Here is a 57,671-nt window from a genome sequence, read left to right as displayed (position 1 = left end):
AGGGAACGATCTTCACCGGACGGCTGTCAGCAGCGTTTCGGAGAAACATCGCGAGGTCCGCAGAGACGCCCTCGCCAACCTGATCATCAGCATGCACAGGCACATCGTTCCAGACGACCGAACCAGCACCCATCCACCTTGACCAAAGACATAGGGGCACCCCCCCACCGTGCGAGCCCATCAGGTTCGCCCCCGCCCCCGCGCGCTTCGAATATCGCTGCCGGCCGCCTCGGGCCAGACCTCGGGATGACCGGCACCCCGCCGGTCCGGTACTGCCCGGCTTGAGCGGGGTAGCACCGGCCGGTGGTCCTTGGCTCCCACCGATCTGGGAGATCCCCGCAGTGCGGGGTCTATCTGGATTCGCTCCGTGAGGAACAATCTCCTCAGACGAGCCATCCCCACCTGTGCAGGGCCGAGCCGAAAGCTTCCTGCTCAGCAGGGAAATCGGCTTTCAGGAGTCTATCCACGCCCGCGCTGGGGCGACCAGGCGTCGCTTCTCCCTGCACGCACGTGCGGACAAGACATCCCCGTTCGCACGGGGCCGCCACGACCCGGTCCTTGAAGGCACAGCCGGTCTGAGAACCATCCCCGCCTCCGCAGGGACTGACGTCACAGGTTGGAACCTACAGGTCGGATACATCCCCCGCGCTTTCGCGGCGAAGCCCTCCGTCGCTGCACGCCCAGGGCCTCCCCCTCGCGCGGAGCCGAGAGCATCCTGGGTGGCGAGCCTCGGATGAAGCAGGCCCACCCCTTTTGGAACAGGCCGGCCTGAGCTGGGAGCAGCTGGGCATCGACTACCTGGAGCGATCCCCGCTCGCGCGGGGCCGACAGCGTTGATCTGATGACCAGAACTCACCCGCTGCGCACGGATATGACCGTGCCGACCTGCAGTGCTGCGGGCCGGACAGGCTTTGGGGCCATGTCAGTTGGAACTGTAAGTGAGGCCGGTTTCGGGGTTGTAGGCGACGGCGTACCGTCCGATGGCTCCGGTCAGGTGGGGGTCGAGGACAAGGGCGCGGGTGGAGCGCAGCCAGGGGTGGTCGGACCAGCCGGGCAGGGGGGCGAGGTGGTCGAGGGCTTCGCCGGTCAGGCGGGCCGGCAGGCGCATCATGTCGCCGGCGAGGGTATCGAGGTGCTCGTGGACGCGGGTTCCGTCCGCACCAAGGTGCTGGCCGCCCAGGGTCGTGTAGCCGTCCGGGGCGCGGATGACGAGAACGGCTTCGATGGACATGTCTCCGTCGCGGACCTGGGCAGCCAGGTGGTCCTCGGTATGGGCCTGGGTACCGGCGTAGTGGAGGCCGTCGAGGGTCTTGGCCGCGTGCTCGCCAGTGCGGGTGAGGAGGAACTCGGCCGCCGTGACCCGCCGGGCCTCCTGCTTCTGGTCCCACTGCGTGCAGGCCTGCTCGGCCTCGGCCTCCCACGGGGCCGGCACGAGCGGTGCATCGCCGTAGACGGCGCCGACGAGTTCGGGAACCTGGGAGGGTACCGCCCATCCCCCGCTCTGCTCAGCCTCCAAGACCAGGGCCGCGGTGCGCAGCAGGAGGTGACGGCCGTAGATGTACTCGGCGCCCCGCTCGATTCGAGGCGGCGCCCCGGCGAGGCCGGGCTGCAGGGCGGTGACATAGACGGTGGGCCGCGTCAGCCGTGCCGGCCGGCTGGTTCCCTCGTGGCGGTGGACGCGGCCGATGCGCTGCAGGAGCAAGTCGATGGGGGCAAGGTCGGTGACGATCAGGTCTGCGTCGATGTCGAAGGACTGCTCGGCGACCTGCGTGGCCACAAGGATCAGCCGGCCCGGGCGCGGGGTGTCCCTATCGGGTCCGAGCTGCGCCAGGAGCCGCTCGGTGCGGTCGGCGCGGGCGGCGGTGGTCAGCTGCCCGTGCAGGATGACCGTGTCCGCCGCGTACCGGGCAGCCAGCTCCCGGTAGGTGCGCTGCGCCCGGCTGACGGTGTTGCGGATGATCAGCGCGCAGCCGCCGTCGGCGAGCTCCTCGCCGAGGAGGTCGATGACGGGCTGCTCGGCCTGCGCATCCGGCAGACGGACGCCGCGCGGTGATGCAGGTTCGGGCAGCACGTGCAGGCGTACGGACAGATCGGGCCGCCAGGTCGCGGCGTGCGCGGTCAGGGGGGCGGGCATACCGGGCCACACGCAGGTGATGTTCGGATATCCGCCCGGCTCGGGAAGGGCCACCTGGCGCTCCGGTTGCCCGCCGGCCATGTAGGCGGCGGCGAGCTCTGCACGCTGCACGGGAGGCAGGGTCGCCGACAGGAGGATCACCGGAACACGGGCCTGCCCCAGCCAGAACAGGGCCTCCTTCAAGAACTGCGACATATAGACGTCACAGGCATGGACCTCATCGAGGATGACGACCTTCCCCGCCAGCCCCGCAGTGCGCAGCATGACGTGCCGCGTGCGGGTCGCGGCATACAGGAGCTGGTCGACGGTACCGACGGTCAGGTGCGCGAGCAGGCCCCGCTTGGGGCCGAGGAACCAGTCGGCAGGACCGTACCGGTTGCAGCAGTCCTCGGCGTCCTCCTGGACGCTGCGGAAACGGGCATCGGCCGCCGTCCAGTCCCCCGACAGCATCGCCTTCCACTCGGTATTGAAGGCGCGTTTGCCGTGCAGCAGCACCACCGCGTCCTCGGCACCAGGCTGCACCTGCGAGGCCCAGGCACGCACGTTGGTGAACATCGGGTCGGACGTCGCCTGCGTCGGCATCCCCACGAACACCCCCGACAACCCGAACCGCTCAGCCATCACCTCGGCCACGGCCAGCGCCGTCTTCGTCTTCCCCTCACCCATCGGAGCCTCCAGGAACACCAGACCGGGCGCGGTCATCGTCCGCACGGTGTCCACGGCCAGGGCCTGCGAGGCGCGCGCCTCGTGCCCGAACCTCAGCTTCACCACATCACTGCCCGCAGTAGGCTGCAGGGTACGCAGGCCGCCGCCCAGCCGACGGTCCTGCCACGCCGAGGCAGCCCGGCCACGCGCACGGGCCACGGACACATCCGCTATGTCGGGGATGCCAGGGAAGTGGTCGGCGTCCGAGGCGATCCAGTCCGTCATGACGACGAACCCGAGGAGCGTGAGCTGATCCGCCCGCGACGGCGCCACCGCCGGCTGGACATCGGCCAGCGACTGGTACCCCATGGCCAGAGTGAAAGCCTCGACGACATGGGCCTGCGCGGCCGTCCACTCGGCGCTCCTGCCGTGCGCGTCGCCATGGGCGTGGGTGACATCGCTCTGCGTTGCCGCCCGCAGAACTCCGTGATGCCCCGACACCATCGGGCACACCCAGCCCAGATGCCGGCGCCCCCACCCACCCTTCTCCTTCAACACGGTCCGCAGGAGGAACCCGCCCGCCTTGTCGTGCGACCACTCCCTTGAAGTCTGTGCCGTGACAGCCCCAGCACGCCAGCCCAACCCGACCGCAGCCAGACGCGCCGCTTCGGCGGGAGCCTGCCGCTGGAACGCCGGAGTCGCCTTACCGCAATCATGAACACCGCACACCCATGCGAAAAACCGGCGCCCCTCACCACCCGCCACCCGGTCAAGCATCTCCCGCGTCGCCGGAGCGAGATAGTGATCCCAGATCAACTCGGCCACCGCAGCCGTATCCAGCATGTGAGCAAGCAGCAGATTCACCCTCCCACCACCACGCTCCGCAGACTTCCCCCACAGACAACCCAGCCGATCCATCTCCTCAGCACTCAAGCCAAGGCGGGCAAAAGTACGCAACATGACCACAACCGTAAAACACGGCACTGACACCCCCCGCCGAGATCCGAGAAGACCCCCACCACACCCACTCCTCCTGGAACCCCCAGGCTCGCCCAGCCGCTACAGAGGCTGGGCCGGCGGCCGACCACCGCACCCGGTCCAGCCACCCATGTCGAGGACCACCCCACCACGGCGAGGCCCACGTGACCGTGCCATCCGGGAGGGACAAGATGCTCGGTCGATCCCCGCAAACGCGGGGACGACGGCATCGGTGTCACCGTCGCTGCCTTCACGGACGGACGATCCCCGCAGGCGGGGCCCGACGACTGCGTCACGTTGTCGACGCGCATGACCCACGGACAATCCCGCAAACGCGGGATCCACGATCTGTCGCACAGCGGGAATGCGGTCCCCGTATGGACGATCCCTGCAGGCACAGGGGCAACACCCGGGTATTCAGCACATAAACGCGTAACACCGGACGATCCCCGCAGGCGCGGGGACGAGTGTCCGTAGAGGTCAACCCTCGTCATAATCGACGGGCCATCCCCGCTGACACGGGGGCGACGGCACTGAATCCCTGCGGCTGTCCTACCAGCGCGGACGATCCCCGTAGGCGCGGGGTCCACCATTCCCGCCGCGCCCGAACGTGCCGGCATCGCGGACGATCCCCGCGGGCGCGGGGGCGACGTGCCGGTCGTCTGGATCGACAGCAGCGCGCTCGGATGATCCCCGCGGCGCGGGGGCGACATGGCCGTGCTGTCCTGCACGAGGCCGGAGAACGGACGATCCCCGCGGGCGCGGGGGCGAGTTCGACGATCTCGGCGTCGACGACACGGCCGTCGGACGATCCCCGCGAGCGCGGGGTCCACTTCAACACCGGGCCCGCGCTGCCGGCCAACCCTGGACGATCCCCGCGGGCGCGGGGTCCACCACGCGGTGTACGCGATGTCGACGTACTTCTCCGGACGATCCCCGCAGGCGCAGGGTCCACTCGAGCATGGGGCAACGCCGCCCGTCCACCAGCGGACGATCCCCGCCGGCGCGGGGGCGACAACAGCCACCGCGCCCCGTTCCAGTACCCGGCCGGACGATCCCCGCGGGCGCGGGGTACACGTCGACGGTCCCCACCCGTAAATACCGAACATCGGACGATCCCCGCGGGTGCGGGGTCCACGCGTACGCGGCGAGCTCCAGCGCGGTCTGGCCCGGACGATCCCCGCAGGCGCAGGGGCAACATCGTGACGATGGTGCCCCCGCGGGGGACCCACGGACAATCCCCGAAGGCGCGGGGGCGACGTGCCAGTCCTCTGGATCGACAGCAGCGCCGACGGACGATCCCCGCGGGCGCGGGGTCCACATGATGGCTGCGGCAATGGTTGACTTGCCGTTCGGACTATCCCCGCGGGCGCGGGGTCCACTCAACCGTCGTCTGGCACGAGCAGTACGACCGGGGACGATCCCCGCAGGCCCGGAGGCGACGCCACGGCCGAGGAGCGGGCCGCCGTCCTCGGCGGACGATCCCCGCGGGCGCGGGGGCGACGTGCCATCAGCCATGACCAGCGCGCTGTCCATCGGACAATTCCCGCAGGCGTGGGGGCGACGCTCGGCCGCTCTGAGCCAGCCGCTGCGCCGCGGACGATCCCCGCAGGCGCGGGGGCGACTCCACCGGTGGGTGGAACATCGCCTGCGTGTTTGGGCGATCCTCGCAGGCGCGGGGCAACAGGCCGAGTGCGCCGGTCTTGAGGAGCAAGAACGGACGATCCCCGCAGGCGCGGGCCCCACGGTGGGCTCGATCACGAGGTCTTGGTACGGCAGGGACTATCCCCGCGGGCGCGGGGTCCAACTCCTCGTCATGACGCGGGAGCTGTGGGCCCACGGACTATCCCCGCGGGTGCGGGGTCCACTTCTCGCGCGGCCTCCCTCGCCAGCACTGCCGGACGATCCCCGCGGGCGCGGGGTCCACCGATACTGACCTAGTACCGTGGTCCAACCGTTCGGACGATCCCCGCGGGCGCGGGGTCCACCTTGGCGGCCTTCTCTAGCTTGTACCGCTCCTGCGGACGATCCCCGCGGACGCGGGGCCCGGTTCGCCTTGATGGCCTGGCTGATCGTCGGCTACGGACGATCCCCCGCAGGCGGGGGATGTGAGCGGCGCCGGGGGTTGCCGCGGAACGGCACGGGGCGATCCCCGCAGGCGCGGGGGCGACAGAGCGCACAGGCCGGCGATCGTGAGCAGGTGCAGACGATCCCCGCAGGCACGGGGTCCACGGCTTGCCAGCGGCCTGGAGGCCGGCGTTCGTCAGTCTATCCCCGCAGGCGCGCGGTCCACTGCTCGATGTTGACGCGCAGCTCGTTGTCGTACGGACGATCCCCGCGGGCGCGGGTCCACTGCTGAACCGGTCGCATGGCCGGTGCAGGCCGCGGACGATCCCCGCGGGCGCGGGGTCCACCGGGTAGTGGCGTTGTCGTAGTCGATGCCGAGCAGATGATCCCCGCAGGCGCGGCGGCGATCAAGTTCGACCGCGTCGCCACCTCCCGGCAGCACGATCCCATGGGCGCGGTGGCGACGGGGCCCTCGAAGCCCCGGCTGAGCATCATGTCGGACGATCCCCGCAGGCGCGGGGGCGACGCGACGGGTGCGAGCGCGTTGACCTCGCTCACCGGACGATCCCCGCAGGCACGGGGGCTAAGGCCGAACGCTACTGGACCGCGGTCGGCGACCTGGACGATCCCCGCGGGCCCGAGGTCCACGTGGCCACCGTCACGGAGACCGATGCCGTGGTCGGACAATCCCCGCAGGCGCGGGGTCCACAGCAGCTTGCCGCTCATCTTCTCTTCGAAGACCGGACGATCCCCTCAGGCGCGGGGTCCACGCGGCCTGTCCATCCGTTGCCGAAACACGGAGCGGACGATCTCCGCGTGCGCGGGATTCACTCGGTCAGCGCGACCCCGACCGTCACGGTGGACGGACGATCCCGCGGGCGATGGGGTCCACTCCTCGTCCTCCACCATCCAGTTGAAGAAGGTCGGACGATCCCCGCAGGCGCGGAGACGACCAAGCCAGGCACCCCGAGGTGCCGAACGTCATCGGACGATCCCCGCGGGCGCGGGGTCCACGCCGTCGGCGTCAACACGTCGTGGCTGCTCGTCGAACGATCCCCGTGGGTGCGGGGCGACTCCATCGCCGTCGCGGAACTCCCAAGACTGCGCGGACCATCCCCGCAGGCCCGGGGGCCAGGCGTTGTCCCCCGGGCGATGGCCTCACGGCGCTGACGATCCCAGCAGGCGCAGGGGCGACACGCGGCCGGCGTGGATGTACAACTACCCCGTCGGACAATCCCCGCAGGCGCAGGGTCTACGGAGCAGTGGCGTGAGAGTTCACGGAATAGACCGGCCGATCCCCGCGGGTGCGGGGTCCAATTCGTGCCCTGGCACTGCACCTGGTCCATGGGAGGACGATCCTCCGCGGGCGCGGGGTCCACAACGTACGGGACGGGAAGTCAGTCTGCGCGCTCGGATGATCCCCGCAGGCGCGAGGGCGACACCGTTGTGCAGCCCGGCGCTGCGATTCCCGAGGGACGATCCCCGCAGGCGCGGGGCGACAGCGTAGCGGCAGCGGCCCGGGGCCGTCACGGAGGACGATCCCCGCGGGCGCAGGGTCCACTCCAGCTGCCCTGGGTGCGGGGGCAACTCCTACAGGCGATCCCCCGCGGACGCGAGGTCCACCGGGTCGTGTTGAACCGGACCTGGCCCGTGTACGGACGATCCCCGCAAGCGCGAGGGGGGCAACTACATGACCCTCGCCCACCGCTCACCGGCGTCGGGACGATCCCCACAGGCGCGGGGTCCACTGCGTATCACCCAGGCCTGTCTCAAGGCTGGGAGGACGATCCCTGCGGGCGCAGGGGCCACACCACGCAGGTTCTTCATAGGCCTTGCCCTAACGACGATCCCCGCGGGCGCGGGGCGACTGCCCGTCGGTCGTGCACCGGATACGACGGACGGCGATCCCCCAGGCGCAGGGGCGACCAGTGGCCGTGCCGGAAGTCGCCGTGGGCGTCCGGAGGATCCCCGCAGGCGGGGGGGGCTTGACGTACCGGCCGATGTCCTTGACGCGCCACGGACGTTCCCAGCAGGCTCGGCGGCGACGTCATGTTGCTGGCCCTGGTCGCCATCCTCATCGGACGATCCCCGCAGGCGCGGGGGCGACTGGATGATCGGCATTCTGTACGTTGCCGCCATCGGACGATCACCTGCGAGCGCGGGGCCCACCTGGGCACGTTCGGCTCCGGGCTCGGCGGGTTCGGGTGATCCCCCGTGGTCAGGGAGATGCGCGAGGTCCCGCCGATCGGACGATCCCCGCAGGCGCGGGGGCGACGATTCGTAGCTCAGTTGGTAGAGCCGAGGCCTCGGACGATCCCCGCGGGCGCGGGGGCGACTTGCCGCCGAGCTTGACCTCGGGCCGGATCTTCGGACGATCCCCGCAGGCGCGGGGGCGACCCGTACGTCGTCGGCCTCGACATCAACACGGCCGGACGATCCCCGAAGGCGCGGGGGCGACTGGATCTCGGCGGCCTGCTCGGCGCCGCTCTGCGGACGATCCCCGCGGGCGCGGGGGCGACCCCCAGAGCCCGGAATCAGAGCAGCTCGGCCTCGGACGATCCCCGCGGGCGCGGGGGCGACACTTTCTGAGCTGGGACTCTACCGGCCAAGGTCGCCATTTCGTTGGTTGCTTTTCAGCACAGGCAGAGATCGGGGTGTGGGGTCCACGCGGGCGCGCGACCATGCGCAGATCCTCCTCGCCGACACCCGCGGACGCGGGGTCCCCTGGATCGGCAAGGACGGGTGGGTCTGGGACGGCGGACGATCCCCGCGGGCGCGGAGGCGACCCAGGGCGCACCGCCAGGTACCTGGAAATCCCCGGACCATCCCCGGAGGCGCGGGGGCGACATTCCGGACCGGGCGCTTCAGCTTCAGTCCGAAGGACGATCCCCGCGGGCGCGGGAACGACACGTTGATCGGGCTCAGGTTCTCCGTGATGACCGGACGATCCCCGCAGGCGCGGGGACGACGAGCATGCCGTGGCGGCCGGGGACGAGGAGGCCGGCTGATCCCCGCAGGCGCGGGGTCCACGAAGCGGGACTCCATCGGTCCCTCGTAGACCGTCGGACGATCCCCGCGCGCGGGGGCGACGCCTCCAGGGCCATCATCATGCCGGCAGTGGTCGGAGGACCGCCGCAGACGCGGGGACGACAAGGCGGTTGACTCCCAACTCGCCCTGCCGTACGGACGATCCCCCGCAGGCGCGATGGCAAAGCCAGCTGCGGCCCAGCCACCAGCCGACCCCGCAGACGCGGGGGCGAGTGCCTGTAGAGGTCAACCGTCGCCATAATCGACGGGCCATCCCCGCTGACGCGGGTCCTTTCTCGTGCGGTCTTGCCGGCGCGCTCGCGCAGTGGAAGATCCCCGCGGCGCAGGGGCAACACGGCCATCCTCGCCTCTGACGTGGGCAATCGTGGGCCATCCCCGCAGGCACGGGGTCGGCCCGCCCGCGGCGGGTAGCTGTGCCGCGGGCACCGGACGATCCCCACAGGTGGGGGGGCAACATCAGCCGTGTACTGTCGGTGATCTCGACGGCCAGACGATCCCCGCGGGCACGGGGTCCACAACGTACGGGACGGGAAGTCAGTCTGCGCGCTCGGGCGATCCCCGCAGGCGCGGGGGCGACGGGCTGGCCTTCTACATGGGCCTGTTCTACCTCGGATGATCCCCGCTGGCGCGAGGACGACATGACGTGGCCGATCAGCTCACCCCACTCGCACGGATGATCCCCGCAGGCGCGGGGTCAAGGCCTTTCTGGACTCTACCGGCCAAGGCCGCCGTTTTCGTTTGGTTGCTCTTCAGTACAGACAGACATCCGGCGCAGGAACGACTCTTGCGACAGCGGTCGGCGAATCCTCAACCCCAGCCACCCTTGCCGGCGCCGCATTCCCCGGCAACGGACCAACCCCCCTGCGGGCACGGCTCAACCACGAGGTCGGCAGGCGTCCCCGCACTCGATCGGACGATCCCCGCGGGCGCGGGGTCCACGGCACTGGCGCACCCTGCTGAACTCGCAGTCGGGACGATCCCCGCAGGCGCGGGCGCAACGCCGGTCCCGCCGCGCGAACGGTGGAGCCGTTCGGACGATCCCCGCATGCACAGGGGTGACGTGCCGTGCTCAGGGCGCTGATCGTAGTCGCCCGGACGATCCCCCGCGGGACGGCAGCAGTTTCGATCGCCCCCCTCGTAGCTCTCCGCAGGGCCGACAAAGAGAAGCTGATGGAGAACCGTCACACCGACGGGCTCCCCGCAGCGCGGGGCAACTCCCTGTTCGCCGCCGTCCTGGCAGTGCGCGCCGGACCATCCCCGCAGGCGCGGGGTTCACAGTGACCGGGGGGAGATCCGCGAACTCCACAGCGGACGATCCCCCCGCGGGGGCGGGCTCCACGAGCCTCTTGAAGTCGACCACGGTCACTTCCCCGGACAATCTCCGCGGGCGCGGGGTCCACTGCTCAGTTACCCCGTCACAACGGCGCTGGCACGGACGATCCCCGCTACCGCGGGGTACACAGTTCCGGCTTGCCCTTGACGAGGATCAGGTCCGGACGATCCCCGCGGGCACGGGGTCCACTGGATGCTCGCCCCCGAGCACGAGTGGGCCGACGGACGATCCCCGCAGGCGCGGGGGCGACGACGCAGGGCGGGACGACCTGGCATCCGGGCACAGACGATCCCGGCAGGCGCAGGGGCGACAGGTGGACTTCATCGGTCCACAGCTTGACGGTCGAATGATCCCCGCAGGCGCGGGTGCGACAGGCGGGCGTGCCGGTCGACCGAGTCCCAGCCCGGACGATCCCCGCAGGCGCGGGGGGCGACGTCTGCCTCGGCCATAGCGCGTAGGCACGCTCCGGACGATCCTCTCAGACGCGGGGGCCAAGTGCCGAGCTTTGGGAACAGCTCGGCGCGGGTCGGACGTTCCCCGCGGGGGCGACGTGATCACCCTGGAGGGCGAGGACCTGTTCGCCGGACAATCCCCGCAGGCGCAGGGGCGACGTCCGGCGGGTCACGCCGAGGCGCTCAGCCACCGGATGATCCCCGCAGGCGCGGGGCGACGATTTCAGCATCACGCCGACCGCGCGAGACCGGACGATCCCCGCGGGCGCGGGGTCGACGGTGGTGCCCATCCCTCATACCCCGAGCCCCACGGACCATCCCTGCAGGCACAGCGGCGACCATCAGCCGCGCAGACAGGTCATGCGCACCATACGCCCCATCCCCGCGGCCGCAAGGTCCACTCCAGCTGCCCTGGGTGCGGGGGCAACTCCTACGGGCGATCCCCGCGGACGCGAGGTCCACCGGGTCGTGTTGAACCGGACCTGGCCCGTGTACGGACGATCCCCGCAAGCGCGAGGGGGCAACTACATGACCCTCGCCCACCGCTCACCGGCGTCGGGAAGATCCCCTCAGGCTCGGGGTCCACAAGGGCCAGACCGACGACCTTGCCGCGCGACTCGGACGATCCCCGCAGGCGCAGGAGCGACGCGGCGACCACCTCGAAGAACACGATCTTGCCTGGACGATCCGCTCGGGCGCCGGGGTCCACCCAGCTCTGAGATCCGCTTCGCCTTCGCAGCAGGGACGATCCCTGCGGGCGCGGGGTCCACTTGCTCGTCGTGCCAGTCGGAGCGATCACGCGCGGACGATCCCCGCAGGCGCGGGGTCCACTTCGGCTACCGCGTTGCCCAGGTGGGTAGCCTCGGACGATCCTCGCGGGCGCGGGGGCGACTTCACGGGCGTCTGGGACGCAATCGTCGGCTACGGGCGATCCCCGCAGGCCCGGGGGCGACACGCGGGCATCCGAAAGCATGCGCAACCGGTCCGGACGATCCCCGCAGGCGCGGGGGCAACTCGGCCACGAACTCGAAGACCTGGTAGACGACCGGACGATCCCCGCAGGCGCGGGGGCAACCAGGCGCGTGCACGACATGCTGCGGAACAATACGGACGATCCCCGCAGGCGCGGGGGCAACACTTTCTGAGCTGGGATTCTATCGGCCAAGGTCGTCGTTTCCGATTGGTTGCTTTCAGTACAGGCGGAGATCGGGCGCGGGCACGACCTGCTCGACAGCAGCCGAATAGCTCTGGAATCCGAACCCTCCGCACAAGTATTGGGACAACATGCCCATGGGGAACGTCGTTCCGCGGCAGCGGATAGTCCCCGCGGGCGCGGGGGCGACGTCGGGCCCGACTTGCCGAGATCCCACTTCAGTGGACGATCCCCGCAAGCGCGGGATCCACTGGCCCGGTGCATGCCTGCCAGCTCCGGCCTCCGAACGATCCCGCAATCGCGGGGGCCACCCGCCGCTGGCGCGTACCCCGTCGTCGGCCACCGGACGATCCCAGCAGGCGCGGGGCGACTGCCCGTCGGTCGTGCGCCGGATACGACAGACGATCCCCCCAGGCGCAGGGGCGACTAGTGGCCGTGCCGGAAGCCGCCGTGGGCGTCCGGACGGTCCCCGCAGGTGCGGGGCGACGAGTGGACGTTCATCGACCCGAGCGCGGCCAGCGGACGATCCCCCCAGGCGCGGGGGCGACTCGAAGAGCACCCGTGACGGGTTGAAGCCCTCCGGACGATCCCCGCGCACGCGGGGGCGACTCGGCGCCGAACTGGCGGCCGTTGTCGACGCCCGGACAATCCCCGCAGGGCGGGGGCAAAAAAACGGCCGGGGCGTACACGCGGGCCGGCTGAGACGAATGATCCACGCGGGCGCGGGGTCGACGGTGGTGCCCATCCCTCATACCCCGAGCCCCACGGACCATCCCTGCAGGCGCACGGGCGACGATCAGCCGCGCGGACAGGTCATGCGCACCATACGGCCCATCCCCGCGGGCGCGGGGTCCAGGGCCGTGGTCTGCCACAACACTCACCGGCAGTCGGACGATCCCCGAAGGCGCGGGGTCCAGACGTCCTTCACGTTGCCCAGCGCCCCGTAGTCCGGACGATCCGCGCAGGCGCAGGGTCCAGTAGACGGCCAGACCCAGACGACCGAGGCTCGACGGACGATCCCCGCAGGCTCGGGCTCCAAGCGCGGTCGGACACCTACAGCTATGCCGGTTCCGGACGATCCCCGCAGGCGCGGGGTCCACACAGCCCCCGGCATGGCGCCGTTGGCAAAGAACGGACGATCCCCGCGAACGCCAGCGCGACACCGGCCTGACCCGTCTGGGCTACGCCCACGACGGAGGATCCCCGCAGGCGCGGGGGCGACGCGGTACCCGCCGGCACCGGCTCCGTGGGCGACGGACGATCCCCGCAGGCGGGGGGCGACGTTCTGCCGGTAGCCGGTGCCCAGCAGCCCGTACGGACCATCCCCGCAGGCGCAGGAGCGACGCGGCGACCACCTCGAAGAACACGATCTTGTCTGGACGCCCCCGCGGGCGCGGGGTCCACTTGCTCGTCGTGCCGGTCCGAGCGATCACGCGCGGACGATCCCCGCGGCCGCGGAGTCCACGGACCCTGGAAGTTCACCCGCGAGCAGCTTCGCGAACCATCCCCGCCAGCGCGAGGGCTGCATCCGGTCGTTGGGCGTGAAGACCTGGCCGTACGGACGATCCCCGCCGACGCGGGGTCAACTTGCCCGGCCTGATCCAGGCCAGGGCGGCGCGGGACGATCCCCGCGGGCGCGGGGTCCACCAGCCGTCGGCGTCAGTGCCCGAGTGGCCCTGCGAACGATCCCCGTGGGCACGGAGTTCACCGCGATCGCGCCGTCCTCGTCGACCGTACTAACCAACGCTCCCCGCAGGGCGCAGGCCGGCAACGGGCCTCTCTGAGATGGCCCGCTCACGGGCAGACCATACCCGAAGGCGCTGAGCCGATCCGAGGCCTGATTCCTCGGCCATGACCTATTCCGGGGCGTCCCCGCAGGCGCGGGGACGACACGGGCCTACAGGTCCGCATGAAGCCACTCAGCGGACGATCCCCGCAGCCGCCTGGGCGACACCTTCTGAGCTGGAACTCTACCGGCGCTCCTCGACAGCAGCCGGAGAATCCAGGCTCTCGTACCCCTTGCCGGCGTCGCATTCCTAGGCAGCGGGCCATCCCCCAGCAAGCTCGGGTCCACCACGAAGTCGGCAGGCATTCCCCGCGCTCGATCGGACGATCCCTCGCGGGCGCGGGGGCGACCAGGTCGACGGCCGCGGCAGCGTCGTCACCGCAGGACGATCCCCGCAGACGCGGGGACAACTGCGCGGTCGGCTCGCAAGGGCCCGTACGCTGCGGAGCACCCCCGCAGGCGCGGTGTCCACATCCGGTCTCCGGGCTCGGCGGGGATGGAGCACGGACGATTCCCGCAGGCGCGGGGGCCACGTCAGCCGCGCCTTGTCGGTGATCTCGACGGCCGGACTATCCCCGCAGACGTAGGGACGACGGCATCGGTGCCACCGTCGCTGCCTTCAAGGACGGACGACCCCAGCAGGCGCAGGGACGACCCCAGGACGACCGCGCGGAAAATCGGAGTGTGTCCGGACGACCCCCGCGGGCGCGGGGGCCACTCCACCCCGGCGGAGACCAGGTACACGTACCCCGGACGATCCCCGCGGGCGCGGGGGCGACGTCTTCGTCGTCCTGCCGCCCGTTGTCTCCATGGGACGATCCCCGCAGGCGCGGGGGCGACATCGCGCAGACGATGAACTCCGCCACCAGCCACGGACGATACCCGCAGGCGTGGGGTCCACCTTCGCAGCAACGGCCCTGGCCAGGGCGCCAGCGGACTATCCCCGCGGGGCGAGGGCGACAAATCCCAGACGGTTTGCCAGGACTTGCCGTACGGACGATCCCCGCAGGTGCAGGAGCGACAGGCAGCTCGATGACGATACGCGCGTCCACTGCGGACGATCCCCCAGGCGCGGAGGCGACTGGTCCACGTCTGTGGCGGGCTCTTCGCAGCATGGACGATACCCGCAGGCGCGGGGCGACCGGATGTTCGTCTCGGTCCAAGAGCCGTCGCTCGGACGATCCCCGCGGGCGGGGCGCTACGACTGCGTCGTGTTGTCGACGCACATGGCCCACGGACGATCCCGCAGATGTGGGGCCACGTCTATCGGGCTCCGGCGGTTCGGGTCCGGGTGCGGACGGTCCCCGCGGGCGCGGGGTCCACCTCGACGACGTCGACATCCGCATGAAAGCCCTCGGGCGCGGGGTCCACATGCCGTGATCGTCTTTCTTCAGCGGCTCCTCCGGACTATCCCCGCGGGCGCGGGGTCCACCACTTGTTCGTCCAGTTGACCTCGGTGGTCTGCGGACGATCCCCGCGGGCGCGGAGTCCACCTGGGCGCGTTCGGCGTCGGGCTCGGCCGGTTCGGACGATCCCCGCAGGTGCGCGGCCCACGCGATCGGCTCGGCGCTCGGCCTTTTGCCCTGCGGACGATACCCGCAGGCGCGGGGGCAACACTTTCTGAGCTGGGATTCTATCGGCCAAGGTCGCCGCTTTCGTGCGGTTGCTTTCATTACAGACGGAGATGGGAGGCTCCACGCGGGCGCGGGGGTCCACGTTCCGCTCTGCATGAGGACACCGCCCTGCCGAGGACGATCCCCGCGGGCGCGGGGTCCACGCTCTGGCAGGCTCGCCGATCACCGGCTCGCCCGGACGATCCCCGCAAAAGCGGCGTCCACGTAGTGAGGACATCCTCGGTGTCGCGCGCCCACGGACAATCCCCGCAGGCGCGGGGACGACACCTGGTCGACGGTGGAACCGTGCCAGTTGTCCGGACGATTCCCGCAGGTGCCGGGGCGACACTTTCGGAGCTGGGACTCTACTGGCCAAGGTCGCCATTTCGTTTGGTTGCTTTTCATCTCAGGCAGGGATCGGGGCGCGCGATCCACGCGGGCGCGCGACGATGCGCAGATCCTCCTCGCGGACAACCCCCACGGCGCGGGGTCCACTCCGAGGCTCCCTGGAGCTGGTCCTCGTGCTGCGGACGATCCCCGCGGGCGCGGGGGCGACCCCGCCCGTAGATCATCTTGCGGGCGAAAAGGAAGGCCGGCTCCCGGCCTTCGCGCGGCTGGAAGCCGGTGACGAACACCTTGGGCGTGTGCAGCCTGGCCGGGCGATCCGTACCGTCATGGCGGTGGAGGCGTCCGATGCGCTGCAGCAGGAGGTCGACGGGAGCCAGATCCGTCACGAGCAGGTCGGCGTCGACGTCGAAGGACTGCTCGGCGAGCTGGGTCGCCACCAAGATCAGCCGTCCGCCCGGCAGCCGGGGCCTGCGCGGCCCGAGCAGGCTCAGGCACTCCTCGGTCAGATCGGCACGCCGGGCCACGGTGAAGCGGGCGTGCAGGAGGCGCACTTCGGCGTCGCCGAAACGGCCGCGCAGCTCTTCGAAGAGGCTCTGCGCCCGCGCGACGGTATTGCGGATGACCAGAGCGGTCCCGCCGTCGGCGAGTTCACCCTCCAGCAGATCCCCCACGGCGGTGTCCGCCTCGCTCTGCAGCCGCTCCCGCTCCTCGCGCCCGCACCCGGCGCCCGCGATCCTCTCCGGCATCGCGCGCACGGCCACCGGGAGGTCCGGGCGCCAGCTCTGCGTCGCGGCTGCATGGAACTGCGGCTTGCCACAGGCCAGCCAGGCAGTGGTGACACGCGGATAGCCCTGCGCAGCCGGAACCTGCACCCGCAGCTCCTCCTTCGACGCCGCACCGGCAAGGTAGGACTCGAACAAAGCCTGCCGCTGAGCGGGGGCGAGGGTAACGGACAGGACGATCACGGGCACACCCGCCTGACCCAGCCAGCGCAGCGCCTCCCCCAGAAACTGGGACATGTACACATCGCACGAGTGGACTTCATCGAGCACCACGACCTTGCCCGCCAGCCCCGCCATCCGCAGCATCACATGCCGCGTACGGGTCGCCGCGTACAGCAGCTGATCGACGGTTCCCACCACGAACGGCGCCAAAAGCCCGCGCTTGGGTCCCAGGAACCACTCCGCGGGCGCCTTCCGCTCCCGCTCACCACACCCGTCGTGCGCCAGACCGTACGGGTCGTCATCCATCCCGAACTCATCCACACCCCCGTACGCCTGGTCCGCAGCGGCCTCCGCGCTGTCCAGGAGTGCCTTCCATTCCCGGTTGAAGGCTCTCTTGCCGTGGAGCAGAACCACCCTGGAGGCAAGGTCCGCGTCGATGGCCTCCAGCCAGCGCCGCGTGCGGGTGAACATGGGATCGCTCGTCGCCTGGGTCGGCATGCCCACAAACACGCCATCCGCACCGAACCTGGCGGCCACCACCTCCGCCGCGGCCTGGGCCGCCTCCGTCTTGCCCTCCCCCATCGGCGCCTCAACCACCATCAGCCCCGGGCCGCCCATCGCGCGCGCAGCGCCGACGACCATCGCCTGCGACCGCCGCGGCTCGTATCCGAACCGATCCCCGAACGCCTCGGGCCCCGCAACGGCCAGCGCACCCCAGCCCCGCTCAAGGCCCAACGCCCGCCACCCCGCCGCCGCCCGCTCACGCGAAGCATCCGCGCTCACCCGCTTCAGGTCGTCCACCCCGGTGAAGAAACGCTCGTCGCTCGCGATCCAGTCCGCCATGACCACCAGACCGCTCAACTGCAACTGCAATGCCCGCGACGGAACCACCACAGGCTGCGGATCACCCAGGCCCTCAAACCCCATCTCCCGAGTGAAAACGTCCAGCACCACCTGCTGAACCTCCCGCCACAGCCCCCTCCCCCTCAACTGCCCCTTGGCCGTCCTGGGCTCCTGCACATCCCTCAGCGACGGAAACGCGCCATGATGCCCCGCCACCAAAGGCCACACCCAGTCCACCTGCTCCGCCGGCCAGCCGGCCAAAACCAGCAGCTCACGCGCCATCAACCCCCCGGCCCAGTCGTGACGCCAACGCCTCTGGCTCCTGGCCCCCGACCCCGCAGCCGCCTCCACCCAGGCCAGCCCCGACGCCCGAACAGCCTGCGCACCCTCAGCCCACAACCGCTGATGCGCCGGCGTCGCCTTCCCGACATCGTGGATCCCGCACAGCCAGGCGAACAAACCCCGTCCCCGCCCCGGCCCGCTGGCGACCGCATCCAGAGCTGACCGTGTCGAAGGAGCAAGCATGCCGTCCCACAACAACTCGCCCACCGCAGCCGTATCCAGAAGATGCCCCAACAACAGGCTCGTGGTACCCCCCGCCCGCACACGCGACTTGCCCCACAACACCCCCAAAGCCCCCGCAGCAGCAACGCCGTACCGCTCCTGCAACTGCCCTAAATCCACCACACCTCCACACGCTCCACCGAAGAACACCAGAGACTAGAAGCCACCACTGACAACCCGACCCGACCCGCACAAACGACCCTCAACGCCCCCAACAGCAGCAGACCCCGACGGAGCACCCCGCAAGCGTGCGATCGAACCCGATCACCCGCCTCGGGACCCTGAGCAGCCGCGGACGCGGAAGCAACGGGACTCGCCCAAGCAGAGCGGCCAACGACCGACGATCCCCGTGGACGTAGAGTCCAAAGCAGTCCAGCTCGCCAGCACGGAACGCCACCCGCAGGCGCGGGGACGACATCCTGCGAGGGGAGCCACAGGTACCCGAAGCGCGGACGATCCCCGCAGGTGCGGGGGCAACCTGCTGCTGGTCCTCCGCAACGCCCTGACCGACGGACGATCCCCGCAGGCGCGGGGGCAACGACCTCTTCGCCCGCTTCAACCGCGTCTCCCGCGGACGATCCCCGCAGGCGCGGGGGCAACGCCGTGTTGGTCAGCCCGGACTCCAGGGTGTCCGGACGATCCCCGCAGGCGCGGGGGCAACAGGACCGCGGTCGGCGTGAACACGACCCGGCCCGGACGATCCCCGCAGGCGCGGGGGCGACGGGGGTTGCACCGGAGGGGGGTTGGACCGTTGCGGACGATCCCCGCAGGCGCGGGGGCGACGCGCCGGTCCACTGGTTCTTGGTCCGGCCGAGCGGACGATCCCCGCAGGCGCGGGGGCGACGGTATCCAGCTCTGGGCCAACGTCTCTGACGTCGGACGATCCCCGCAGGCGCGGGGGCGACACTTTCTGAGCTGGGATTCTATCGGCCAAGGTCGCCGATTCCGATTGGTTGCTTTCAGTACAGGCGGAGATCGGGCGCGGGCACGACCTGCTCGACAGCAGCCGAATAGCTCTGGAATCCGAACCCTCCGCGCAGGTATTGGGACGACACGCACATGGGGAACGCCGCGTTCCGCGGCAGCGGACAGTCCCCGAGGGCGCTGGGTTCGTCCGTACACAGCGGGACCGATGACCGCGCATACGGACGATCCCCGCGGGCGCGGGGTCCACGTGCTGCTGGCCGGGCACGGGGTCCACGGCGGGCCGGGCGTCGGCGAGCACGTCCAGGTAGGACGATCCCCGCGGGCGCGTCCACACCGTGGCGACGTAGCCGTAGGCCCGCTCCATCGGACGATCCCCGCGGGCGCGGGGTCCACGGCCTGGAGGTCGGCGGCATCCTCTCCGTCACCGGACGATCCCTGCGGGCGCGGGGTCCACGATGGATCCGCCCGGGAGGGACGGGCCCTGCTCGGACGATCCCCGCGGGCGCGGGGTCCACCGCACGCCGCGGCGGATCCGCCGGCGCTCAGGCGGACGATCCCCGCGGGCGCGGGGTCCACCCGGCACCGGTCCGGCCGGACACCCAGTTGCGGGGACGATCCCCGCGGGCGTGGGGTCCACACCTTTTGATCTGGGGTTATGTCAGCCCAGGTGGCTGTTCTCGTTCAGTTGCCTCGGGGATGGGAAAAGCAGGCCCGCCGTGATGTTGCCACCGTATCGCCGAGAAGGGCGCTTGCCGTAAATCCGCATCAAGCACACAGGCTCCCTGGGCCCCTGCGCCCAGCTCGCCCTCACAACCCGTGCCAGATGCTGAGGGATGTCAGAGACTCCATCATCGAACTCCGTCGGTGACGCGACCGCAAACCGGCACCGCCATCACCGCGGTGACCAATCCCGCTACCCTCCAGCGCTCCGTCCCCGCCACCCTGGCCCTGTTGATCACCGCGCTTCGAAGACGCCGCCGCTGCGGATGCGGCGTTGGGGGTGCAGGTCGGCTGGGCTCCGCCTCACCATGCCTTCCTGACCGTGCAGTGATGTCGACGTCAGGTTCCAGGACTAGCTTTCGGCGACCGGGCTCGCGGGAGAGCCCGCCCACACGACGGTCGCACCCGCAGTCACGGTCAGCCCGTACCTGTCGACGCTCGGCCGACCGAGCTCCTCCCACCGCCTGTAGGCGGCAGTGACCTCATCCCACAGCCGTCGGGACCCGGCCTGAGTGACGGCGAATTCGGCCGCGGTGCGGCCGTCGTAGTCGACCGTCGCCCAGGATCCGGTGGCAGGATCTTGGATCTGGAGGCGGGTGTGGGCGTGGTCACCGCTGGTGTCCCAGACGAACGAGGCGCCGGGGACGGTGAGGCCGATGTGGAACTCGGCGTCGAGGTCGCCGCCGGCGACCGCCCACGGCGAGAGCCCCGTCGCCGAGAACGCAGCGCTGTCGTCGCCCGCGGGCGTGGTCGTTGCGGGGAGGGACTCGGCGTGAGGGCGTGCCATGGGCATGAAGGAGGCGAAGGAGTGGAAGCGTCCTTGTGCCTGACCGGCTTCGGTGGCTGTGAGTTCGAGGGTGCCGTAGCTGCACCAGGCGGACGTCCAGGGGGTGACGATGCGGCCGACTCCGATCCGGAGCCCGGCGAGCCATTCTGGCGGGATGTGGTCGACGGAGAACGTGGCCAGAACGATGTCGTAGGGGGCGTTCGGCGGCCATCCGCCTGCGCCGTCCGCGGCGACGACCGTCGGCGCCCGGCCGACCCTTTTCAGGTTCTCCTGCGCGGTGGCGGCGAGGTCGGGGTCGAGGTCGATGGTGGTCACCTGCTCGTCTCCCGCCAGGATGCACAGCAGTCCCGCGTTGAAGCCGGTCCCCGCGCCCAATTCCAGCACCCGCAGTGGGGCTTGGTCGGGGCGGTTGGGTTCGGTGAGGCCGGCCAGGAGGAGCATGCGGGCGACCATCGACGGCATGGACGCCGAAGAGGACGGCAAACCGTCGGTGAAATGAGTGACCAGCGGCTGATCCGTGTAGGCCGCGGCGAGCCAGTCGGCGGGATCCGTCGTACGGTCCACCGGCCGGTAGCCGCCCGAGCCGTCACGCAGCCAGATCCGGTCCGGCAGGAACCGGTGCCGGGGCACGTGCTGGAAGGCTTCCTGGAGGCGTGCGGGCAGGGGCCGGCCGAGCTGCTCGGCGACCTGGCCGAGCAGTCCGTCGACGAGCGTGCCGGTTGCGGGGGCGTCCGGGGCGGTGGGCACGGCTACTTCTTGGGGCTGGGGTTGCTGGGCGGCGGGGGCGGGGGCGGGGGTGGCGGCGGAGGGGGGACGGGGCGGTTGGGCTGATGCCCGTCGTCACCGATCGGTGATCGGTGCTTGCCCTCCACGATCCCTGACACAGCAGACCTCCCACAGGTCGACAAGCCCCCAACGGTATCGCTGCGGGGGCGGGCACGGCAGAGCGCATGCCGGACATGACCAGACCCTGCGTGGCTGGTTCCCGCCCCCCAACGGAGCCGAATTCAGCGAGCGGTATCGACGAGCCTGCTGGTCATCGTCAGAGCCTTGCGCTCGGCATTGCGGCGGGCCGCCGCTCGTCGCAGCCGGTCAAGGGTTCCGTGCCTGCCGTGGCATTTCGGTTCACAGGGCATCTGGGGCTCGGGGCCCAGACCGGTCACCCGGCAAGCCTCTTCCTGCGGGTCCCCCATGAAGGTCATGGCATGGTGGTACTCCGCGATGTCGCACTTCGATTTGACGCGGTGCAGTTGCAGGTCGAGGCGGCCCTTGGCACTGCCGGGGGCGTCGAACCAGATGCGGCAGTCGTCCTGCCCGTACCGGCAGCCGCAGCTGCGCATGTCCTCGGTCAGGGCGATCCCGTATACGGGGTGGGTGAGGTCTGTGATGAGGGTGTCGTGGTCCTTCCAGTGGTCCGCGCCGAAGGTGAGGCGGAACCCGTAGGTGTTGGTGTGCTTGGTGAAGGCGGCCATGTCGAGCCAGTCGGCTCCGGAACGGAAGATCATCAGGCGCCGCAGGATTGCGCTGCCCAGTGAGGCCGACTCTGCCCACGCTTCGCCGAACCAGCGGTGCTCGTCGGCGAAGGCCTTCTCGGCACGCGTCGGGCCGCTGAACCGGAAGGGCACATCGGCGTTATCCGCTGTGGCGGCGAGCCGGCGAAGGGCCTCGGCTTCCTTCCAGGCGTGCTCCGGTACGCCTTCGAGGCGGATCCGTGCGGTGCTGTTCGGGTATCCGACGTCGATGCGGTTGTGGCCGCTGGCGAGGATCCGCAGTCCCGCGATCCCGCCGAGACTGTCCGCGTCCCCGGACGAGAAGAGTCCCCAGGAGATCATGTCGGTCAGGGCGTGCGGGTCAGCGTCAGGAGCGAACCGGATGACGCAGTAGTCCTCGCCCGGAATAACGCGGGTGATCCACAGCGGACTGGTGGTGTAGGTGGTCGGGTTCTCCAGCAGGGCACGGAGTACGGATGCCTCCAGCAGTTCCTGCTGGCCTGCGGGACGCGGGATTGGCGGGCTGCCGACCGGGAGCAGCTCCATACGGGCCTTCGCGCCGGCCCAGGTTTCACCGGTGTAGCGGCGGCAGAGATTGACGTGATCGTTCGCGCGCATTGCGCAACAACTCCTCGTGGATGCTGCTGCCGGATCTGAGCAAGAGGTAGTTGCCTGCGAAATCAACTCAGGTACGCCATGGACCAAGTCGGGGGTGAGGGTACGCCAAGGCTTTCGACACGCTGCGCCATTGATCCGGAACGACGCACGACGAGGGCTCCCTCAGCCCACGGCCACCCTACGGCCGCCAAGACGCTCTCCGCCGCATCAACACGCCGACGGCAGAACCCGGCACCGTGTCCCCGACACGACAGGTACACATCTTGGTCCTGCTGCGCCGGCGGAGCTCTACCTGACGCAGGGAAGCGGATCGGTTTCCCCGGTGAATCAAGCCACCCGGCCGGGCGAGTTGCCCACACCCCTTCTAGACCCGCAGCATGTCCGGCTACGACCCGAAAAAAGCGAAGGACATCAGGGGATCATGCCGAAGATCCTCAACCGCGGGCTGGGGCCGGCATCCGCAGGAGCGTCAGGCGCTGCTCCGAGAGCAGTGCGGGCCGGGTATGCCAGGAGCCGGGCCCCAAGGGGCGCCGGGTCCAATGGCAGACTCGTGCGCCAGCACGATCGTGCGGATTTTCCCTGGTGGTGCCGCGGTTGGAACCGGTAGCAGGTCAGGGTCAGCCGCCAAGGGGGTGCCCCTGGCGTCGCGTCGATGCTCGCAGTCGAGCGCAGGGTAGGGCAAGGACCTGCGGGACGCGTACGAGCCAATCCCACTCCACCCGACGGCCCACACGCCTAGACCTGGCCAGAGGGTGTGCGCGGGTTTCCGTTCTCGCAGGTGAATGACTATCCGATCACTCGGATGAGCCTACTTAACGGCTGGGGCACTGCCGGGGTGTGGCGGGACACGCCTGAACCAAACGGGGCGCGTGGCCGATGGGGGTGTGCGCGGGGGTGCCAGGATGCTCTCGTCTCACGGCGGCGCCAGACGCGGTGAGGCTCAACCAGGTTGGAACCGGGGGGACTTCACGTCCCCGGACCTACGCCGTGGCCCGCGGGCCGCACCGTCGAGCAGATTGGGATCATCTATGTCACATTCCGTAGTGGATCGGCGGCAGTCCCCGGCGGGTCACGGCGTCGCGGTCGCCGTCTCCACGTGCTGCGCCACCGTGCTCGCCGCCACCGGCACCCCCATCTCCGATGCGCTGCTCCTGGTCGCCGGTGCCGGCGCGGCCGGTGCCCTGTCCGGGCGCCTCGCCAGCGGGATGCTGGTACGCGAGGTGATCCGCAACTTCCTCAACTCCTCCGGCTGAAGGCAGATCAGAGGTGGGCCGGCCCGAACAGCCGTTGCCGTACCCGGACCGGCCCCTTGGGCGTCTCGCCCAAGCACTCCGCAACGCGAGGGTCAGAGCAGACTTCACCTTCTCGGAGCTGGCCGACGAGGTAGTGGGGTTCAGCGAGTCGACGCTGAAGCGCGCCGCTTCCGGCAAGACCCTGCCCACCCGGGAAACGGTCACCGCGTACGCGCGCGCCTGCAACACCGAGCCCGGCCCGCTTCTGAACCTGTGGGAGGCGGCGGTCGAGGAACGGCGCCCTTTACGCCCCGCGGTACCCAGGGTCACGAAGATCCGCGATGCGGCCGCCCTGGGCGCGGCGCTGCACAGCCTGCACGTAGGGGCGGGCAGCCTCAGCTGCCGGGAGATCGAAAAGCGCACCCGCAACAGCCCCGGCATCATCAGGGTGCCCCGCACCACCGCGCATCAGATCCTGTACCGGCAGCGCTTCCCCAGCTCCCGCACCCAGCTCACGGCCCTCCTCACCGTCCTGGGTGTCCCCGCAGTCGAGCACGCAGGCTGGCTGCAGGCCTGGTCACGCGCCAACCGGCAGCGCCCGAGCGACCGTCATGCAGCCCGGACCAGGAAGGACCAGCTTCAACGCCGTATCACCCAACCCCGTGTGCCTGCACCGTTCGACAACACCACCAGCGGCAACGGGACGACTCCCCCCGACGCGTCCTGAGGTGACTACCCCGGACGATGCCTACCTGATGCGGCTTGGTGGGTTCTCGAACTCAAACGCCCCGGGCGCTGAGCACCCTGCTGTCGCGGCCTCCGATGCGTACCGCTTTCGGTGAATCCCGGTACACGACCGCTGCGGTCCGGGCAGCCTGGGGTCTGCGGGCCCAGGCCGTGGGACCGGCCCGCTTCACAGGGTGCGGGAGGGGTTGATCGTTTTGGACAGGGTGCTCAAGGCGCTGGGGGCCGCGCACGAGGGGTCGGTGGGAGTACTGCTGTCGGATGGCACGGAGCCGGGCCCGGTCTACTTCGACGTGGGCAGCGGTCCGGACATGCCGTCGTCAACGGAGTGGCACGCCTACGACGGCCGGCGTGGGCGGCCCCGGGCCATGCTGCTGCGGGGCAGCTGCTCATGTGGCTGGCGCGGCGCAGCCGAGTACCGCCTCGACTGGACCACGCTCGCCGCCGACCAGCCCCTGTACGAGGCCGACGTCGACCTGACCGGGCCGATCGGCGACTACGAGGCCCACGTATCGGTGGTCCGGGACGCAGCCGTCCCACTCCCCGCGGAGCTCACCGGTCTGCTCACCGAGCTCGTCCGGCAACTCGATGTCCTCGCTGTCGAGGAACCGCTGGTCGTATTGAAGGCACTCGCCGACCTGCGGTACGTCATCGGCCAGACCGGCCAGGACGCCGCGTACGAACTCGCCGCCCTCGACGTGCCGCTCGAGGACGTGGCGACCGCGCTCGGCACGAGCGAGACCGCCGCCCGCACCTACCTCAACGACTACCTCCACCCCTGACCCGGTGGCAGGCCTACAGCCACGCCCAGTCCGCCGCCACGGTCGTGGAGGCCGAACGTCTCCCCGGAACACGGCGGGAGACCGTGTGCGCACGCGCAGCCGCCGGGCCGACGCCGCCGCCACCTGAACAGCCATGTGTTCGGGAGGCAGGGCACCGGCTGCCCGGGGTGGGGTTGGGTCGTCAGCGCCAGTGCGCGGCCCATGCGCGGGCGGCCGTGATCGTCTCGTCCAGCTCGGTCATACCGTGCTCGCGCCAGTCCTCCCAGGAGCGCGCCTCCGCCTCCGCAAGAACCCACACCCCCTCGCGAGGAGCGTCAGCGAACGCGGGAATGGACCGGGCCCAGCGCGCAGCGTCCTCGACGCTCTGCTTGCCGTCGAGGACCAGGCAGAATCCCCACAGTGCGGCGTCGATCCATGCGGGGCCGCGCATGGCCCACGCCCAGTCGATCATCCAGACTCGGCCGGTGCGCTCGACCATGAAGTTGGTGGCGGCCGGGTCCGAATGAACCAGCCGGTCCCCCGTCAGGAGCTGTTCGTGGACCGGGTTGCAGTATTCGCCCCACCGGTCCCAAGGCGTCAGCTGAACTTCAGCCGGCGCGGGCAGCAGACTCAGCTCGCGCAGGGCTGCGGCGACCGGCTCCAGGTGGTCGCCGTCGTCGCCGAAGTACGCCCATGCCGAGGCGTGGGCGCCCTCGAAGCAGAGCAGCAGCCACCCGCCGGCCTCCTCCTGCCATAGCAACCTCGGTGCGACGGCAGGAGTGAACGGGGCGACGGCTGCTTCGGCCTGCAGCTCGCCGATTCGGGGGTGGTCCAGTGGGAGACCCTTGACGAACACCATCTCCGGGCCTGACGACGGCCAGAACAGCGACGCGAGCGCGGAACTGGTCCCCGACTCCACCTCCGCTCTCGGGCAGTCCTCCCCCACCCGGGCCGCGATCGCCTGCCGGGTTTCGTCGGGAAGCTCCTCGAATGGGAGCCGGTCAACGCGCATGACCGGTCAGTCCCCTGAACGCGGCTGCTGCGGATTGTTCGGCGGGAACGATGGGTTCTTGTCCGGACGGGTCGGCGGATCAGTTGACGGACGCCCCGGTGGCGGCTTCGACGTCGGCCCGGGAGACGACGGACGCCGATCAAGCACAGGAACGGTCATGGCGGCGAAGCTATCGCCCGCCGGCCACCCGCCACCCGGCAATAGACGAGATTGGCGGTATCGCGCCGCCGCCAGCCGGCCGGGGCCTCCCGAGGACTCAATGGTGTGATCCTCACATAGACGCGGGACCCACACCTGGTCGCAGGTGGTTCCCTGGGGTATGAGCGACGAGAGCATGATTACGATCGAGATCCCGGGCCAGGAGAAGGCCGCACTCGAAGCTGCGCAGCGGATCTCAGCCCTGTTCCTGTCGTCCGGTCCGTGCCGGCTGCGCCTTACCCCCGGTCAGACAGAGGTGCAACTGCTCGTACGCGCCAACGTCAGCCGGGACCCGGGTGAAGGCGGCTACCTCGACCCTGACGGAGCTGAAGGAGCAGGCGCGTTTCTGCAGTGAATCCGGCCGCCCGCACGGGTGAGTTGTCCCCAGGGGGCCTATCGGGGTGGGCGCCGGGCCCGCTACACCGGCCTTTGTGATCAAGAACCTGATGCTGCGCGGCCTGCCCGCGCTCGCCCTCTGCACCCTGCCCCTGTTCACCGCGGCTCCGGCCGCACACTCCGCACCCACCGCCACGGCGGCACTCGCGGCCCCCGTGGCCGCTGGTCCTGCCGGGCTGCAGGCACCGATGCCGCTGTTCGAGGCCATCGACCGCCTGCCCGTCGCCGCAGAGCACCGCGAGGGCTACAAGCGGGACCTGTACAAGCACTGGAACAAGGGCCTCAACACCGGGGACGGCTGCGACACCCGCAAGGAAGTCATCCTCGCCGAAGCCCTCGAAGCGCCGCAGGTGGCGGCCGGCTGCAAGCTGACCGGCGGCACTTGGCGCTCCGCATACGACAACGTGGTCGTCACCGACGCGGCCCGCCTCGATGTAGATCATTTTGTCCCGTTGGCGGAGGTTTTCGACTCGGAGCAGACGACCTGGAGTGCGGCGCGCAGGGAGGCGTACGCGAACGACCAGGCATCGCCGGACACGCTCATCGCGGTGTCCGCCGCATCCAACAGGAGCAAGGCCGATAAGGATCCGGCGGAATGGCTGCCGTCGGACGGCTCCTACCACTGCACATACGCTGCCACGTGGGTCGCCACGAAGCTGCGCTGGGACCTGGCCGTCGACGAGGACGAGCGCCAGGCCCTCCTCGGGCTCGCCCAGGACTGCCCGACCACCACCGTCGTCTACGAACCCGCGCCCTGAGTCCCGGTCGGCCGACTACGGTCGGTGAAAGCCACGGTCTTCGCCGACCGCAGTCAGGCGTCCGGGGTGAGGCCTGCTTGGCGGGCGGCATGGCGCCGGACCTCCTCGGACACCGGGATCCGGGGCGTGGCCGGGCTGCGGGTGAGGACCAGTCCGTCCATCACCGTCCGGTAGGCCGTGACGAGCACGATCAGCAGACTCGTGCAGAGCAGGACCTGTGACGTGCGGCCGTATCCGTACGTTCCGGCACCCCAGCCGGCGACCGCCACGAGCACGGCGAGCAGGAATCCGTCCACCGCGATGCGTTCACGACGGCTCAGCATCTTCAGATCCTTCCGACGTGCCGCGGGCCGGTCGGAGCCTGCCACCAGCCGCGACCGCCCATGCGGACCGTGAGGGTGACCTGCAGAAAGTGTGTCCGGTCAGCCTCGACCGAGGGCGCGCGTGCGGCCAGGGGCCTGCACGTCCGCCCTTGACGTGTCGTCGGCACGGGGCGGCTTTCGCGTCCCCCACCCCGGCCCCGGCTTGGCGGCGCCGCTGGGCCGGCTCTGCACAGCGCAGCCCTGCCGTCGGGATGCCCCTCCATCACCGGAGCGGCGCGTGCTGCTGCTCGGCGCGCCACGACACCGAGAGGCCGTCGCACTGGCTCGGGGCGCATGCGCGGCCTCTCCGTCGTGCATGCGGTAGGCCGTCAGCGGCCGGTGTGCTGCGCGAAGCGCTCGCCGATCCACGCCGTCGCGGTGCGCTCCTGCTCCTGTGCTGGTGGCCTATACCTGGGGCACTTTCAGGGTGTCCGGAATCGAGTTTTCCATTTTCCATTACCTGATGATCGGATCGGGAAATTGCTTCTTTAGAGGGACAGCCCACGCCGGGGCGCGGCGCTAATCTCATCGCCACACCCTCGGCTCATCAGGGGCTTTCCGAACTTTCCAGGTTTTCCCGTGTGGGTGGCACAGGGGCAGGCAGGGAGGGGCGGGAGCGGGGTGTGCAGGTGATCGCTACGGTGTGAGGGAGCTGGTGTGGCCGAGTTGGGTGAAGTGGTGTCGGTGGGGGTGGCGTGGCAGAAGTCGGCGGCCTGCAACGGGTACGAGGACTGTGTGGAAGTGGCGCGCCTGGCCAATGGGAACGTGGGGTTCCGGAACTCGCGTTTACCTGATGGGCCGATGGTGGAGTTCACCGGTGCCGAGCTGTCGGCGTTTGTGGAGGGCGTTGTCAAGGGCGAGTTCGACTGGATGACCAGCTGATACGCGGATTCGGTTGCGAAGAGCCACGCGAGGAACTCAGACTGCGACGGTGGTGAGCGTTCACCACCCTTTGCAAGGGAGATTCGCGTGGCCGATCGGCCCATCCGCCCGCCCGCTCGGACGTCGTTCCGGGAGGAGCTCGACAGGGGCGAGTCCGACACGACTCTGGCCCGTCGGCTGTGGGGATTTGAGCTGCGGGAGGCCCGCGACAGTCTCGGTTGGACCAACGCCGAAGCCGTCCGCCGGGGCGCGGCATCCTCAGCGACCGTTCTGAGCCGACTGGAGCAAGGAAAGATCAAGGCCAAGGTCACCGAGGAGGTCGCGCAGACCCTGGCCGGGCTCTACGGGGCCGATGAGCGGACTGCCGTGTCCTGGCGCAACCAGGCTGCGCAGATTTCGCAGGAGAGGATCGGGCGCGACGGCGAAGCCCCACCCGCGGACGGCGATTTCAAGGAATCGCCGGCGTTTGCGGACATCCTGCGGCTGGAGCGGCGCGCCTCGGAGATCATCTCGTTTGCGGGGCTGTACGTCCCCGGGCGGGTGCAGACCAGGCAGTACAGCAAAGTGGTGATGGAGCGGGCCTGTGACGGGCGCAAGGAGCTGCTGGATCTGGTTCCCGGGCGGCTGCGGCAACGTCACGAGCGGCAGGAGCTGCTGGAATGGGGCACCGCGCTCCACTACTCGATGATCATCGACGAGCATGTCTTGACCACCCCGATCCCGGGGGACGGCCCCATGCTCGAGCAGCTGTTGGAACTGCAGAAGCTGGCAAAGACCCGCGAGTGGATCCACCTGAGGGTTTTGCCCCGCTGTCAGTGGGAGCACGAGCTCCCGAAGGCCATGACGATGTCCCTCTTCCGCTTCCCGGTGGAGCAGGGTGCGGAGTTGGAGCAGGCGACGACACCTCCGGCGATTCTCTACCTGGAGGGCAGCAGTCCGGAGCTCAGCCGTCTGTACACCGATCAGGCCAAGGTCGATGCGCACGATGCCAACCTGACCATGCTCTCCAACCTCGCCCTCGACGTGGAGGACAGCCTGGGCTTCGTCCAGGAGCACATCAGCCGTTTCGAGGCGAAGCTGCGGGGCGGCAGCCGATCCCGTCGTCCCTGCCCGCCGCCGGGGCCGTCACGGTACCCGGGCCACGCCACCGTATTGGACCCAGCCGCCGGGGCTGCAGGGCGCGGGCTGGGGGGGATGACCCGGGTTCCAGCCGGCCACATCGCCGGGAGCATCCTGGCCGACCATGCGCAGGCCGGTGAAGAAGCGGGCGACGTCGCGGCGGGGTCGGATGTTGCCCCAGTGCCGGCCCAGCGCCTTCCCTAGGAAATCTCCGACCTCGGCGCGTACGGCAGGGTCGTCGTGGGTGAGGTGGGAGACGACGAGGTAGCTGCCGCCGGGCAGGCGGCCGGTCAGGTCGCGGACCAGGGCCCAAGGGTCCTCGTCGTCGGGAATGCACTCCAGGACCCAGCCGCACAGGACCGCGACCGGCAGGCCGGCTTCGAGCAGGCGCGCGACTCGAGGGTGGCGCAGAATGCTTGCGGTGTCTCGGATGTCGGCGCACAGGACGGTCGCGGCGGTGGGGTCCTCCGCCAGGACCAGTCTGCTCTTGCCCAGCGCGACGGGGTCGTTGTCGACGTAGACGACGTGGGTATCCGGGCGGGATTCGCGAGCGATCTCGTGGACGTGGGGCCGGTGCGGGATGCCCGAGCCGAGGTCGAGGTAGCGGCGGACCTCGTGCTGGGCGGCGAGATGGCGAACAGCGCGGCCGACGAAAGCCCGGTTGAAGGCGGCGAGTTCACGAAGACGCGGGGCCAGGGTCAGCAGCTGGGCGCAGGCGCGCCGATCAGAAGCGTATCCGCCCTGCCCTCCCAGTAGGTGGTCGTACATCCGGGCGATGCTGGGCTTGGTGACGTCGATCGGCACGGGCTCCCCTGGGGCACGGCTGTTCCCCCTGCCGGGCGGTCGGCGGGGAAGGCAGGGTCGTGGGCGGAAAAGCGTTCATCATAGGGGGTCACCCCCTTGTGAAAATACCTGCCCAGGACAGGCGAGGATCCAATCTCCGGAAATCCGGCGCAATCCTTGCCGATGTGCATTCGTGCTGGTAGGGGGCGCGCGTGAACGCGCCGGTATCGCATTTAGCAGGTGGATATGCCGGGGGACGTTTACGCTGCCGGGCGGGGCACGACGGTACGGTAGAGCGACTCGAACGCGGCCGATTCCATGCCCATCGCCTCTGCCGCCCGGTCCGCCTCCAGGCCCACGCGATGTCGCAGGAGGAACGCGTCAGCCGCCGGCCTCGGCAACTCGTCGAGAGCGGACCTTGGCCTGCGTGGGTGGTTATGGACCGCCGAGGACAGCCGCTGCCAGGCGCAACCTGCGGTTGAAGCACATGCGAGCAGCCCGGCCCAGTCCTGCTCGATCTGCGTCCACACCGCTGCGGCGACATCGGCGCCGGCGCCCTCGTCACGCAGGGACACCACCGCGAACTGCCGGTAGGCGGGCTCGAACCGGGCCCTGAAGGCCGCTCGAGCCACGCTCTCGACGGCCTCTGTATCCATACCCTGCGTTCGAACGGTCCGCTCCGCGCAGGATTCGTCAGCGCGGGGGGTACCGCCGTGAGGGCCGCCTCCGTGCTTGGCCGTGATCATGGAACGATTCCTCGCGAGGGTGGAAAGGAGTAGCACTGACGGCCGCGACTCTGGCCGGATCTCGTGCCGCCAAACGGGTACCTCCCGGCCACAACACGGTCCCGGAACAGCGCCGTTCAAAGGACGGCACGAGGCCGCGAGCCACCTCTGTGGCAGAGCCGGGATCGCGGGCAGCGGTCCCGGACTGCACGATGGCCGGCGCGCCCCGGGCAGGGCGCGCCAGCTGCGTCAGCGGCGCACCAGCACCCTGAAGAGGAGAGCGGTCCGGTCACCGAGGACCAACGGCGTTGCCGCCAACACCGCGGCCTCGTCCACCTCTCCGACAATGACGCCGACCACGAGGAGGGTTGCCAGCACTGACGACCACCGGGCCACACCCGAAAGCGTGGCGTGGAAGCGGGTTTCACCCGGGGGCGGAACCGGAATGCTAATTTCTGGGCTCATCGGTCCCCAGGACCGATCTGCACGTTCGATCATGTCGTTCCTTCGAAGCAGGGCGCAATGGTCGAACCCCCGCGGGGCTTCGGGGCGGGCATGCCCTGAAGCCCCGCTCATCGGGGGATCGAATGCAGCGAAACACGACCCCCCGACTGGTCCAAGCGCTTCCACCAGCCGGAACAACAGCCTGGCGCAGGGCCCTCAACGAGACCGAAGCCCACCACGGACGACAGAAACGAACACGACCTGTCGTCTCGGATCACAATGCTGCGCCACTGGAACATGATCGGGCGGAAACCCGACCGACCCTTCGGAAAATAGAGCAAGTAGCTCGAATGGGCTTCACTCCTGAGGGTGAGCGTTTTCCCTGGGGTCACCTCGATCCCGCCTTTCCCGGCAAACGCACCCACATGACGCTCCATCACGCCCCCGCGCAGCAGGATCACGGCCGCCAAGCGGGGTCCGGTCTTTGGTCCCTTTCCGACACCCACCGAGGCTGTCAATAGCGCGGGCCGCTGCCTGGATCAGTACGAAACTGCCGGCACCTAGCCTGCCCATCAGCCCGCCGCACCACCCGCCGAGAACGTGCGACGACGAGCGCATCCTGCGCCACGTACAAGCTGATGAGAACAGGAGGCTACGAGCTGTTGCATCACCCCAATCACGGCCAGGACCCGGTCCATCAGCTGGCAGGCTCCAAGTCCACGGCTCGTTCCTACCCGAACGGACCGTTCGGGGTGCGCTCTGTGCCGGACCGGATGAGGATCGCGGCAGGGCGGTGCCGCGGTGCACCGCCGCGTCCGGCGGGAGGTGAAACCATGACGCAGCTGGCTCGAATTCCGCTGGCGGACGGCGGCTTCGTCCTGGTCGAGGCCCCGGCTGCGCCTCAGGGCCCGGTGAAGGCTGGCCGTCTCGGCGACGCCATTCAGGAGTTGCCAGTGAGCCTGCAACAGGCTCTGGGCTCGGTTACGGACGCGGCCCACGACATGCTCGGCCAACTTCGCAAGGCAGGCCCAGATGGCATCACGGTCGAGTTCGGCATCGACCTCGCAGTGCAGGCCGGCGCGGTAATCACCAAGAGCAGCGCCAACGGCCATCTGAAGGTGACCATGACATGGAAGAAGAACGGCTCCGCGCGCTCCAGCCCCGACGAGCGGTCAGGCTGAGCTGATGGACGAAAGCGCTAGCGCGGACCGAAACGGTGGCCACATACCCACGCTGCTTGCTGCCGTCGCCCAGGTTCTGGGGCCGGACGACCTAGTGGCCGGAGCCGGCTTCCTGATCGGCGAGGACACCCTGGTCACCTGCGCGCATGTTGTGGCAGCAGTCGGCTCCGGTCCCGGTGGCCTCATACGGCTGGTGTTCCCTCACGCCGACGGTGCCCCGGCCGTCGAGGGACTAGTGCTAGAGGAACCGTGGCGTGCCCCCGAGACCGAAGACGTGGCCGTTGTACGCCTGACCGCCACCCCGCAGGATGCGTCCCCGCCGGCCCTTGGCTCCGCGGCAGGCCGCCGGGGGCACGAGGTGCGCTCGTTCGGCTTCCCCGCCCAGGCTCCGCCGGGCGGCCACTTCGGCTTCGGTGTGGCGGGGGACATCCTCCCGGCGGTCGACGGCCGTGGCGCCCACCTCCAGCTGACCTCTGCCAACGACCTCACAACCGGATTCAGTGGCGGCCCTGTCATCGACGAGGTGACCGGCCTGGTCATCGGCATGCTCACCGAGATCGCCGCCCCGGACGAGCACGACCGAGGTCAGGCGATCGCCTACGTCACGCCCACGCAGGTCCTGCGGGAGGTCTGGCCGGAGCTGACCGAGACGGACGTTCATCCCTACCGTGGCTTGGAGTCCTTCACTGCGGAGCACACGCAGTGGTTCGAGGGACGCAAGGACGCGGTGCGCCAGATGCTGGCGGGGCTGGCCGAACACCAGCGCCTGACCCTCCTCCTCGGTCCAAGCGGCTCCGGCAAGTCGTCCCTGATCCAGGCAGGTGTCCTGCCGGCTCTGGCCGCGGGCGCACTGCCGGGCAGCGACAGATGGCTCCAAGTCATCACCCGCCCAGGGCGGGACCTGCTGCAAGAGCTGGAACGGGCCGGGCTGCCCGGCGCCGAAAGTGAGGGCATCGCCGAGGCCGTCGCCCACCGGCTCGCCGCCGAGCCCGCTCACGAACGTGTCCTCCTGGTCATGGACCAGTTCGAGGAGCTCTTCACGCAGACTACCGCTGACGGTCAGTGGGAGCGCCGGCTGACAGCCGCGGAACGGATCACCGCCGCCGTCAGCTCACAGGCGAAGCTCTCCGTGGTCCTGGTCATGCGAGACGATTTCTATCCCCAGCTAGCGGGCCGGGCTGCCAGCCTGCTGAAGGCGGCGATGCTGGGACTGCTCAACATGCCCGGCACGCTGAGCCAAGACGACCTGCACGACATCGTCACCCAACCCGCCCTCCGAGCGGGTGCCCACTTCGAGCAGGGGCTGCCTGAGCAGATCATCAGCGATGTCCTGGCCACCACTCCCGAGGGAGCCGTCTCCCGCCATGCACCGGTCACGGTGCTACCGCTGCTGGAACTGGCACTCAGCCAGCTGTGGCAACGGCGCACGGAGGGACGCCTCACCCACGACGCCTACCGCCGCATAGGCGGTGTCACGGGAAGCCTGGCCAGTTGGTGCGACACGGCCCTCGATCAACTGACCTCCGAGCAGCGCCCCATCGCCCAGCGCATCCTGACCTCTCTGGTACGCCCAGCGGACCCCCGCCGCAACATCCCGGCAGTCCGCGAACAGGTCCCCCTGCAGGAGTTGCGCGAACTGGCAGCAGACGTCCGTGAAGGCCCCGACCGCGAAGGCGAAGACGAGATCGACGCGGTCCTCGAGGCCCTCATCCGGCACCGGATCATCACCACCCGAACGCCGCCCGTTTCCCTCGTCCATGACGCCCGCCCCGAGCCCCCTGTGGCCGAGTTGATCCATGACGCGCTGATCCGCGACTGGGGGACATTGCGCGAGTGGGTGCGTCAGGACCACCGCTTCTATGAGTGGTTCGTCCGCACTCGGGAACAGGCTCGCCGGTATGCCGAGGGGGAGGATCCGGAGGATCTGATCGGAGGAACCGCACTCGCGGAAGGGCTTGAGTGGGCTCTGCAACGCCGCCTCCCGCGGGACGTCGCAGCCTTCCTCAAGGCAAGCCAGCAGCGCCAGCAGGCCGTCACCCGACGTACCCGACGTCTCAACACGGTGCTGGCTTCGCTGCTCGTTCTTGCTCTCATCGCCACGAGCCTGGCGGTATGGCAGCGGCAGAAGGCTCGCGACGGGGAGCTGGAGGCTCTCTCCCGCGAACTGGCCGCCCAGTCCAGCATGCTGATCGAGTCGAACCCCGACGTTGCCTCGCTACTGGCTGTCAAGGCCTATCACACGAGCCATACCCCCCAGGCTGCCGAAAGCTTGCGGAATGCTGCAGCTCTCCCTTTGATCCAAAGCTTCATGGGTCATAAAGAAACAGTATGGGACGTGGCATACAGCCCTGACGGAAACACAATCGCCACATGCGGTGAAGACGCCACCGTGCGCCTATGGGATGCTGGCACAGGAAAGGGGAGAACCCTCCCGGTGGGCCATACCCAACCGGTGCACGCGCTAGCCTTCGGCCGAGATGGAAAAACTCTCGCCACCGGCGGGGCTGACGGAACCGTTCGACTGTGGGACATGAACGCCAGGAGTGGTCGCATCATCATCCATGAAGCTGACATGCTTTTCTCGGCTCTGGCTTTCAGTAACGACGGGGCAACCCTCGCGGCCGGAGGAAGCGACGGGTCCGTACGACTGTGGAATGAGGCGACCTCGGAGAGCCATACGATCCCAGTCGGACACGCGAGGAACGTCCTCGATTTGTCCTTTAGTTACGACGGGAAAAAGCTCGCCACGGGCGGCGGAGACGGCGCTGTGCGGATTTGGGATTTGGACAGGAAAAGGAGCTATACGATTTCAGAAGACCCTGCCGAGCCTGTGTGGGCACTGGAATTCAGCAGGGAAGGGACACTCGCTGTCGGCGGTAGTGGCAATCAAATAAACCTATGGAACGTGGATAGTAAAGCAATAAAAAGCGGACTCCTGTCAGGCCATCGCGATTTCGTCAGCTCCTTGCGATTCAGCCAAGATGGGAAAAGCCTCGTAAGTGGCAGCGCCGACGCCACGGTGGTCGTGTGGGATGCAAAAAGTGGAGTGGCTCGCGCAATTTTGCGAGGTCACACTGACACCGTTTGGGGTGCGGCGTTCAGTCGCGACGACGAGACTATCGCTACTAGTAGCGAGGACGGTACGGTGCGGCTGTGGGGCCTAGACACCGCCAACACATACCCCCTGGGGGAAAATCCCGGCAAATCGGAAGCCGTGGCATTCAGTCCTGACGGAGCGACGGTCGCCACGGGAAATACCGAGGGGAACGTATCGCTGTGGGACCTGCGCACCCGCAAGAGCCGCACTCTACCGAAACACCACATGGATGCGGTCACCGCAGTCGCGTTCAGCCCCGACGGGGAGAGTATCGCCACCGGAAGCGCCGACGGAACTGTCCGCCTGTGGAACCTGGCCACTAATGAAAGCAGCATCATCCCGATGGGCCACTCGAACAAGGTTGCCTCCGTGGCATTTAGGCCGCCGAACGGAAGTACTCTTGCATCGGCAGGCATGGACAAAACCGTGAGGCTTTGGGACTTCACCGCGAAAAAGAACCGAATTGTCGAAATGGGTCACACCGACACCGTGAACGAGGTGGCATTCAGCCCGGACGGCAGCAAGCTTGCCAGCGGCAGCCGCGACACCACAGCCCAGGTTTGGGACATGATCACCGACAAGCATCTTGTCAAGCTAGCTGGCTCCACTAAATCGGTTAACGCAGTGACGTTCCGTGATGAGAATTCTCTAGCTACGGGGAGCGTCGACGCTACTCTGCGCTTGTGGGACATTGGCACCGGCAAGATCGTTAGAGCCTTCAAAGGGCATAAATGGGAGATTGACACAATGGCCTTTAGTCATGACGGCGAGATCCTCGCCAGCGGCGGGACGGACGGCACTCTCAGGATTTGGGAGGCTGACACGGGAAACGCCCTCATTACCTGGTCCTACACCGACACCGTTTACGCCATTGCCTTTCGCCCCCATAGCAAGATCATCGCCAGCGGTGGCGCGGACAAAACCGTGAGGCTCCACAACGTCGACCCCCTCGACGAAACGGTGGCACTCAGCAAGGTCTGCCGGGCCGTCAACCGGGACCTCAGCGCAGACGAGCGTACGGTCTACCTTCCAAACCAGGCGACCGAGCCCGCGTGCGCCACTGGCTAACACCTCGGCCAGCCCCCGCGCGGAGGCCTGAGGTTCAGATCCTTACGAACCAGGAGTGGATGGAGTCGGCAAGTCACAGGTGTACGGCCATACCGGACGGGCCTCGCGTTCAGCACCGTCATCCAGGGACTCCGCGAGTCCAGCTCACCCCAGTCAGCTGTCCGACGGGCAGATCGCCAGCCGTTGCCTACGGCGACGGACCGACCGGCCCTCGAAGATTCATCGCCGCCACACGATCGAGTGATCGCCAGGCTCGCGAGCCGCACATCCTGGACATGTTCGCTATGTTCAAGCCCAGGTCACAGCCCCCGTTGAGAGGCGACCGGTCGGAAGACCTCGGTCCCCGGGGAGGGAGCTCAGTACAGGAAGCCCTCCGCCCTCCTGGAGCGCGCCCTGGCCGAGTCAAACAAAGCCGGCATCGCACGTTCGTGATGCGCGGGAGCGAGTACCTGGTCGCCTTGAAGTCGGAGGAGGCGGAGGGCCTGCTCACGCTCCACACGCTGCACGGGGCCGACGAGCATGCCTTCCACGACTCCTTCCGCGAGAAGCTCGAGGCCCTGGTGAAGGCGAAGGCGGCCGGAGAGACGGTCGAGAAGGCCGAACCGGCGGCGAAGCCGACCCGTGCCGTCGACCTCATGGAGGCCCTGCGCGCCAGTGTCGAGCGGGCCCGAAGTCCCAAGGACACCGGCGAGAAGGCCGCCTCCCCCGGCGCCCGGGCGGCCGGCGGCAAGAAGGCGCCGGCCGCGAAGAAGCGGGTGCGCTCCGGGCCGGCAGCCAAGGGCCGGGAGCTGGCGACGCTGACGAAGACCGAGCCGTACGAGAAGGCGTCCGCGGCCGGCATCCCGGGCCGCTCGTCCATGAACCACGACCAGCTCGCCGACGCCCTCGCCCACACCGGCCGCGACCGGCGCAAGGCCTGACCGCCGCGTGGTGAGAGGTCCTGCATGGTCGTGGTCAGGCTACCGTGACACGCAGGACGTACCGCTCGCCCGTACTGATCGCCTGCGCCTGTTCCCGGAGGTCCGCGTCCGTGAAGCCGAGCAGCGCCTCGTCGGCGGCCCGGCGCAGCAACGGGAGGATCTCGGCGACGGGCCGGCCGCGGTGCGCTGCGGCGAGCTCGGCGAAGGCCCGCTGGTAGGGGGCTCCGTACGTGCTCACGCTGTCGGCCAGCAGGTGGTCAAGGTGCTGTCGCTCGATGCTGATCTCGCCCATGGCCCGCTCCTTCGGTCCTCCGGGGCCCCGTCCGGTCCGGGGCCTCGTCTTCGACGCTACGAGGCCGGTCTGACATCGCCCCCTACCCAGCAAGGGGCGCGTCCCGGCTGATGAGGTCCTGGAGCTGCTCGCGGACGGGTGGCGGCAGCAGCCCCTCGGTGGCGATGGGGTGCCACTGGCAGCCGGGCATGAGCCGGTCGAGCCGGTGGAACTCCCCGAGCTGCTAGAGCAGCACCAAGGTGTCGAGGGCGTGCTGGGCGGGTGGCCGGTCGCGCTCCTTCAGGGTGCTGAGCACGGCCAAGCCGGCCATCGCGTAGCGGCCGTCCATCCACTCCAGGGCTGCCTCGCCCAGGTGCCCTGCGGCGAGTTCTTCCTCGACGCGGCCGCACAGGTCCAGGGCCCACTGCCGTACGCCGGCGGCGGTCTTCCAAGTCCGCGCCAAGTCCTGGAGTGGAGCGGTGGCGGCCAGGTCGCGCAGATGATCGCGGGCATCGCGCACGGGGCCGAGGGCCAGCTGGTTGTCGTCGGTGAGGACCGCGTCGGCGAACTCGGGGACGTCTTTGCGGGTGGTCTCGACGAGGGAGGCGATCGGGTTGGCCGCGGCGGTGGGGTTCATCGCGCGGAGCAGGGTGCCGATGTCGTCCAGGGGCATCGTCCCGTTGATGGCAGCGGCGGCCGCAGCCAGTGCGGCGTCCTTGGGTGTCGGTCGGCGGGCCGGGGTTCTCGTCGAAGGCTGTGAGCTCGGCCGGGGGCCAGGTGTGTCCGTCGGCGCGGGCGAGGCGGGCGATGCCTTTCGTCGATGCGCCGGGCCCGGGCGGGGACCAGGATCACGGTCAGGCCGGCGGCGGCGAGGTCGTCAAGCCGTTGTTCCGGGTCGGTGTCCGGGTCGTCGTCGCCGGGGACGGTGAGGGTGTCCACCGCGGCGGTGAATGCGGTCCGTACCGTCTGCTCGGGTACGGTACGAGCGGTGCGGCCCGCAGCACCGCGCACGGGCCGCACAGCAGGATTCCGCCGCCTACGAGCGCACCCGCCGCGCCCGCGTCCCGGCACTCCAAGGGTCGAAGCCTCTGCCCGCTCTGCCGCCCCCGAGCCCGGCTAGCCGCGCCGGCGCCTGCCAGGGGACGGGACGCCAGGGCCCACTCCGGCGCCCACACCGTCACCACCGCCTCCACGACGTCGGGGACGAGGAACATCACCACGCCGCGCACCCAGCGCCAGGCAACCTTCCGCCGGCGGCGCTCCGCCGACTCCTCGCAGCGCTTGGCAGGCTCCCGCCCAGACTCCTCGTGCGCCGAATCCCCGCTACCTGCGCAGCGCGCCCGCTGAAGCCCTCGAAGGACGCGCTCGCACAGCTGCGTTGGTCACCGCCACCGGCATGATCCTGTGCGCGGCGCTCCGCCCCACCATCAACCGCACACCCCGTACCTGACCGGGCATCACTGACATCGGAACGACAGATTCCACCTTCACCCCGACGAGAGGTCACGCCAGGCCAATGACCACCCGACCGAACGTCGCGCCCTGAACACAGGCCCCGCGCCCCGCAACACCCCCCCGTCCGGCCCACGGGCGGCCGCCGGACCCGGTGGGCGCCGGGCCCTGCGGCCCGGGCAGAGCGCTGACGTACTCGAAGGCCATGACCCGGTTGGCCGCGTCAGCCGCCCCGTGCTGGCGCCGGTGGTCCGCATCACCTTACGGGGCGGCAGCACCCGCCGCGCGGTGCAGCAGCGGCGGGTAGGTGAGGGCTGGCCTCAGGCACGTCGGACAAGCATTGAACGGTGACGGAGAGCGCCTCACCCTTCGGCGTGGGAGATACATGCCTCCGTAAGATCAACTGGACAAGCCAGCAGCCGACTTACAGAGCAACCATGAGGATCAGAACTTCTCTTGCAGCCCGCACAGCCGCCCTTACCATCGTGGCTGTCACCGCAGCCCAGGCCGCCGCGCACTTCTCCCCGCCCTTCCCCACGTACTGAGTTGGCAGGCCCTGCTGAACGCAGGGCCTGCAGGCTGCCTTCGTGTCAGGCATGACGCCGGCATTCCGCCAACCGCACGCTCACACACAGTCCGTCGCGATCACCGCGGTCCCCTCGCCCGACGCGAACCACTCCCATGCCTGGAGGCGGATCCCCACACGAAACGCCCGAGTTCAGCGGTCAGGCTCCCACCCTCTGGATGGCTCACCTCACCGGCATAGCGCAGCGATCATGAACCGTCACCACCCTGGCGCCAACCCAAAAGCGTCGTTAATCGCTGCCCGAGCCATAACCATTGCCTGGCTCAGGAGCTCTCCTCTCCTGCAGGTCGCGCGCGCCTCCAACCGGTTCGCGTGTTCAGCCGAGAGGGAGACGGAGCGAGTGGCCGGGGCTGCACCATCACAGCGGTGAGCAAGTCCGTTCGCCCTGCACACCAGTCAGCGAACCAGTCCGGGACCGTTCCTGTTCCGCGCTCCCTACTCAATTCTTGAAGGCTAAAGGGCTCTGCGCCTGATACGACGCTTCGCCCTGGCCCGTTGGTTCGCGTAACGCCGACACGGTCGAACCACTCCTTCCCACGGACGAAGTCGACGCGCTTGTGGAAGGGGTGCAAGGTGGGGCCGGTCGCTTCAAACAGGGCACAACAGGCCCAGATCAGAGCGTCCCGGAGGTCTCGGTTCTTAACTGCTTCAGCGACCTTGTCGGGTGTCTGAGCGACGGCGTCCTGATAGTTGCGTGCGAAGACCGCACGAAGGAATGTACCGCTGACACGTGGTAGAACGCCACGTGTCCAGGCTCCGAAGGACGCTGAAATCTTACCTGCATCAGGGTCTACTTCACCTTCGGAAAGGAGATCTTCCAAGTCCAGAAGAACGGGACCCGCGACGGTCTCACCAAACGCTTGGAACCCAAGAACCCACTCTCGCGTACTTTCAAGATGCTTGAATTCAACGAGCGAGTTACGAAGCAAATAGCCCATGGACGGCGGGTCATTATGGGGAATCTGACCAGCCGCGCCCATCATTTCTGACGCCACTTCATACATCTGCTGGTCCCATTGTGTATCAAACAGGAGTGTTTCGCCCCTCCAGTAGAAGCGGGCCCACCGCGCGAGCGCTGCCCAAGCATGATCCGGGTTCTCTCGGAGCTTGGCGACAAACCTGCTCCTGGGATCCCGAGAAAGCTCGAAAACAGAAAATGCCGCAGCGTGGTCTGATTCTGGGCTTCTGCGGCTCCAGGCAGCAAGGAGCGCATCAAAGACGACGTCGGTGGTCTGAGGCGGAAGAGGCGCCGCATTCATAACGCGCAGACATAGCGAAAGATTGCTCTCCGATGCTGGCCGACCGCTTTGCATTCCGGGCATGAGCAGAGAAACAATGTCCCGCGCGCCGCCGTCGTACTTATCATCGGCGCACTGGAACATAACGTCGACCAGGACAGAACTCGTATCCTTTTCGTAGGCCAGCACCATCTCGTCGACTACCTCGTTTAGTACTCGCGCGCGCCGCACAAGGGCCTCTGCCGCGAAGTACTCCATAAAGGTTCGATGGGTAAAGCCGAACAGGCGGCGATCCACCGAGTCGGTCCCCTGGTAGGAGAGAAGCCAAGCCCTATCTGCGCAGAAGTCAAGAAAGTCCTGGGCACGAGACCGGGCGTCGACCTCGTGGACCGAAGCCGTGTCGGTGAAGAATGTGGCGATCAACCTACGAAGCTGCCCCTCCTGAACTCCGGCCTGAGCGGTCTGGCTCTTGTAGAAAAAGAGTGCAAGTTCCTGCATCAGCCTAGTGCCATACTGCCGGTGGTCCATCGGCTGCTCGATGTGGCGCATCGAATCCCATCGCTGAAACAAGAGTTCAGCGCAAGCGCTATAAACTGTGCGTCGGTTACGGGGGATATACCCACGAGCCCGATACAGGGCACACAGCAGGGAAAGCATGAGGGGGTTGGTGCGAATGTCTGGAACGTTCTCAGTTTCCCTCATGAATGCCAAGCGGTCTCTCTCCGGCCGTTCGGTAGCAGCGAACCATTTCTCGGTGTACTGCCCCACCTGATCAACGGAAAAATCGTCAAGCTCGTACACGTCGAAATGCCTGCTACTAAAAGGAGCCTTGTCATAGCCCACCCTACGGGCTGTGACGAGTATCGGGATGAGAGGATATCGGTTTGCGAATGCTTCCACAGTCCGGACAAACGTGGCGCGCCGTCCAACATCCACGATTTCGTCGATACCGTCGAAGATCACGAACGACCGACCTAGAGTGGCCAGGTCGGCGATCGCCTCCTCTGCCACCTCCATTTGAAGGTTTTCTCGAAGGGAGCGGGAGATTGCCGACAGAATGTACACTGATCCGTCACTACTTGTGACGTCCTTGCAGGACACCGCAAGAGGGGCATAGACAGAGCCAGAGCCGGAGCGAGAAAGCTGGTGCACAAGGTTCTGTGTCATGGTGCTCTTGCCGACACCCGGGTTTCCGAGCACAACGCAGCGCGGACGACTCAGAGGCGAAACCAAGAATGAGTCATCAGAAAATTCCTCAGAGTTCCGCTTGCGCAAGTTCCGCTGTACATATAGCACTTCATGGTCGAAGCGCGCCGTCTCAGCGGCGTGACTGAACGTATGCGCAAGACTCAGTTCAGCGTATCGGGCCTCTGAAGCGCCCCTGATGTCTGAAAGTACCTCACGGGTGCGCTTCATGCGGACCGAGGACCCGAGGATTTCCACGATGTCACGGAAGGCGGCATTGGGAGGGGACTCGCCCCCTGAAATCTGCGGCGCGGCTCCAATATAGGCGGAAATTTTTTCCAGATCTGATGCGGCGAATGACCCGGTGGTGCCACTGAGAGGAAAGACGCTTTCCATATACGCCATAACAAGCTGCCAGAGCGAGCCTGCCAGGTCAGCCCAATTGTAGCCACGTTCGTCGCAGAATTGCTCCGCCCGGACCTCGAAGGTCTCCTCGTACTCCTGCGCAAGTTCCGAAAGCTCCCGGCGTGACCGCAGGCCTAGCCGGGCAATGAACAAGAATTGCGACAGCGCAACGACCTCGGGCTGCTCAAGGAACTCCGACACCTGAGCGACCTGATCCTGAGTCAGCATGGCGATCATGTCGCCTGTCTTGTCCAGAAGGACAAACGCTCCCCGTTCGTCGGACTCTTCCGACCAGGGGGGCAGCGGCGCGTTCCCCGTCACCGGAGCCGCAGACCTTGTCACGAATGCTGCCGCCACACGTCCGACCACGCTGCCCACCAATACGCCGTCCATGGTGTCCCCTCCCGCGACCTGTCCCACATCCTCGCAGAAGTACCTGCCACCGGGAGAGAGAACAGCGAAGGCCCGGTTCTAAGGCCCTGCCTAGCGGGAAAGCTGCACCGGACGAACGATGCTCACCGCGTAGTCACGCGCATCCCAAGAACGTCCACGCGTTCACTGCCTCTGCCCGTCAGCTCGGCGCCGACCGGGCCGCCACCCTCCTGCGCGCAGCCGAGGAGATCAACGAGTCCCGCACCGACGTCGCCATGGCCCTCATCCGTGGCGCCCTGGGCGACCGCCCCGTCAAGAGCGCGAAGATCACCGTGTGGGGGCCGCGTTCAAGCCCGGCACCAGCGACATCCGGGAGTCCCCAGCGCTCGCGCTCGCCCACGCCCTCCAGCAGGCCGGCGCCACCGTCACCGTCCACGACCCCCAGGCCGTGGCCACCGCCATAACCCGCAACCCCGAACTCGACTACACCGACAACCTCGCCGCGTCCGTCGACGGAGCCGGCCTCGTCGTCCTCGCCACCGAATGGCCTGAGTACGGCCAGGCAGACTCCCAGGACCTGGCAGGCCGCGCGGCCGCCCACCCGCTCGTCGACTGCCGCACCACCCTGGACCCCGAGCCCTGGCGCACGGCCGGCTAGACCGTCCACCAGCTCGGCCGCCCCGGCACCACGTCACCACCCCCTGGATCGCCGGAGGTACCGCACGATGCACGGCAACGACGTTGTCCTCCGCCGCGCCACCGGTGCCGACGCCCGTGCGGCGGCCGACGTGTGGCTGCGCTCCTTCGCTGCAGCGCTGCCGACCGTGCGCTGCGCACACGAAGAAGGCGACGTACGCGACTGGTTCGCCCGCGTGCTCGTGCCGCGGTACGAGACCTGGGTCGCGGTGACCGGCGGCAACGTGGTGGGGCTCATGGTGCTCAACGGACAAGAGCTGAAACAGCTCTACCTCGACCCCACATGGCGCGGACGGGGCCTCGGCGACCGGTTCATGAACCTGGCCAAGGAGCAGCAGCCGGACCGGCTGACGCTGTGGACGTTCCAGGTGAACACTTCGGCGCACCGGTTCTACGAGCGGCACGGCTTCATCGCGGTCGAGCGGACGGACGGGGCGCGCAACGACGAGCGCGAGCCGGATGTCCGCTACCTCTGGCAGCCGTCAGCGGCACGCTGGCGATGAAGGCGGTCACCCGAAGTCCTCGGTGACCGCCTTCATCGCTGTAGAAGCGGTCTACGGTGGCGCGATGACAGTTCTGATCGTGGGCGGCAGCGGTTTCCTCGGGACCGAGCTGGTCCGGCAGGCGAGAGCAGCGGGGCATTCGACCGTCGCGACGTACGCGACGAAGCCCGGCTCCGCCTCCCCCAGCGTGTGGCGTCACCTTGACCTGCGGGACGCCGGAAACCTGGGCGCTGTCATGTCCGAGGTGCGCCCACACCTTGTCATCAACGCATCGAGCGGATCGGCCCACTGGCCGACCACGGCAGAGGGCCCCATCCGTCTCGCGATGGCAGCGGCGAAGTACGGAACCCGCATGGTCCACGTGTCCAGCGACGCGATCTTCTCCGGCTCGGACGTGGACTACGACGAGTCCAGCCTCCCCGACCCCATCACCCCCTACGGCGCTGCCAAGGCCGCCGCGGAGACCGGCGTCCTCGCCGTGCACCCGAAGGCCGCGGTCGCCCGGACATCACTGATCATCGGTCACGGGCGGTCCGTGCACGAGAAGGTCGTGCACGACCTCGCCACCGGCACGCGCGACGGCGTGCTGTTCACCGACGACATCCGATGCCCCGTCCACGTCACCGACCTGGCCGCCGCCCTCCTGGAGCTGGCCGCCGCCAACGCGACCGGCATCCACCACCTCGCCGGACCCGACGCCGTCAGCCGCCACGAACTCGGCATCCTCATCGCCGAACGGGACGGACTCGACCCCACACAGCTCCCCACCGGCATGCGGGCCGAAAGCACGCTCCCCGGCGCCCTCGACGTACGCCTCGACAGCCGGGCCACCCAGCGAGGTCTGCGCACCACGCTGCGCGGGGCGCGGCAGTTCCTGCGGCCTGGGAGCGCCCTCTGACCTGACGGGTCCGTCGGCCCTCGGGGTTGGTTCGGGCTGCGGCGAGCAGCCTCTGTGCCGTACGCGGGCCGACCTGGTAACGCTCGGCGATCTCGGCGATTGCCACCTGCCCCAGGAGGAGCAGGACGGCGGCCTCCATGACACGGGGATCGGGCGGGTGACGTGAGTTCGTGGTGCCGCTGGTCTCGGAGAGCCCACAGGACGTCAACTCGTCGCCGGGCCAGCGCCAGGACTGCTTGCGAGTGCCTCTTCCCCCTCGGCCCGTTTGCGGTCGTAGTACCGGCGTGATTCCGAGCAGCAGGTGACGCTGCTCATGGCTGCAATGAACAGGGCCTGTTGCAGACGCCGGTGATATCGCTTCGGCCGGTGTCGGATACCGCTGACCTTGCCTGAGTCCCTGGGAGCCGGTGCCCGGCCGGCGTACGTCGCCAGGCAATCAGGGCTGCCGAAGAGATCCAGTCGCCACCGATGGCGGCCAGGATCTCGGGTCCGAGCAGGTTACCGATCCCGGGCATGCTGGCAACGATGGCGGCCTGGCTGTGGGCGCGAAAGGAGACCTCGATCTGCCGGTCGATCTCGCTGATCTTCTCATCCGGCACTACAAGAGGAGGTTCCGATGTCGGGCACGGAGAAGACCAAGGCCACCGCCGAACAGGCCAAGGGCAACGCCCGACAGGCCAAGGAAGACATCAAGGACACCTTCCGCCACTGACCCGGGCGCCCGGACACGCAGGCCCCTGCTCGGGCCCCGACCCTCCCCCCGGGTCGGGGCCCGACCCCATGCCGGGCGCCACATGCCCGGGCGCGACCGCCGCTCCTTCGGGCTCGGGCCACCGGTCCGAGGCTGCTTCGGCTGCCGTGCCAGCGCAGGCCGGTCAGGTGCGTGACGCACGGCCCCTGCGGCGTTGTCCCCTGCATGGAATGGGGACTGGATCTACTGGGCACACGCCTGGACGGCGTCACCGAGCCACGCCCGAAGCTCATCAGCAAAGACGCACACGGGCGTTGATGGCGCTGGCCACTCTGCTCGATGACGCGGACCAGAGCGAGGCCATTCGCCGGGCCGCGGGCGAGATGCGGTTTCGGATCGGCTCCCGCCTCGCCTGACCCAGCCCTGCAACAGCTGGCCAGGCGCGTACGGCTACGAGCCCGGCGCGTGGACGAGGCTGGCCAGAACGCCTCCTGACCGCACCGGACCGCCAGTACCCCACTGAATCCAAACCTCGAACATCATGGCTTCGTTCACTTCCAGGAACAGCGGTTGTCGATGGGCTTCGCCAGCGGCCCGCGATCTTCTCGCCCCCCGCGTCGATGCCCCGGCTGGCGGCGGGAACGCTGGTCGAGGTCTTGACGCTCTGGGCGTCGATCACACACGCTGAGGGCTCCGCAGCCCCTCCTTCCTTCTCACGGAGAAGTTACGAAGGACTCCTCGAGCAGGTCCCCGACAAGCAGTTCGGTGGGCGGCACCTCCAGCGGGATCATCCCCGGCGGGATCCGCACCCCGCCTTCCAGCAGTTCCGCGTTCGAGTGGTCGGACCCTCGCAGTGACGCCCCCTGGTCGCGGCACATCGGGCGGTGTGCCGGAGGACGCTCGGCAACAAACACTGGGCCCCAGAACAGCAGGCTGCATACAGGCCTCAGCCGCGCCGGTGATGTTCTGTCGGGGCCGGCAACGAGTGGCGCCTCTTCAGGAAACGCGCACACGGTCGCGGCCTTGCCGCCCACCAGGTTCTGAGCGGCGGCCGAAGGCGGGAGTCCGCCTCCAGCCTGTGCTGACCCACATGCAGTTCGCCGTCAGTGGTGCGGCGAGCGCATCACCTGCCGCATGCGGTCACCGCCGGCCCGGGTCCGGGGGCGGGGGTGTACGGCGCGGCTCCGGACGCCCGTGAGCGCGGCGGCGAGGCGGGCCATCAGGAAGTTCACGAGGCCTGCTCCTTCTGCGCCGCGGACTTCACCAGGGCACGGAAGCGGTCCCACTGCACCGTCGGCCGAGACAGCCCCCGCCGCTCCAGATAGCGGTCGGTAGAGCGCTTCGTGTGCCGCAGGACGCGGAACGCGTCGGTCGGCCGTCCCGAGCCCATCGGTTCGACCACGACCGACGGGACCAGCAACCAGCCCTCGTCGGTCCGCCTCAGGTCCCCGCGGACGGATGCGTTGTACATGTGGTTCAGCCGTTCGTCGTGCCGGTGCACCAGCAGCGAGGCCGGCCCGCGTTCCACCGCGCAGTCGGACGGCACGTCCACCAAGTAGCCCGCCGGGGTGGGCCGCGGCCGGGTCCGGGCGAGCAGCGGCGCCCCGGTGGCGTCCAGGGCAGCCAGTACGGCCGTGGGGAAGCGACTCAGCTGCGCGGCGCCGGACAGCGCCTCGGTACCGGTGACCGCTGCCGGTGCGCCCGGTTCCGACAGCCCTGCCAGGGGCGGCCGTACGGTCAACTGCTCGGGCTCGACGGTGATGAGGAGCCGTAGGTAGTACCACTGCATCAGTGGCCTCATGTGCGGCGAGAGGTACGAACGGCTGTGCGGCTGCCGCTCGAAAAGCATCCGCCAGTAATCCTCCGCCCCTTCCGGGCCGGTCGCGATCTCGTCCGGGCACTGGGCCCGGCCTCCCACGAAGACCTGCGGGGCGGGATCGAGGCCGCTGCCCGTCGGGTCCGAGAAGAGCAGGGCGACCCTGCCGTCCCGGCGCACGTTCAGCGCCTTCTGCGCGAAGGCCAGGGAGGTGGTCAACAGGAGGGTCCCTTCCGGGCGCCGGGCCACCGCCGTGGGCCAGGCAAGCGGAGTTCCGCTCCTGGCGAGGGTGGCGAACTCGCAGGTCCGGTAAGCATCCAGGGCCGTAGGGGCGGAGTCGAGTACGGTCATCGCCCCGCGCCACCGTCGAGCTCGGAGAGCGGGGCCCTCAGGGCCCGGCAGGACGCCGCGTACTGCCTGCGTCCGACCGCCTTCCACAGCAGGCGCCCGATGAACGGGGCCCTGCCGAGGAAGTAGGCCTGTTCCTGCGGGGTGGCATCCTCGAGCAGGGCACCGAGCGCAATCATGAGCTTCTCTTTGGGTATGCCCTCCATGCCGCGGCGTCCGACCGCGTCCCACTCGGCGACGGTCAGGCGTTGGCCCACCAGGGGCAGGACCAGCCGCTCCTCGTCGTCGAGGTGCTCAAGCAGCGCCGTACGGTGCTCGTCCAATGCCAGCGCGAGCTGCTGCCCCGCCGTACGGTCGGCGGTCCGCTGCCAGTGCAGCGCGCGGTCGGCGACCATCGCTGAGCAGGTGTCGATCCCGGTGTGCTGCTCCTCCATCCGCGCGACCAGTTCCTCATCCGCGGCGCGTTCGCGCAGCAGCGGCCAGATCGTCTCGTCCTCGACGGTGTGGTGGTGGCGCAGCCCCTCCATGTATTCGGCCAGATGCGCACCGACTTGGGCTGCGCGGGCGGTCGCACCGTCAGGGACGGCCCGGACCAGCCGCGGCAGCAGCGCCGACTCACGGCGGAAGACACGGTGGACCACGACCATCTCGTGGGTGTGGGGTCGTTGGGAGGTGGTGCTGGGGGACACGCTCGCTCACTCCATGGATCGCATACGGGGCAATGGACGTACCGAAACTGCCCGTCGCCACTTGGTGTTGGCTTGGCGAACCCGTGGGACGTCTCTTACGGACCTTGCCGGAACCACCTCCGACCTGGGTGTTCAGCCTTCGTTGACGACTCGTTCTCGCCACCTCCGGTAGATTCCCGGACGTGTTGCGCATACGAGTGCTGGGCTCATTGGAGGCCGAGTCGAAAGGAACGCCGGTCCCCCTCGGAGCACCGCGGCAGAGGGCCGTGCTCGCCTGCCTCCTCGCGGCCCGCGGGGCGGTGGTGTCCGTCGACCGTCTCGTCGAGGACCTGTGGCGCGGCACCCCACCGGCCAAGGCCACCGTGTCACTGCACGCCTACGTGTCCAACCTGCGCCGCGTGCTCGAACCCGATCGGCCGCCGCGCACGCCCGCTGCGGTCCTGGTCACCTCCGCTCCGGGGTACGCCCTGCTCCTCCCCCAGGAGGCGGTGGACGCCTGGCGGTTCGAGGACCGGCTGGACCGGGCGCAGCGCGCCCCGGCCGCACAGGCGCGCCAACTACTGGCCGAAGCGCTGGCCTGGTGGCGGGGCCCCGCCTTCCAGGAGTTCTCCGACGAGACGTGGGCCCGGCCCGAAGCGGCCCGGCTGGCCGCGCTGCGGGCGGACGCCCGCGAGCTGGCACTCGCCGCGGACCTGCGCACCGGACACACCCTCAGGGCGGCGTCGGCCGCCGAAGCCCTGGTGGGCGAGCACCCGCTGCGGGAGGAGGGCTGGCGGCTGCTCACGCTCGCCCACTGGGCGTGCGGGCGGCGCGCCGACGCCCTGGCCGCGCTACGCCGAGCCCGGGCGGTGCTGCGCGAGGAGCTGGGCTGCGATCCCTCCCGCGCCCTGGTCGAGCTCGAGCACGCCCTCCTCGACCAGCAGCTGGACGTGCTGCACGCGCACGTGCCGGAGCCGCGTACGGAGATCGCCAGGCCCAGCCACGGCAGCGCCCAGAACTCCGGCTCCGGCGCCCTGCCCGCCGGCCGACAGCCCCTCTTCCTCGGCCGGAAGAAGGAACTCGGCGCCGCCGACACCGCGGCACGAGAAGCCCGTACCACCGGCGGACTGCTGCTTGTGACCGGCGAAGCGGGGGCCGGCAAGTCCGCCTTCCTCGACCGCTTCGCGCACCGGCTGCGGCGCGAGGGCTGGACCGTGGTGATGGGCCGCTGCCCCGGGCACGAGGGAGCTCCGCCTGCCTGGGCGTGGGTGGAGGCACTCGGTGCGCTCGCCCGGGAGGTGCCCCCCGCGCACACGGCGGACCTGGCTGTTCTCCTGCACGAGCCGGAAGGGGCGGCTGCCGCCACGCGCGACGAGGCGGCAGCCGACCGCTTCCGTACGCACCGCGCCTTCACGGCGTGGCTCACCACCGCCTCCGCCGGGCGCCCCCTCGCGGTGCTCCTGGACGACCTGCACCGCGCCGACGGGGAAACGCTGGCCCTGCTCGAAGCAGCGGCCGCCGTCACCGGCGTCCCGTTGCTCACCATCGCCTGCTACCGGCCCGCCGAGGTCACGGACCGGCTGGGCAAGACTCTCGCGCAGCTCGCCCCGCGCCTCCCGCACCGGATCGCGCTCGGCGGACTCTCGGCGCGCGACGTCGCGACCGTCGTCGACGCCGTCTGCCGCAAGCCGGTCGACAGGGCCACCGTGGCCACGATCACGGCACGGACCGGCGGCAATCCGTTCTACGTCTGGGAGAGCGCGCGCCTGCTCGACAGCGAAGGGGCGCTGGTGGCCCTCTCCGAGGTCCCCCAAGGCGTCCGGGACGTCCTGCGCAGGCGCCTGGCCCTGCTGCCCGACGCCGCGCTGGCGGCCGTGCGGCTCGCCGCCGCCGTAGGGGTGGAAGCGGACGTCGCACTGCTGGTCGAGGCGTCCGACACGGACGAGGAGACCGTACTCGAAGGACTCGACGCCGCTCTCGCCGCGGACCTGCTGACCGAGGCGGGACCCGGCCGGGTCGGCTTCGTGCACGCGTTGGTCCGCGACACCGTCTACACCGACCTCTCCGGCGTACGGCGATCCCGCCTGCACGACCGCATCGCCCGGACGCTGCACCGGCAGCGGCCCGACGACCTGGCCGCGCTCGCCCACCACTTCGCCAGATCCGGCAGCGCCGTGAACGCGCCGCTGGCCGTCGAGTACGCCCTGGGCGCTGCCGGGCTGGCGGAGCAGCGGTACGCGCACGACGTCGCGGTCGGGCTGATCGCGCAGGCGCTGGACGTGCACAGCGCGGCCACAGCCGACCCGTACGCTGACCCGGATGCCACCCTCGCCCTCCTGATGCGCCTGCTCGGGGCCCAGCTCCGCGCCGGCGCCACGGCCGCGGCCCGCCGCACCCGGCAGCAGGCCGTGGACCTCGCGGTACGGGCCCATCGCGACGACCTGGTGGCGGCGGTGTACGGGGCCTGGACCGAGCCCTCACCCTGGCGCAGCCGACTGGAGGGGTTCTTCGACCGGACCGCGCTTGCCCGTCTCGAACGGCTCGCCCGCGACCGCTCGCTGGACGGGGCGACACGGGCCCGCGTGCTGCAGGTCCTCGCCGACGCCGTGGCCGGCGAGGACGCCGCGCGTGCCCGCGACGCGGCCGACGCACAGCTGGCCCTGGCTCGCTCCGTCGGTGGACCGCGGCTGCTCGCCTCGGCCGTGATGACGTCGGCGAAGCTGCTGCCGTACGAGCTGCAGGGCGCCACCCGGCCCCCGCTCGTCGCCGAACTGCGCGCGCTGGCCGCGGAGCACGACCTGCCCGCTCACCGCTGGGTGTGCGAGCACCTCGACGCTGTGGCGGCAGCCGTCCGCAACGAGCCCGCAGCAGTCCACCGACACACGACTGACGGCCTGGACCTCGCGCACCGCTACGGGATGCTCTGGGCGCTCGGCATCAACGTCACGACCCGGGCCATGCTCGCCGCCATCGCGGGTCGGTTCACGGAGGCCGAGGAGCGGTACGCCCAGGCGGACGAGCTTTTCCAGCGGGTCGGGGCACACCACGCGACCGGCCCACGCACGCTCGGCCTGTGGACCATTCGCTTCACTCAGGGGCGGACCGCCGACATCGCGCACAGCGTCCGCGAGGTGCACGAGGCCGTAGGCGCCCCCGTCGCCGTCGCGCACGCTCTCGTACTGGCCCGCCAGGGCCGGCTGGACGAGGCACGCGACGTGCTCTTTCCCCAACACCCGGTGACGGACCACCTCTACGGCGTGGAGCTCGACTACCGTAGCGAACTCGCCGTCCTGCACGCCGACACCGACTCCGCGGCCCTGTTGATCGAGCATCTGCGGCCGGTCCGGGACCAGTTCGCCGGCGCGGCGAACGCTGCCTACGCCACCCGCCCACTCGCCCACCCCTTGGCTGACCTTTACCGCCTCCTAGGCGAAGGCCGGGCCGCGGCCGACGCCTACGTGCTGGCCGAACGTGTCGCCCTGGCCTGGAACGCGCCCCACCACGCCGCCGCCGCACGCCGCGCCGCGGCGGACATGGCCGCAGACCGCGATCGGCGCCGGACCTTCGCCCTGTGAAGCTGCGCAACGGGGCTCACGCCCTCGACCCTCACACCGTCGCCAAACGCAGCCGTCCACCGAGTGCACTGCGCCCGGCGGCAATTCGACGCGGACCGCCCGCACCCCGATCGGGAATCCGGCAGGAGCGGGACGAGTTGATTCCTCCACCTCGTGAGGGCGGGCCCGGCAGCGCAGCGTCCCGTCCGAAGGGCAGATGTGTTGTCCGCCCGTGCCCGAACCGACTGGGCGGCTGTTTGGTCCTCGGCGCGCGGTGTCGATCCGCTGACCGGCCGTACCTGCGGGGATCCCGGTGCAAGCGACGACGACGTGGCGGGGGCCGGCATCGGTAGCCGACGCTGTAGAAACCGCCCCAGGACCCTGGTCGGGCAGCGGCTAGCCGGTGATCACGCCGGGCGGGGGCGGAGGAAGCGGCGGCGTGTTCGGGAAGGGCGGGGTTCCACTACCCCGCGAGCCCGCCCCTTGCCCGCCCGAGCTGCTTCCGTAGAACGCGTCCGCGATCGCGGTCAGCGCGGGGGCAACACCTGGAGGCATCTCGTTGACAGTGCCCGTCGCAGGAAACCCGAATGAGATCATCAACTGCTTCAGGGCCACCACCATGGATGGAGGAAGACTGTTCAGCGCGGCGGCGATCTGTTCGCCCGCGGAAATGCTCGCCGAGGACCCGTTACCCGGGCGTACGTCGTCTGTCATCGTGCTTGCCCTCCAAGGGGGTAGGCAACTCGCTGCGTCTCTTCTGCTCACCGGCAGGATGGCCATGCGCAAACACAGCCGGATTTCCCTGAAGGACCTACCCGCCGACCCGAACGGACGCCAGATCACCGACCCTGGCCGTCCCTGGCGGTGGCGGGCATCCGGGGGGGGACGGGCACGGCCGGGCCCCGGCCCAGCGCGCACCGGCCCGGCCCGGCCTCGCCGCGCACGCACGAGCAGGGCGGCCGCGCAGTCCTCGATCGCGAGCGGCAGGTCGATCAGGGTCAGGACGATCCGGGCACGGCCCTCGGGCCCGGTCAGACCGAGGCCCGCGCCGACCATGCCGAGGCGGGCGAACACCCGCTCGTTGCCCCGATCCGCGCGTTCCCGGTGCGCCTGGGACCACCCGGCCCGGCCGAACTCCTCAGCGCCGTAGAGGAGCAGCGCCGCCTCCCTCGGGTGGGCCCGGCTCCAAGCGACAACGTGTCGGGTGCCGGCGCGGGCGCCCGCGCGCGTGGTCCGGGACGCCGTCGAGGGCGGTGAGACAGCCTTCCGTGAGGCCCTCAAACGGCCGGCGCGAGCGTTCAACCACCCTGACGCCGTCCGGTTACGGCTGTGCGTCGGGTGGCTGGGACTTCCGGGGGATGCATCAGGCCCGGGCCCGGTGGCCAGCCGGATATGCAAGCGGCCTCCCGCCTCGTAGCGCATCGCGCACACCGGCAGTACCGCCTTCGCCCTTCGTACCGCCGCCTTTGACGGGCGGCAGCCGGCTTATGACCGCGCCGCTGCTGATCCCGGAAGTCTCTGACGGACGGACCTGGCCAGCGTCCGGGACGGTGACCGGTGGAATCCGTTGTCGTTGACCACTACATGATCAAGAAGACTGCACAGACGGCACTCGTCATGGGCGCCGTCCTGCTCTCCGGCGGCCTGGCCCACGCCGATGGCGACGCCTTCGACGAAGCCGGCATCCGGGAGCGGGTCGGCACTCTCACGGCGGACATCGAGCAGCAAAACCCTCACGGTGGACGAATGCCGGCGGTCACCGACACGCCAGGGGCACCCCGGCCAGGACACGACATCCCCGTGGAGGTCGACTTCACCGCGAACGAAGACAGCAAGACGGCCCCATGGATGTGACGGCGGACCACGTCTGAACTGGCATCCGTACGGCGCGAGAGGCGGTCGACCTGCCCGGTCTTCTACGCAAGACCGCGGCCGAGCATCCGCGCGAGGTGGTGCGCACGCTGGTCGGCGCGGTAACCGGCGCGTACGACGGCCGGCCGCCGAGCGACGACGCCACCGCCCTGTGCCTGGACTGGCGCGGACCCCATGACGGCAGTCGCAACGTGAATACCGGATCCCTGATCGGCTACTGGACGGGGTGAGGGAACCGCCGGAGCGCCGCAGGGGCCGCCTCGAACAGCCGGGCAGACGCTCGGTCGAGGTGTTGGCGTGCTGTGGTTACCCCCGGGCGCGAGCCGACCGAATGCGGGCACCTGGGGACCCGGCCTCGAAGGGGCCGATGGGCCGGGGGGCACTGTTACACATTGTGCACCTGGGCCACAGGGGCATGCCCTCCGCAGAGTTCCGCCCCCCACGCGCGCAGACCTGCGACGGATCCGCCGAGCCGCCTGAATGTGCGGCCGAGCGGGCGACAGCTGTACCGGGTGGCGTAGCCGCCTGCTACCCAGGCCGACGCAGCGGGCAGTGATGGCAAAGCCATTCCACCCGCAGGTGAGGAGCTGACCGTCCATGTTGGAGCGCACTCGGAGCAAGAAGCGGACCGAGATCACGTTCGTGTTGCCCGCCGGCCATCCGGCCGGTGAGGTCAGCGTGGTCGGCGACTTCAACGACTGGCGGCCCGGCGCCCATCCCATGGTCGAGCGCCCCGACGGAAGCCGCGCGGTCACGGTCACCTTGCCGGTGGACCAGCACCACGGATTCCGCTACCTCGCCGACGGCGGCCACTGGCTCGACGAAGAAGGGGCGGACGGCCACGACGGCCGTAACTGCCTCCTGCACACCTGACCCTCCACACGACCACGGACTCTGCCCCAGAAGGAGACACCTGTGACTGACGACATGTGGAGCTACAACCCCGACTCCCACTACACGCCCGGCACCAGCCTGGTCGGCTTCAAGGTCGAAGCCAGCGACGGGAGCATCGGCAAGGTCGACGAGGACACCGACGAAGTCGGCGCCTCCTACATCGTCGTCGACACCGGCCCCTGGATCTTCGGCAAGGAAGTCCTCATCCCCGCCGGCACCGTCGTCCGCATCGATGTGAAGGAGAAGACGATCAACGTCAACCTCACCAAGGACCAGATCAAGGACTCCCCCGAGTACGACAAGGACAAGCACCGCGGCGACGCCGCCTACCGTGATCAGCTCGGCCAGTACTACAACCGCGACCACAGCTGAGCCCAGCCCGCCGTGCTGCGGCTCCCCACCACGCTCGGGAGCCGCAGCCCCGTAATGGACCGGCGCGATCGTCGGGCCAGAGCCGAGTCAGGTCCGCGCAGCGGTTGCGCGGACCTGACCGCGTGTGCCTGAGAGCCGGCCGATGTCGCCGGCAAGGTTCGGCGACCTGCTGTTCGGGGCGGGCTGCACGAGGCAGCCCGCACGCGCCGAGCGCTACCCGGAGTCCGCGGTCCGCAGGGGGGGTGGGGAAGATCAGGCCGGGTTGATGTTTTCGGCCTGCGGGCCCTTCTGGCCCTGGGGTGACGTCGAACGTCACGGCCTGGCCCTCCTGGAGCTCTCGGAAGCCCGAGGAGTTGATGGCGGAGTAATGGGCGAAGACGTCCGGGCCGCCGCCGTCCTGGGTGATGAAGCCGAAGCCCTTCTCCGCGTTGAACCACTTCACAGTTCCCGCGGCCATGTCTCATGCCTCTCACGACGTGCGGAAGGCGGAGGTGATCGCCCTGGTTCCTGCGGCACAGCACAGCAAAACGATCCTCGATTACCCGCACTGGCGCACCTACCCCTGGACGTGGGCCGCCCGCGTAGCACTGCAACGCGTGGCGGTCTCCGCACCCGGGGGCGTACCGGAGATCCTGAACAAAGTCGTGGACGGCAAGATCATCGCCATCGCTCCCCCGGCCACCGCGGCGCAGGGAGGAAACGGCCGCGCGGCCAGCGGTCAACCCTGACCTGTCCGGCGACGGAGCAGCGGCGGCTCGCACAATGGGAAGCCGCTAGTCCGTTTATTTCAGATCATCGGATCGTTGGTTGATGTGTGTCGTTAACTGATGCCCAGTGGGCACGCATCGAGCCACTGCTGCCGGACCGGACACCTCAGCGGGGTGGGCGGTGGCGGGATCACCGCCAGGTGATCGACGCGATCGCGTTCAAGTACCGCACCGGGACACCGTGGATGGACCTGCCCGAGCACTTCGGTTCCTGGAAAGGCGCCCACAACCGGTTGCGGAAGTGGGCCGCGGATGGGACCTGGGAGAAGGTCTTCACCGCGCTACTCGCCCAGTCCGACGCTGAGGGCGACCTCGAGTGGGTCGTCGCCGTCGACTCCACGATCGTCCGTGCCCACCAGCACGCCGCCGGGGCCCGTCAAAAGGGGCCCCGGCCGGCGAGCCGCCCGACCATGCCCTCAGACGCTCCCGCGGCGGACTGACCACCAAAATCCACCTCGCCGCCGACAGCCGCTGCCGGCCGCTCGCGTTCGTTCTTACGCCCGGCCAGGCCGGTGACGCACCCGGATTCGCGCAGGTCACGGCCCGGCTACGGGTGCCTCGGAGGCGCGGCCGCCCCAGAATCACCCCGGATACGGCCTTGGCCGACAAGGCTTACTCGTCCCGGGCGATCCGTCGACATCTGCGGCGCCGCGGAATCCGGGCGGTGATCCCGCAGCCCGCCGGCCTTCGACCGCGAGGCGTACAAGCAACGGAACACCGTCGAACGCTGCATCAACAAGCTCAAACAGTGGCGCGGCCTGGCCACTCGCTATGACAAGACCGCCACCATCTACCTCGCCGGACTCCACCTCGCCGCCATCTTCATCTGGTCAGCCAGGTGATCCGAAGGAAACGCCCTAGTGTCCTGAGTCGGAGATTCGTCGTTGGTCTGGTGTGAGTCGTCCTGGACCGAAGATCCCGCCGGTGGTGCTGTCCGATGCCGAGCGGGAG

The 57,671-nt window shown here is 69.4% G+C and carries 35 protein-coding genes, 6 pseudogenes and 3 CRISPR repeat arrays (1 of these 44 running past the window's edge); of the genes and pseudogenes, 20 read left to right on the top strand and 21 right to left on the bottom strand.

All coding sequences use genetic code 11. The features are described from left to right. The 5 genes from ACFYZS_RS33145 to ACFYZS_RS33125 all read right to left on the bottom strand — a co-directional run. Positions 1-97: the 5' end (the start) of a hypothetical protein gene (locus tag ACFYZS_RS33145; protein ID WP_389020822.1), read on the bottom strand. Its footprint begins 326 nt before the window's first position; the window shows 97 of its 423 coding nt (coding positions 1-97); its start codon is at positions 95-97; its stop codon lies off the left edge, out of view. An 825-nt stretch (positions 98-922) separates the two neighbouring features. Then, entirely contained in the window at positions 923-3,697 is a 2,775-nt protein-coding gene (cas3, locus tag ACFYZS_RS33140) for a CRISPR-associated helicase Cas3' (RefSeq protein ID WP_389021069.1), read from the bottom strand. 4,373 nt (positions 3,698-8,070) lie between these two features. Beyond that, positions 8,071-8,404: direct repeats of the CRISPR family, unit length 29 nt; unit sequence CGGACGATCCCCGCGGGCGCGGGGGCGAC. 7,206 nt (positions 8,405-15,610) lie between these two features. Continuing rightward, the gene (gene cas3, locus ACFYZS_RS33135; RefSeq protein ID WP_389021066.1) at positions 15,611-17,950 is read right to left on the bottom strand and encodes a CRISPR-associated helicase Cas3'; all 2,340 of its coding nucleotides are present in this window, start codon (positions 17,948-17,950) and stop codon (positions 15,611-15,613) included. Between the two features lie 345 nt (positions 17,951-18,295). Then, a CRISPR array of direct repeats spans positions 18,296-18,813; the repeat unit is 29 nt; unit sequence CGGACGATCCCCGCAGGCGCGGGGGCGAC. Between the two features lie 180 nt (positions 18,814-18,993). Continuing rightward, positions 18,994-19,472: a CRISPR direct-repeat array (repeat unit 28 nt; unit sequence GGACGATCCCCGCGGGCGCGGGGTCCAC). Between the two features lie 435 nt (positions 19,473-19,907). Continuing rightward, positions 19,908-21,089 carry a protein-L-isoaspartate O-methyltransferase gene (locus tag ACFYZS_RS33130; RefSeq protein ID WP_389020820.1) on the bottom strand — a complete coding sequence of 394 codons (1,182 nt, stop codon included), beginning with the start codon at positions 21,087-21,089 and terminating at the stop codon, positions 19,908-19,910. A gap of 260 nt (positions 21,090-21,349) precedes the next feature. Further along, positions 21,350-22,450, bottom strand: coding sequence for a hypothetical protein (locus tag ACFYZS_RS33125; RefSeq protein ID WP_389020818.1), 1,101 nt, complete (start codon positions 22,448-22,450; stop codon positions 21,350-21,352). Between the two features lie 1,028 nt (positions 22,451-23,478). Between ACFYZS_RS33125 and ACFYZS_RS33120 the strand changes: the two genes are divergently transcribed. From ACFYZS_RS33120 to ACFYZS_RS33110, 3 genes are all read left to right on the top strand, one after another. Further along, entirely contained in the window at positions 23,479-23,703 is a 225-nt protein-coding gene (locus ACFYZS_RS33120; protein ID WP_389020816.1) for a hypothetical protein, read from the top strand. Between the two features lie 13 nt (positions 23,704-23,716). Continuing rightward, the gene (locus ACFYZS_RS33115; protein ID WP_389020813.1) at positions 23,717-24,409 is read left to right on the top strand and encodes a multiprotein-bridging factor 1 family protein; all 693 of its coding nucleotides are present in this window, start codon (positions 23,717-23,719) and stop codon (positions 24,407-24,409) included. Positions 24,410-24,614: 205 nt separating this feature from the next. Beyond that, the gene (locus ACFYZS_RS33110) at positions 24,615-25,208 is read left to right on the top strand and encodes a hypothetical protein (protein ID WP_389020810.1); all 594 of its coding nucleotides are present in this window, start codon (positions 24,615-24,617) and stop codon (positions 25,206-25,208) included. Between the two features lie 181 nt (positions 25,209-25,389). On the opposite strand, the gene ACFYZS_RS33105 is transcribed toward ACFYZS_RS33110, so the two are convergent. Further along, positions 25,390-26,199 (bottom strand): aminoglycoside phosphotransferase, encoded by an 810-nt coding sequence (locus tag ACFYZS_RS33105; protein WP_389020807.1) that lies wholly within the window; start codon positions 26,197-26,199, stop codon positions 25,390-25,392. A 319-nt stretch (positions 26,200-26,518) separates the two neighbouring features. Between ACFYZS_RS33105 and ACFYZS_RS33100 the strand changes: the two genes are divergently transcribed. Both ACFYZS_RS33100 and ACFYZS_RS33095 read left to right on the top strand, forming a co-directional pair. Continuing rightward, complete coding sequence (locus ACFYZS_RS33100) at positions 26,519-26,752, top strand: hypothetical protein (RefSeq protein ID WP_389020804.1); 234 nt, start codon at positions 26,519-26,521, stop codon at positions 26,750-26,752. 91 nt (positions 26,753-26,843) lie between these two features. Beyond that, complete coding sequence (locus ACFYZS_RS33095) at positions 26,844-27,551, top strand: HNH endonuclease family protein (RefSeq protein ID WP_389021063.1); 708 nt, start codon at positions 26,844-26,846, stop codon at positions 27,549-27,551. A gap of 53 nt (positions 27,552-27,604) precedes the next feature. Here the strand turns inward: ACFYZS_RS33095 and ACFYZS_RS33090 are convergent, their stop codons facing one another. After that, entirely contained in the window at positions 27,605-27,874 is a 270-nt protein-coding gene (locus ACFYZS_RS33090) for a hypothetical protein (RefSeq protein ID WP_389020802.1), read from the bottom strand. 696 nt (positions 27,875-28,570) lie between these two features. On the opposite strand from ACFYZS_RS33090, the gene ACFYZS_RS33085 reads away from it, so the two are divergent. Together ACFYZS_RS33085 and ACFYZS_RS33080 are read left to right on the top strand one after the other, a co-directional pair. Continuing rightward, complete coding sequence (locus ACFYZS_RS33085; protein ID WP_389020798.1) at positions 28,571-28,795, top strand: DUF397 domain-containing protein; 225 nt, start codon at positions 28,571-28,573, stop codon at positions 28,793-28,795. Positions 28,796-28,882: 87 nt separating this feature from the next. Further along, positions 28,883-29,836: pseudogene (locus ACFYZS_RS33080) on the top strand (DUF5753 domain-containing protein); the annotation flags it as partial. Between the two features lie 84 nt (positions 29,837-29,920). On the opposite strand, the gene ACFYZS_RS33075 reads toward ACFYZS_RS33080, so the two are convergent. The 3 genes from ACFYZS_RS33075 to ACFYZS_RS33065 all read right to left on the bottom strand — a co-directional run bounded on the left by ACFYZS_RS33075 (position 29,921) and on the right by ACFYZS_RS33065 (position 31,920). Beyond that, the gene (locus ACFYZS_RS33075; protein WP_389020795.1) at positions 29,921-30,718 is read right to left on the bottom strand and encodes an SAM-dependent methyltransferase; all 798 of its coding nucleotides are present in this window, start codon (positions 30,716-30,718) and stop codon (positions 29,921-29,923) included. 239 nt (positions 30,719-30,957) lie between these two features. Continuing rightward, positions 30,958-31,443, bottom strand: a complete 486-nt coding sequence (locus tag ACFYZS_RS33070) for a hypothetical protein (protein WP_389020793.1) — start codon at positions 31,441-31,443, stop codon at positions 30,958-30,960. Between the two features lie 228 nt (positions 31,444-31,671). After that, a complete protein-coding gene (locus ACFYZS_RS33065) occupies positions 31,672-31,920 on the bottom strand; it encodes a hypothetical protein (protein WP_389020790.1) in 249 nt (82 codons plus the stop codon). A gap of 779 nt (positions 31,921-32,699) precedes the next feature. Here ACFYZS_RS33065 and ACFYZS_RS33060 point away from each other — a divergent pair. From ACFYZS_RS33060 to ACFYZS_RS33050, 3 genes are all read left to right on the top strand, one after another. Beyond that, a complete protein-coding gene (locus tag ACFYZS_RS33060) occupies positions 32,700-33,047 on the top strand; it encodes a CU044_2847 family protein (RefSeq protein WP_389020787.1) in 348 nt (115 codons plus the stop codon). A gap of 4 nt (positions 33,048-33,051) precedes the next feature. Further along, a complete protein-coding gene (locus ACFYZS_RS33055) occupies positions 33,052-37,212 on the top strand; it encodes a trypsin-like peptidase domain-containing protein (protein ID WP_389020784.1) in 4,161 nt (1,386 codons plus the stop codon). A 431-nt stretch (positions 37,213-37,643) separates the two neighbouring features. Then, on the top strand, positions 37,644-38,132 hold the full coding sequence (locus ACFYZS_RS33050) for a hypothetical protein (protein WP_389020781.1): 489 nt from the start codon (positions 37,644-37,646) through the stop codon (positions 38,130-38,132). A gap of 34 nt (positions 38,133-38,166) precedes the next feature. Here the strand turns inward: ACFYZS_RS33050 and ACFYZS_RS33045 are convergent, their stop codons facing one another. From ACFYZS_RS33045 to ACFYZS_RS33035, 3 genes are all read right to left on the bottom strand, one after another. Beyond that, positions 38,167-38,424: a hypothetical protein gene (locus ACFYZS_RS33045; RefSeq protein ID WP_389020778.1), complete on the bottom strand. Its 258-nt coding sequence runs from the start codon at positions 38,422-38,424 to the stop codon at positions 38,167-38,169. A gap of 223 nt (positions 38,425-38,647) precedes the next feature. Beyond that, positions 38,648-39,076, bottom strand: a complete 429-nt coding sequence (locus ACFYZS_RS33040) for a hypothetical protein (RefSeq protein ID WP_389020775.1) — start codon at positions 39,074-39,076, stop codon at positions 38,648-38,650. Positions 39,077-40,704: 1,628 nt separating this feature from the next. After that, a complete protein-coding gene (locus ACFYZS_RS33035) occupies positions 40,705-43,662 on the bottom strand; it encodes an NACHT domain-containing protein (RefSeq protein WP_389020773.1) in 2,958 nt (985 codons plus the stop codon). 313 nt (positions 43,663-43,975) lie between these two features. Between ACFYZS_RS33035 and ACFYZS_RS33030 the strand changes: the two genes are divergently transcribed. The 3 genes from ACFYZS_RS33030 (at position 43,976) to ACFYZS_RS33020 (ending at position 45,738) form a co-directional block, all read left to right on the top strand. Beyond that, positions 43,976-44,299, top strand: a complete 324-nt coding sequence (locus ACFYZS_RS33030) for a UDP binding domain-containing protein (RefSeq protein WP_389020770.1) — start codon at positions 43,976-43,978, stop codon at positions 44,297-44,299. Positions 44,300-44,366: 67 nt separating this feature from the next. After that, positions 44,367-44,840: a GNAT family N-acetyltransferase gene (locus ACFYZS_RS33025; protein WP_389020768.1), complete on the top strand. Its 474-nt coding sequence runs from the start codon at positions 44,367-44,369 to the stop codon at positions 44,838-44,840. A gap of 64 nt (positions 44,841-44,904) precedes the next feature. After that, positions 44,905-45,738, top strand: coding sequence for an SDR family oxidoreductase (locus ACFYZS_RS33020; RefSeq protein ID WP_389020765.1), 834 nt, complete (start codon positions 44,905-44,907; stop codon positions 45,736-45,738). A 155-nt stretch (positions 45,739-45,893) separates the two neighbouring features. Here the strand turns inward: ACFYZS_RS33020 and ACFYZS_RS33015 are convergent. The 6 genes and pseudogenes from ACFYZS_RS33015 to ACFYZS_RS32990 form a co-directional block, all read right to left on the bottom strand. After that, positions 45,894-46,331: pseudogene (locus ACFYZS_RS33015) on the bottom strand (transposase); the annotation flags it as partial. A gap of 678 nt (positions 46,332-47,009) precedes the next feature. Further along, a pseudogene (locus tag ACFYZS_RS33010) lies at positions 47,010-47,153 on the bottom strand (IS5/IS1182 family transposase); the annotation flags it as partial. Continuing rightward, positions 47,143-47,307, bottom strand: coding sequence for a hypothetical protein (locus ACFYZS_RS33005; RefSeq protein ID WP_389020763.1), 165 nt, complete (start codon positions 47,305-47,307; stop codon positions 47,143-47,145). The gene ACFYZS_RS33005 and the pseudogene ACFYZS_RS33010, both read right to left, overlap by 11 nt. 225 nt (positions 47,308-47,532) lie before the next feature. Continuing rightward, the gene (locus ACFYZS_RS33000; RefSeq protein WP_389020760.1) at positions 47,533-47,661 is read right to left on the bottom strand and encodes a hypothetical protein; all 129 of its coding nucleotides are present in this window, start codon (positions 47,659-47,661) and stop codon (positions 47,533-47,535) included. Then, entirely contained in the window at positions 47,658-48,596 is a 939-nt protein-coding gene (locus ACFYZS_RS32995; protein ID WP_389020758.1) for a pyridoxamine 5'-phosphate oxidase family protein, read from the bottom strand. Before ACFYZS_RS32995 ends, ACFYZS_RS33000 begins: the two co-directional genes overlap by 4 nt. Further along, positions 48,593-49,282 (bottom strand): hemerythrin domain-containing protein, encoded by a 690-nt coding sequence (locus tag ACFYZS_RS32990; RefSeq protein WP_389020755.1) that lies wholly within the window; start codon positions 49,280-49,282, stop codon positions 48,593-48,595. The genes ACFYZS_RS32995 and ACFYZS_RS32990 overlap by 4 nt, the downstream gene beginning before the upstream one ends. Positions 49,283-49,464: 182 nt before the next feature. Between ACFYZS_RS32990 and ACFYZS_RS32985 the strand changes: the two genes are divergently transcribed. Then, complete coding sequence (locus ACFYZS_RS32985) at positions 49,465-52,836, top strand: BTAD domain-containing putative transcriptional regulator (protein WP_389020753.1); 3,372 nt, start codon at positions 49,465-49,467, stop codon at positions 52,834-52,836. Positions 52,837-53,211: 375 nt separating this feature from the next. Here ACFYZS_RS32985 and ACFYZS_RS32980 read toward each other — a convergent pair whose 3' ends face one another. Then, on the bottom strand, positions 53,212-53,529 hold the full coding sequence (locus ACFYZS_RS32980; RefSeq protein ID WP_229344434.1) for a hypothetical protein: 318 nt from the start codon (positions 53,527-53,529) through the stop codon (positions 53,212-53,214). An 843-nt stretch (positions 53,530-54,372) separates the two neighbouring features. Between ACFYZS_RS32980 and ACFYZS_RS32975 the strand changes: the two genes are divergently transcribed. The 4 genes and pseudogenes from ACFYZS_RS32975 to ACFYZS_RS32960 all read left to right on the top strand — a co-directional run bounded on the left by ACFYZS_RS32975 (position 54,373) and on the right by ACFYZS_RS32960 (position 55,953). Next, positions 54,373-54,669: a hypothetical protein gene (locus ACFYZS_RS32975; RefSeq protein ID WP_385986345.1), complete on the top strand. Its 297-nt coding sequence runs from the start codon at positions 54,373-54,375 to the stop codon at positions 54,667-54,669. Positions 54,670-54,707: 38 nt separating this feature from the next. Beyond that, positions 54,708-54,917: pseudogene (locus ACFYZS_RS32970) on the top strand (hypothetical protein); the annotation flags it as partial. A 367-nt stretch (positions 54,918-55,284) separates the two neighbouring features. After that, complete coding sequence (locus ACFYZS_RS32965; RefSeq protein WP_389020748.1) at positions 55,285-55,560, top strand: isoamylase early set domain-containing protein; 276 nt, start codon at positions 55,285-55,287, stop codon at positions 55,558-55,560. Between the two features lie 42 nt (positions 55,561-55,602). Then, positions 55,603-55,953, top strand: a complete 351-nt coding sequence (locus ACFYZS_RS32960) for a PRC-barrel domain-containing protein (RefSeq protein ID WP_389020745.1) — start codon at positions 55,603-55,605, stop codon at positions 55,951-55,953. 252 nt (positions 55,954-56,205) lie between these two features. On the opposite strand, the pseudogene ACFYZS_RS32955 reads toward ACFYZS_RS32960, so the two are convergent. After that, positions 56,206-56,410, bottom strand: a pseudogene (locus tag ACFYZS_RS32955) (cold-shock protein). On the opposite strand from ACFYZS_RS32955, the gene ACFYZS_RS32950 reads away from it, so the two are divergent. Together ACFYZS_RS32950 and ACFYZS_RS32945 are read left to right on the top strand one after the other, a co-directional pair. After that, positions 56,358-56,681 carry a hypothetical protein gene (locus ACFYZS_RS32950; protein WP_389021096.1) on the top strand — a complete coding sequence of 108 codons (324 nt, stop codon included), beginning with the start codon at positions 56,358-56,360 and terminating at the stop codon, positions 56,679-56,681. The pseudogene ACFYZS_RS32955 and the gene ACFYZS_RS32950 overlap by 53 nt on opposite strands. A gap of 86 nt (positions 56,682-56,767) precedes the next feature. Continuing rightward, a pseudogene (locus tag ACFYZS_RS32945) lies at positions 56,768-57,562 on the top strand (IS5 family transposase). The last annotated feature ends 109 nt before the right edge of the window (positions 57,563-57,671 follow it).

Source organism: Streptomyces sp. NPDC001903 (assembly GCF_042891345.1).
Classification (GTDB): domain Bacteria; phylum Actinomycetota; class Actinomycetes; order Streptomycetales; family Streptomycetaceae; genus Streptomyces.
This window is presented reverse-complemented; position numbering and strand designations above follow the sequence as displayed.

Bases quoted from the DNA above. Each gene is read 5' to 3' on its own strand.
- cas3 (WP_389021069.1), bottom strand. From the start codon at position 3,697: ATGGATCGGCTGGGTTGTCTGTGGGGGAAGTCTGCGGAGCGTGGTGGT.
- ACFYZS_RS33125 (WP_389020818.1), bottom strand. From the start codon at position 22,450: ATGCGCGCGAACGATCACGTCAATCTCTGCCGCCGCTACACCGGTGAA.
- ACFYZS_RS33120 (WP_389020816.1), top strand. From the start codon at position 23,479: ATGTCACATTCCGTAGTGGATCGGCGGCAGTCCCCGGCGGGTCACGGC.
- ACFYZS_RS33105 (WP_389020807.1), bottom strand. From the start codon at position 26,199: ATGCGCGTTGACCGGCTCCCATTCGAGGAGCTTCCCGACGAAACCCGG.
- ACFYZS_RS33100 (WP_389020804.1), top strand. From the start codon at position 26,519: ATGAGCGACGAGAGCATGATTACGATCGAGATCCCGGGCCAGGAGAAG.
- ACFYZS_RS33095 (WP_389021063.1), top strand. From the start codon at position 26,844: ATGCTGCGCGGCCTGCCCGCGCTCGCCCTCTGCACCCTGCCCCTGTTC.
- ACFYZS_RS33090 (WP_389020802.1), bottom strand. From the start codon at position 27,874: ATGCTGAGCCGTCGTGAACGCATCGCGGTGGACGGATTCCTGCTCGCC.
- ACFYZS_RS33070 (WP_389020793.1), bottom strand. From the start codon at position 31,443: ATGATCACGGCCAAGCACGGAGGCGGCCCTCACGGCGGTACCCCCCGC.
- ACFYZS_RS33065 (WP_389020790.1), bottom strand. From the start codon at position 31,920: ATGATCGAACGTGCAGATCGGTCCTGGGGACCGATGAGCCCAGAAATT.
- ACFYZS_RS33060 (WP_389020787.1), top strand. From the start codon at position 32,700: ATGACGCAGCTGGCTCGAATTCCGCTGGCGGACGGCGGCTTCGTCCTG.
- ACFYZS_RS33055 (WP_389020784.1), top strand. From the start codon at position 33,052: ATGGACGAAAGCGCTAGCGCGGACCGAAACGGTGGCCACATACCCACG.
- ACFYZS_RS33050 (WP_389020781.1), top strand. From the start codon at position 37,644: ATGCGCGGGAGCGAGTACCTGGTCGCCTTGAAGTCGGAGGAGGCGGAG.
- ACFYZS_RS33045 (WP_389020778.1), bottom strand. From the start codon at position 38,424: ATGGGCGAGATCAGCATCGAGCGACAGCACCTTGACCACCTGCTGGCC.
- ACFYZS_RS33040 (WP_389020775.1), bottom strand. From the start codon at position 39,076: ATGCCCCTGGACGACATCGGCACCCTGCTCCGCGCGATGAACCCCACC.
- ACFYZS_RS33035 (WP_389020773.1), bottom strand. From the start codon at position 43,662: ATGGACGGCGTATTGGTGGGCAGCGTGGTCGGACGTGTGGCGGCAGCA.
- ACFYZS_RS33025 (WP_389020768.1), top strand. From the start codon at position 44,367: ATGCACGGCAACGACGTTGTCCTCCGCCGCGCCACCGGTGCCGACGCC.
- ACFYZS_RS33020 (WP_389020765.1), top strand. From the start codon at position 44,905: ATGACAGTTCTGATCGTGGGCGGCAGCGGTTTCCTCGGGACCGAGCTG.
- ACFYZS_RS33005 (WP_389020763.1), bottom strand. From the start codon at position 47,307: ATGTGCCGCGACCAGGGGGCGTCACTGCGAGGGTCCGACCACTCGAAC.
- ACFYZS_RS32995 (WP_389020758.1), bottom strand. From the start codon at position 48,596: ATGACCGTACTCGACTCCGCCCCTACGGCCCTGGATGCTTACCGGACC.
- ACFYZS_RS32980 (WP_229344434.1), bottom strand. From the start codon at position 53,529: ATGACAGACGACGTACGCCCGGGTAACGGGTCCTCGGCGAGCATTTCC.
- ACFYZS_RS32965 (WP_389020748.1), top strand. From the start codon at position 55,285: ATGTTGGAGCGCACTCGGAGCAAGAAGCGGACCGAGATCACGTTCGTG.
- ACFYZS_RS32950 (WP_389021096.1), top strand. From the start codon at position 56,358: ATGAAGCCGAAGCCCTTCTCCGCGTTGAACCACTTCACAGTTCCCGCG.